Here is a 48,052-nt window from a genome sequence, read left to right as displayed (position 1 = left end):
CATAATAGTAACACATTTATTAGTTTGTAAATGTGTCTACCTATATCAGGATAAGACATAAACCTCTCCCTGCTGGCAGCTCTGGCAGGCGAGAGCATTCTGCTCCTGGGACCTCCGGGAGTAGCCAAGTCAATGGTAGCCAGGCGGCTAAAGTCGGCTTTTACAGATGCCCGTGCCTTTGAATACCTGATGTCCCGCTTCTCTACGCCCGACGAGATTTTCGGTCCTGTCAGCATTAGCCGACTGAAAGAATCCGACAAGTATGAACGTGCCATCGACGGCTATCTGCCCACAGCCGATGTCGTGTTTCTGGACGAAATATGGAAAGCAGGCCCTGCCATACAGAACACTCTGCTGACCGTCATCAACGAGAAACTTTTCCGCAATGGCGACAAGGAACTGCATCTCCCCCTCAAACTGCTCGTAGCTGCCAGTAACGAACTGCCCGCTCAAGGCGAGGGACTGGAAGCCCTATGGGACCGCTTCCTTATCCGCATTCTCTGCACCTGCGTCAAGCAGGAAGAGTCTTTCTACAAAATGCTGCTGGACGATTCTGCCGACCATCCGGAAACGACTGCCTGCGAATGGCAAATCTCCGACCGCGAGTATGCCGAATGGCAAGCTGAGATACGCCGCGTAACCTTGCCTCTCGATGTTCTTTCCTGCATCACAGCCATTCGCCACGGACTGACAAGCGTAGAGATGCAAGACTCCGACCTGCGCCGCAATGTCTACGTCAGCGACCGCCGCTGGAAGAACATCGTGAAGCTGCTCAAGACCTCCGCCTTCGTCCACGGCCGCACGGAAGTCTCCATGACCGACCTGCTTCCCGTCTACCACTGCCTATGGAGTGAGCCTGATGAGAGCGTTGCCATCCGTGACATCGTTATCCGTGCCTTATTCGTGTCCCACACAAAACAGATTGCCGGTATCGCCTCCTCGCTGAAATCCGATTTGAAAGTCAGCCGTGTGCGCGAAGCCCTCGACAAAGCCCGCCTTGCCGGCGACCGTAGGGACGATGACCTGCTGATAACGGAACACTTCTACTACCAGGTGGAGAAACATGGTACGGGCAACACCTACATCTTTATCGTGGACTACAAAAATCTGAAGGAGTACAGCGCCAAAGATGCCCCCACCTTGGGCGTAATGTATGCCGACCCCATCAATCCCAAGCGTACCATCATCCGCGCCTTTGCCGACACCGGCGCCGTGAAAGAGGAAGGCACCGAACGCGTCACCCTCTACCGCGACGACAAGCATCTCTACATCAACGGTGTGCGCTTCCCCATGCGGCGTCTGCAACGAGGTGAGGAGCAACAACTCTGGCTGGGAAACCTCTCCGTCACCGACCGTGACTACGAGACGGAATTGGACGCCGCCGCCACCAGCATAGACCGCCTGGTAGGAGATTTGTCCGACAACCTTTTCGTCTCCGAAGAAGACAAAAAGAGCGTAGCTCAATACGTCTCCATCGTCCGCAAGGAGATAGCCTGGGCGCGTGTGGACATGCGCAAACTGAGATATGGAGACGAATAATCCTCCAGTAACCAAGAAGAAGATGAACACCACCGTCACCCGATATGACACCGCCTTCTATGTGCAGGCACTGGACCGTTTCGTTGCCACCGGAGAGTGCGCAGAGACGGATACCGAGCCCTTGTATGCCTATCTACTCTCTGTGATGAACGACTCCATGGTCAAGGTGCAGGTGCTGGGCGATGAGGTCTGTGCACGTATCTTTTACGACACCATGATTCAGTTCATCCAATTGAACTTGGAGAAGGAGAGGTACCACCTCCGGAAAAGCCAGTCGGAACGGACCGGGATGAAACTCGTGCTGGAATGGTCCATGGTAAAGCGGAAAGACGGCTGGCAAGCCTTGCTCCAGCAGATTTCCGACAAATACCGGGAGTACGGCTTCGACTCCCGTTTCTACCGCAGCTACTTCGGTACAGAAGGAGGATATGCGGACGATGAAGTCTGGGAGAAAATGGTGGACGACTGGGAAGACGCCTTCCAACTGAAGATGCACGAAGAAAAGGAGAAAGAGATTGCTTTCCGCAAAGATGCCCTCGAGCGCAGGCTCCGTTCCAATCTGAAAGACATCCCCGAGTACATCCGCCAGAACCGGGTGGATAAGGACGAATTCTTCCAGACCTGGGGCATGATGAGCGGCTTGTGGAATACTGTCGACTTTGAGCGTATACGGAAAATCGTGCGCATCCAGCGCTCTTGCCCCGAGATAGTGAAAGTGGCCCGCAAGATGGGGCGTATGGCAGACGACGAAGGACGTGAGCAAATCCGCGTTGCCGAGGGAAACGTCTACAAAATGGAGCACTCCTCCAAATGTGACATCCTGGGTATCAGTACCGGCAACGACCTCAATGCCCTGCTTCCCATTGAGCTTGCCCATTCCGCCGACAGCGAACTGGAAGATTTGTTCGTCTACAAATACCTCACCCGCAAGCTCCAGACCTTCCGCTATAAATCGGAAATCATGCAGCCTGCCCGGCGTATCGAAACCAAGCCCGCCCGTCCCAAAGGTCCGATGATTGTCTGTCTGGACACCTCGGGAAGCATGGCTGGCAAGCCGGAGAAGATTGCCCACTCCCTGCTGATAAAGCTCCTGGAGATAGCCGACCGTCAACGGCGGAACTGCTTTCTGATAGCCTTTTCCGTCTCCATTCATCCGATTGATGTAAGGAAAGAGCGGGCAAGGCTGCTCGAATTCTTCTCAAAGACAGCTTGCGGGGATACAGATTCCACCCGCATGCTGGAAGCCACGTTCCACCTGCTCAAAGAAGGCAAGGAGTATATGAATGCCGATGTGCTTTGGGTCAGCGACTTCAAGATTCCTCACTCTTCACCTGCCTTTATGGAGGAGATTCGTCGCTGTCGGGAAGCCGGTACACACTTCTACGGTCTGCAGATTGGCATCACGGACAATGAGTGGACGCCGTTCTTCGACCGCATCTATCGGGCGGAATACACCCCTTTGCGGAATTACTGAAATAAGGTTTGCCCTGAAAGCGTGCTTATTGAAGGCTATATTTCAGCAGTAAATATCCGCCTGCCACTTGCAATCCCATTCCCGGCACACCGATACGGAAATCTTGTACAGCCCGGAAGAAGCTGCCCACCATGGCCCATTCTCCCAAAGTACCTGCTACCTGATAGAAAAGAACTACTGCCAGCAGAATAGGCAGGGAAATGCGCTGGAAACGGTGTGCTGCCCAGCCCGCCGCCACAGCCAGTAATACAGACTTCAACAGAATGGCGGGAAGTGCTGCGGGAAGTGGCATTCCGAATAGCAGGGAGTTGAGGACGGGCGACAGGACGGCTGTCAGCAACCCCACTTTCCATCCGAATTTATAAGCGCCCACCAGCGTGAAGAAATAGATTGGCAGCCAGGTTATCCCTCCCTGGGGAATGAGATGAAAGAGCTGGGGAAGAGCCAGATTGCCAAGAATGAATAGCGAGGCTGCCAGATACGTCTTCACATTATTGTAATCCAGCGAGTAGAGTTTAACTGTTTTTGTTTCCATGTAGTTGTAATGTATTAAAAGTTGATATTTACGCCTCCCATCACCGTGGCTTTCGGCATGGGGAAGCCTGCATTGATTTCATAGCGTTGCGCCAGCAGGTTTTCACCCTTGACAAAGACGTCGGCAAAACTGCACAGACGGTAGTTGGCACGCAGGTTCCAGAGTACGAAGCTTTCCTGCTTCTCCTTGCCCGGGGTGACCGAGGTATGGAGTCCCTTCACGTATTGTATACCGGTAGACAAGCTCCAGCGTCTTTGTGTAAAGTCCGTACCGGCATAGAGTTTGTGTTCGGGAGCCGCCAGTACCGGATTCTCCATGTGCAGCCAGCTATAATTGGCATTCATCTGCCAGTGTCGGTTGATGCGGTAGCCAAGGTTGGTTTCCACGCCCCAGTTCTCTATCTCTCCGGAGTTGACGTTCTTGCGCAGGGCAGGGTCTGTCATGATGATGTTGTCCCCGTTGATGTAGTAGAGGTTCACCCCATAGGACATGGGCCCTCCCAAAAGCTGCCCCGTAAAGGAGAGTTCATAGTTCATCAGGCTCTCCGCTTTCAAATCGGGGTTCTGTGGAGGGAACATGTACATCTCCCGGATGGTGGGGTTACGGAATCCTTTGCTCACCATTGCTTTCAGTTCTGCCTGCCGCGGCAGATGGAAAGCCAGTCCCCCTTGGGGAATCCATTCCGTGCCTACGTGCGAATGGTGGTCTATGCGGACACCGGCGTCCAGTGAAAGCCAACTGTTGATGTCCTGCCTGAAATCCACATAGCCTGCAAATTCATCCATCTGCTTGTCCACGCCGGGGATGCGGTCACCAATCTGCTGTCCGGGTTTTGCCTCGTCGATGGCGACAACCTTGTTCCAGGACTCTCCGCCGAAGTGCTGGTAATCGAAACCTACGGTCAGGCGGTTACCGGTGAAGAGCGTGGCGCTTTGATACCACGATATGCCCAGCATCCGGTCCTTGGAGTTGAAGTGCGACTTCTGGGGCTCTTCTCCGGGGTGGTAGCCGTCGTTAATCCTGTGCCGGCCCCAGTTATAGAAGAAGCTCACGGCGCCGGAAGTACGGTCGTAACGATTTTCCAGTGCGAAGGAGGTCATGCCGCGTGTGATGCGCGAGTCGTTGTCTATATACGGATTGTCGGCTTCGCCGGGATTGGAGGCGTTGAAGCGGGTGATGTTCACGTCGCCCCACAGCTTCCAGGTGTCGCTGAAGTCGTATCCCAGTTTGGCATAGCCGCCATACTGCTCAAACTCCATGTCGTCACGGTGTCCGTCGGTACGGTTGTACGAGCCGGTCACCACGCTGCTGAAACGCCCTTTCCTCACGCGGTTGGAGACTTCCGTCTGCAGGGTATTGTAGGAACCGTATCCTATCTGCGCATTGGTTTTCACCCCGTCCTCCTGCATCTTGCGGGTGACGATGTTGATAACCCCGCCCATTGCATTGGACCCGTAGAGGACGGAGGCGGGACCGCGCAGCACTTCCACCCGTTCGGCCATCATGCTCTGGTAGGCGTCGGCGATGGGATGCCCCATCAAGCCCATGTATTGCGGGTGTCCGTCTATCAGCACCAGCAGGCTGGTCGTAGGTCCTCCGGCGGCATTCACCCCGGCGCCTATGCCGCGCAGGCTCATGCCTCCTGCGGCTCCCGTGGATACGCCGTAGCCCATGATGCCGCGGCTTGTGGTGAAAAGTCCGGGCACCTGCTCGGTCAGTGCAGGCAGGATGGAGGGCTGGTAGGTCTGTTCCAGTTGCTGGCGGCCCACTACGGAGATGGTCATTGGCAGGTGGCGGATGTCTGTTTCATCTCTTGTCCCGGTCACTACGACTTCATCAAGCTTGTAGCTTTTCAGCCGGAGGCTGTCGGCAGGTGCGGACAGCATACTACCCGGAAGGGCGATACTTATTAAAATTGCGGTTAAAATCTTTTTATTCATCGTTTATCTATGGTTCTTTTTGCAAAGTTATACAAAAAGAAGAATCTGTATATGATTGGTAATCCTTAAAATGGACAACCAGGGTTGAAGATAAGTCCGTTAAAGGGTTTCCTGCTTCAGCGCTTCCACAAATCGGTCTATCTCCTGCAGTTTCGCCGGGATGTCGATGCCTTGCGGACAGTGCGGGTTGCATTGACCGCAACCGGTGCAGCGGTTGGCTTGGCGGAGACGGGGAACACTGCGGTCATAGCCTATCAGGAAGGCGCGGCGTGCCTCGCGGTAATTCTCGTCTTGGCTGTTCTGCGGCACGTTGCCCTCGTTGATGCAGCGGTTGTAGTGCAGCAAGATGGCTGGAATATCCAGTCCATAGGGGCACGGCATACAGTATTTGCAGTCGTTGCACGGCACGGTGGGGTATTGCAGCATTCGCTGGGCGGTATCTTCCAGTAAGGTAAACTCCTCTTCCGTACATGGAACAAGCGGGGAGAAGGTACGCAGGTTGTCTTGCAGATGCTCCATGTACGTCATTCCGCTTAGTACGGTCAGCACATCGGGGAAAGTACCTGCGAATCGGAAGGCCCAGGAAGCTACGCTCTCCTGCGGACGGCGTTGTTTCAGACGTGCCATCAAGTGGTCGTTCAGGCGGGATAGGCGTCCGCCCAGCAACGGCTCCATGATAACGGCGGGAATGTTGCGCTTCACCAGCTCGGCATATAGGTATTCGGCATCCGTGTTGCGGGTATTCACTTCTTTGGCATGCCGCCAGTCTACGTAGTTCAGTTGGATTTGTACGAAGTCCCATTTCAGTTCGTCGTGGCGGGAGAGCAGGTAGTCAAAGACTTCGATGTCTCCATGATAGGAGAATCCGAGGTTGCGGATGCGTCCGGCTTCACGCTCTTTCAGCAGGAAGTCCAGCATGCCGTTGTCCAGATAGCGGGAGCGGAGGGCTTCCATGCCGCCCATGCCGATGCCGTGCAACAAGAGGTAGTCGATGTAGTCCACTTGCAGGTCGCGGAAGGAGCGGTGATACATGGCAAGGGACTCTTCGCGGCTGTGCGTGCTGGGACTGAAGTTGGACAGCTTTGTGGCAAGGAAGAATTTCTCCCGTGGGTGGCGTTTCAAGGCAATGCCCGTGGCGCGCTCCGACAGACCTTGCACATAGGCGGGGGAGGTGTCGAAATAGTTCACTCCGTGGGCAATGGCATAGTCTATTAGGTCGTTCACGGCTTCCTGGTCTATTTCGTCTCCATTCCCGTCGGCGCGTTTCCGGGTGGGCCATCGCATGCATCCGTATCCCAGTAGAGAAACCCGGTCGCCCGTGTTGGGATTGGTACGGTAGGTCATCTTGTCGGTTGGTATCTCGCCCAGCGCGGCCGATTCGCTCTCCCCGTTGTTCTTGTTGCCCGAACAGCCGTACAGGGCTGCTGCCGAGGCAAGCGTTCCTGCACCGGCGAGTTTGAAGAAATCGCGGCGGTTTATCTTGTTCTTATTGTCTTCTTTCATTGTGATAGGACTGAAATTATAAATGGATATTAGGGTGATAAAGCTGCTTCAGACAGTTCTGTGCATCACATGGCCTTCCACATAAATGGCACTGAACGGACGCGACGGACAAAGGTTCTCGCATGCTCCGCATCCGATACAGCGTTCGGCGTTGACTACCGGTATCTTGATGGAGGCTTCGTCTTCCGGGTCTGAAGGAACCATCTGTATGGCACCGGCCGGACAATGGCGGGCACAGTTCCCGCATTCCATCTTGTCTGTGATGCAGATGCAATTCTCCTTAATCCATACGGCATGACCGATTTGGACGGCCGATTTCTCGGCGAGGCTCGTCAGATGGATGGCATCGGTAGGACACACCTCCGCACACTTGGCGCATTCGGGGCGGCAGTAACCGCGTTCGTAGGACATTTCCGGCTGCATCAGTTTTGTCAAGTCCGAAGAAGGACGGAGCACTTGGTTGGGGCATACCGATACGCAGAGCTGGCAGGCTGTGCAGTGTTGTGCAAAGTGGCGGGCGCTCAGTGAGCCCGGAGGAGTGATGGGAGTGGCGCGCTCGGGGATTTTCTTATCCTCGATGACAGCCAGTCCACCGTCCACTTTCTTCTCCTGCGCCTTGAGGGCTGCCGCAGCAGCAAACACGGCGGTTGTAGAGAGAAATGCGCGGCGGGCGTCGTTTACCTGCTCCGGTGCCACGGAGGTTTCCTGGGAGACTGCAGCGGAGGCCGGCTTGCGGCGTGTGTAAGTGATGGCACCTTTCCTGCACTTGTTGATACAGTCCATACATGCCACGCAACGGCTGTAATCTATTTCGTGTGCCTTGATGTTGATGCACGATGCCTTGCAGTTGCGGGCACAAAGTCCGCAACTGTTGCACTTCTTTGTGTCAATTACCGGTTTCAGCAAGGAATACTTCGAGAGGAAGCCAAGCACTGTACCTACCGGACAGATAGTGTTGCAATAGGTACGTCCGCCCCGCCATGCCAGCACGATGAGGACTACCAGAGTGACCGTGGCAATCAGCAGGGTAGGGAGACTCTTCATCCATACATCCGTTTCATAGAAGGCATAGCTGTCAGCACGTTCGGCCAGGTAGGCCAGTCCGTTGTTTGCCCACTGGTAGAGTGGGGAGAAAAGGCTGGAAACGATGCGCCCGTATGAGCTGTAAGGGGCCAGCAGCACGACAAAAGAGTTCAGTCCGCCGATAATGGCAAGTACGAATACTCCCAGCACACCGTAGCGTAGCCATTTCAGTGCGGACGAGTAGCGGAAACGGTTTTTCTTCCGTTTGGCGGAGAGCCAGGAAACAATGTCCTGGAATACTCCCAACGGGCAGATGACGGAGCAGTAGATGCGTCCGAATACCAAGGTCAGCACTGCAAGAAACAGTACTACACCGATGTTCAGTGCCAGCACGGCCGGCAGGAATTGTATCTTCGCCATCCATCCGAACCAGGCATGCAGTGTTCCCGTGAAGTCGAGGAACAACAGCGTGATGAGTGCGAAGAAGATGACGGCAAGGGTCAGTCTGATGGTACGTAGCATAAATGTATTGTATAGCGATTAGTATTCGTTCTTTATACCTTTTTTCCCATCTCGTAGGCTTCGTGCATGGAAGGCTTGTCGTTTATCTCGCCCACCTTCCAGGCACCCACGCCATAAATGGTGCCGCATTCTTTGGGCTCTTCCAGGCAGTCGAGGAAGCCACGGAAACCATCGATGGTACGCTCCATCATGGGGACACTTTCTTCGGCGGCGGCGATGATGAAGTAGAACTCCTTGTCCTTTATTTCAAGGTAGCGTGCGCAACAACGGTCAATCAGTGTCTTCATCTGCGCGCTCATGGTGTAGAAGTAGACGGGGGTTGCCATGACGATGACGTCGGCGGCAATCATCTTTTCCACCACTTCGGCGGCATCGTCCTTTTGTGGGCAGGGTTTGCCGTACATGCTGCATACGCTACATCCCGTGCAGTAGTTGATGTGCTTGTCTTTCAGGAAAATCTTTTCTACTTGATGTCCGGCTTCTGCGGCACCGCGCATGAATTCGTTGCACAAGAGGTCGGAGTTTCCATTCCTGCGGGGACTGGAGGAGAGGATTAATACTTTTTTGCTCATATTCGTTGTTCGTTAGTTAGTAAATGATTACGTGCTACAAAAATAGGCAGGTTTTATGAGAACGGCAGTATACAAATTACGGTTGTTGTTACCTAAATTACTGATTCATTCCAAAAGTATCTCCCGTTCGATGCCGGTGTCTTTCAGAAATTCCCGGTCGTGGCTGATGGCAATTACGGTGCCGGCGTAGTCGCGTATCGTTGCCGTTATTATTTCTATGCTCTCGATGTCCAGATTGTTGGTGGGTTCGTCCAAAATGAACATGTCCGGGGTGTTGTCGGCAATCATCAGGCAGCAGAAGGAAAGACGCATCTTTTCGCCGCCACTCAGTTTGCTGCACGGCTTGTTCCACACGTCGTGGGGAAAGAGATAACGGTTGAGGATGGTTTTCACTTCATGTTCCGGCAGGTGGCGGTGGTTGAAGGCTTCTGCTTGTTGGAGTACGCTGCGCTCATTACGGACGAGGGAGTATTCCTGGTCCAGATAGACGGAGGTGAAGTCGGCACGCTCCATCACTCCGCCGGTGGGGTGCAGTTCGCCCATGATGAGTTTCAGCAGGGTTGTTTTTCCACTGCCGTTTTTTCCTTTCAGGCTGAGGCGGTCGCCGCTTCTCAACTGGAAGGTGAGGGAGGAAGACCAGAGCTCCTTTACTGCCTCCGGACGGGTTGTCTCCATAGGAGAAGCCGCGAGGCTGGGATAATGAAAGTTGACGTCCTTTGCCTTGACCAGAACCTTCCCCACATGCAGATGAGAGGCATTGAAGTCTGTTTTCAGTTTGTCTGTCTGTGGCAGTGAACTTTTGATACCTGACATTTCTGCCTGTAATTTTTCCGTTTTCTCCGTATGAATGCTGCTGAGTCTGCTGCTGCTGTTTTCCGCATTGTTTTTCAGTGCTCCCATCATGATGCGGGGAATCCCCTTTTTAATGGAGTTTTTTTCTCCCCGCACATTCTGTTTGGCCTTCCGTTCTTCTACTTCGCGTGCCACTTTGCGTGCAAGGCGCAGGGCTTTCTGCTTCTCTTCCAGTTGTTGGGTAAGGGCTTTCTGTTGCAGGGCCTTCTGTTCTTTGTAGAAGTCGTAGTTTCCGCTGTAATACGTCAATCCCTGGGAGGAGAGTTCGCAGATGGCAGGCAACTGATTCAGTAGCGTGCGGTCGTGACTGATGACGAGCACGGTAGCCGACGTCCGTCGTATCAAGTTATACAGACGTTCCCGTCCATCCGCGTCCAGATGGTTGGTCGGTTCGTCCAGCAGGATGGCTGTCGGGTTGTGCAACTCCATGCCCGCCAGGAAGATGCGGGTTTTTTCGCCGCCGCTAAGTCTTTCCATCGGACGGGAGAGTGGGATACCGTCCAGTCCCCAATTGTCGAGAGAAGCCAGGGCGTGTTCTTCCACGTTCCAGTCATCGTCGAGCGTATTGAAGTGCTTTTCGGCAGCGTCACCGCTTAGGATGGCATGAAGGGCAGACAGCTTCCGGCTGATTCCCAAAGCTTGTGCTACTGTCTGTCGGTCGTATTGCCCGAAGTGCTGGGGGACGTAGTACAGATGTTCGGGGCGTAGCACCGTTCCCGAACTTGGAGACAAGTCTCCTGCCAAAATACGCATGAGGGTAGACTTGCCGCAACCGTTATTTCCGGTCAGGGCTATTTTATCTCCGGAGTTGATACTCAAGTGGAGGTGTGAAAACAAGATTTCCTTATCTGCATGGATATAGCTAAGGTCTTTAATGATAAAGCTCATAAGTTTCTACTGTGTTTTTAGAAGTAAGAATGATAGGGGAGATGCAAGCATTCCCCGAAATTGAAATTCTCGAAGGGGAGGGGTACAGACAAACACAGTATTGGCTAAACATCTATATAGGTGATGCTCAGCGTTCAGTCTGAAAAAGCATGTTGATAGTGATGTTTACCGAAATGTGTTGTCTTTAGTCGGATATTCTCATCGGTGGAATTAATTGGTTAGTGGGCGCAAAGGTAATGATTTCCACTGAATAACAAAGGCTTTTTGCGATATTAATATCGTGTCGGCAAGAAGTTAATATCGTGTTTGCAAGAAATTAACTTCCTGCAGACACGATGTTAATACTTTATTGGTTCTGTTACTTCATGGCCGAAGCATCGAACGAGAGTGGCAGTAATTCTCCCACATTCTTCAGCTCGTAGATTCCCTTTTTGCCATACAGCAACACCCGCATTGGCTGCTTGAAGCGCTTCTCCGTTTCGAGCATCACTTGCCGGCAGGCGCCGCAGGGCGGGATGGGAGACTCCAGGAACTCGTCGTGCTCGTTGCGTGCAGCAATGGCGAGGGTGGTCACTGCCTGGTCGGGATGTTGGGAGTTGGCATAGAATAGGGTGGTGCGTTCTGCACACAGCCCGGAAGGATAGGCAGCGTTTTCCTGGTTGGTGCCGGTCACTACAATACCGTTTGCCAGTCTGGCTGCAGCTCCTACCGAGAAATGGGAGTAAGGGGCATAGCTGCGGTTGGTAGCCTCGCGGGCGGCATCCATCAGTTCGCGGTCGGCGGCATCCAGTTCTTCATAGTCGTATATCTTGACGGCGATTTCGATATTTAATTCTTTCATAAGGCAAAGGGTTATATTGTAATTAATGTTACAAAGATAGAAAAGAGATTGGTTATTTCAATTCTTTTACGGACTTTTGTGCAGAACTCAACATTTTAAGCATGAAACGGATTTTCAGACTGACTGCTATCATAGCATTTCTTTTTATTTCCATTACAACAGTGCAGGCACAACGCCGGAATGCCCGCTACAATGAGTATATCAAACAGTATGCTCCCCTTGCCGTGGAGCAGATGCAACGTCATAAGATACCTGCCAGCATCACGCTGGCCCAAGGGCTGTTGGAGAGTGGTGCCGGATACAGCGAGCTGGCGCGTAAGAGCAACAACCACTTCGGCATCAAGTGTGGAGGCAACTGGCGCGGACGGACGGTGAGGCATGATGACGATGCCCGCAATGAATGTTTCCGCGCTTATCGCAATCCGAAAGACTCTTATGAAGACCATTCCGATTTCCTGAAACGGGGAGCACGTTATGCTTTTCTTTTCAAACTGAAGATTACGGACTATAAGGGTTGGGCGCGCGGCTTGAAGAAGGCCGGCTATGCTACCGACCCGTCGTATGCCAACCGCCTGATAACCATTATTGAGGACTATGAACTGTATAAGTACGACAGCCGTGGCATGAGCAAACACGATGTCCGCAGTTGGGAGAAGGAACTGAAAAAGAAACCTTGGCTGGCCAATCCGCATCAGGTGTACATTGCCAACGATATAGCTTATGTCGTGGCACGCGACGGAGACACCTTCCAGGTATTGGGCAAGGAGTTTGACATCAGCTGGAAGAAACTGGTGAAATACAACGACCTCCATAAAGAATATACACTGGAGGTGGGAGACATCATCTACTTGAAAGAAAAGCGCAAGAAAGCTGCCAAACCCCATACTGTCTACATTGTGAAGGACGGCGATTCCATGCACTCCATTTCCCAAAAGTACGGTATTCGTCTGAAGAACCTTTATAAGATGAATCGTAAGGATGCGGAATACGTGCCCGAGGTGGGAGACCGCTTGAGATTAAGATAAAGAAGCTATCCGAAAATGTACAGGGTGTCCGAAAACGGACACCCTTCTTTTTTGCCTTTTCGCTTACTTTCAGTGGTTTATGATTTTGGCATGGATTTAGTATATATTAAGCGTTATGTTCGCAAACAATAAAATTTAAAGATATGGATAGAGAAATTCCGAAAGAAGTGCGTAATAAAGAACGCAATAAGAAAATCATCCGCTACGGTGCTATCGGCGTGGCAGGTATCGTAGTGGTCAGTGTACTCATTTCATTGATGCGTACGGGAGTGAAGGAGAAAGACCTCGTTTTCTCCCAAGTGGGTAAAGGCACGATTGAAGTCAGCGTCAGCGCCTCCGGCAAGGTAGTCCCGGCATTCGAGGAAATCATCAACTCGCCCATCAATACCCGCATTTTGGAAGTGTACAGAAAAGGTGGTGATAGTGTGGATGTCGGTACCCCTATCCTGAAACTGGACTTACAGAGTGCCGAAACCGACTACAAAAAGATGCTGGATGAAGAGCAGATGCGCAGCTACAAGCTGAAACAGCTGAAACTTGACAACCAGACCAAGCTGACCGACCTTCAGATGAAAATCAAAGTCTCCGCCATGAAGCTGGACCGCATGAAGGTGGAACTGCGTAACGAGCAGTACCTTGATAGCCTCGGTTCGGGCACCACCGACAAAGTGCGCCAAGCCGAACTGAGCTACAATGTAGCACAACTGGAATACGAGCAATTACAGCAGCAGTATGCCAACGAGAAGGAAGTGCTGGCTGCAGAATACCAAGTGCAGGAACTGGATTTCAGCATGTTCCAAAAGACACTGGCCGAAACCAAACGTACGCTCGACGATGCGCAGGTGCGTTCGCCCCGGAAGGCCATCCTTACTTATATCAACAATCAGATTGGTGCCCAGGTTCCCGAAGGCTCACAGATTGCCGTCATCTCCGACTTGAGTCACTTCAAGGTGGAAGGCGAGATTGCCGATACTTACGGTGACCGTGTGGCTGCCGGCGGCAAGGCCATTGTGAAGATTGGCAGCGAAAAGCTGGAAGGTTCCGTAAGCAGTGTTACTCCGCTTTCAAAGAATGGCGTCATCTCCTTTACCGTGCAGTTGAATGAGGACAACAACCGCCGACTGCGTTCCGGTCTGAAAACCGACGTCTATGTGATGAATGCAGTGAAGGAAGACGTGATGCGCATAGCCAATGCCAGCTATTATGTGGGACGTGGGGAGTATGAACTTTTTGTACGCAATTCCGACAAGGAAATTGTAAAGCGCAAGGTGCAGCTGGGCGATTCCAACTTTGAGTTTGTAGAAGTGGTCAGTGGCTTGCAACCGGGTGATGAAGTGGTGGTGAGCGATATGAGTAACTATAAGAACAAGAATAAGTTGAAGCTAAAATGATAAAGGTTTACTTGAAACAAGCCTGGGAGCTGTTGAAGCAGAATAAACTGTTCAGCATGCTCTACATTGTGGGTACGGGGCTGGCCATTGCCATGACAATGATTATGGCGGTGGTGTATTATGTGAAGATTGCGCCCGTCTATCCAGAGGCAAACCGCATGAATACGCTTTACCTCAGCAATTCAAAATTCACGCAGGGAAGCGGCAACAATACCAGGACCATGCAATGGGCTGTTTCCTACAAGGCACTGCAAGACTGGTTCTATCCCGTAGAGAATGCCCTTGTCGTTTCGGCCGAGCTGCATAATGATTTGTCGGAAAACAGTTATATACAGCCTGCCGACCGCAGCGGTGATTTTCCGGTTATGGTAAAGTTGACAGACCCTGCTTTTTTCAAGATATATTCTTTCCAATTCCTGGAAGGTAGTCCATTCACGGCATCCGACCTGGCAAGTGGCATTTCCACTGCTGTCATTACCGATGATTTGGCACGCCGCTTGTTCGGTACGACGGAAGAGGTAGTAGGACGCTCGTTCAGCCTGAACTATATCGACTATCGGGTTTGTGGGGTGGTGCGCAGTGCCAGTTACCTCACCTCTAAATCCTATGCACAGCTTTATATACCTTATACGGTGTCGCCCGATTACAGCACTCCCAAGTACGACCTTCCCTATCTGGGAGCTTTCAGTGCTACCTTTCTGGTGCAGGACAGTAAGCAGGGAGATGCTCTGCGGGCTGAGATAAAGGAAATCTGCCGCAAGGAGAATCTTATGCATCCCGATGAATGGAAAGTAGATTTCTGGGAGCAGCCCACCTCCCATCTGTTGAGTGTCTTCAAGACTTATGCAAGTATGGAGTTTGACCTTTGGGCCACAGTGCGCCACTTTCTGCTTGTCCTGCTCGTATTGCTGTTGGTGCCTGCCTTGAATCTGAGCGGCATGATATCGAGCCGTATGGAGGGACGTCTGGCAGAGATGGGCGTGCGGAAATCGTTTGGAGCCGGACGTAAGATACTGCTTTCACAAGTGATGTGGGAAAACCTGCTGCTGACCGCACTGGGCGGAGCATTGGGCTTGCTGCTGGCATGGCTGGCACTTTACGTGGGACGCGAGTGGATATTTACGGTATTCGACAGCTGGCCGAATATGGTACCCGAAGGAGTGGAGGTCCGCGTATCGGGTGAAATGCTGTTTGCTCCGCTGGTTTTTCTCGCCGCATTGGCGCTGTGCGTCGTGCTGAATCTGTTGTCGGCCCTTATACCGGCGTGGTATTCCTTGCGGAAACCGATTGTGAACTCACTGAATGAAAAACGATAAGACACGGGAGGTTGGTATGTTTAAGTTAATATGGAAGAATCTTTGGGCGCGCCGCCGCAAGAACGGATGGTTGTTGGCCGAATTGATATTGGTGAGTATCATCAGTTGGGTTGTATTGGACCCGGTGATTGTGGTCACGCACGATCGTAATATCCCGTTGGGCTATGATGCGGAGCGGCTTTGCCTCATTTCATTGGGCGCATTGCAGCCCCAGGCACCGGGATACGATGCCGAAGCGCAGGACTCTGCTACGTTGGTGGACAACTATTATAATTTGGTGCGTTATGTCAAGGACTTTGACGGTGTGGAATCGGCCACTCCCGTGCTGGGATTCTGTTATCCCAATTCTTCGGGAAGTTCGAATAGTCAATTGTTTGCCGAAGGGGATACGATTCCCTTATCTATTATGATGATACAATTTTTGCCTCATACGAACTTTTTCGATACGTATGGTTTCCGTTCCGGTAAGGGGCGGACACCCGGACAGCTGTCCGACTACGCCTATGCCCCGAATGACATTGTACTGACGGAGAATGCTGCCGAACAGTTGTTCCATACCAAAGACGCGCATGGCAAACGCTGTATAAGCAGAGACCATGGAGATACCTTGTACATGCCGGTTGTCGGTACGATAGGAGCCATGAAGATGTATAGCGAGTGGCGTCCCGTCCCCGTTGCATTTATGCCGATGCTTACCATCGATACAAGTTATATCCCTGAAAGTGCCCATATCCTGGTACGTCTCAAAGAGGGTGTCAGCATGGAGCGTTTTCTGCACGATTTCCGTCCCTGGATGGTGAAGGAGATGAGGCGGGGTAATCTGTTTGCCCGTAGTGTCCGTTCCTATGAGCAGATTATAACGGAGAGCGAAGCCAGCAATTCCACACCGATTTACCGCCGTAATCTGGCGATGGCGGCTTTCTTCCTGGTGAATCTTTGCCTGGGTGTCATCGGTACCTTCTGGTTGCAGACACGTACGAGGCGCGAGGAAGTGGGAGTGATGCTGTCGTTCGGAGCTACACGTAGTGACATTGTCCGCCTGCTGATGGGCGAAGGCACGGTATTGACCGTGGTCGCTTCACTGACTGGTTTTCTGCTTTATTTGCAATATGCACTGAAAGAAGGGCTGGCCAAAGGACAGAATTGGGTGGAGAGTACAGAGAGCTATTGGGTGTCGGATTTCACCTCGCATTATCTGCTCGTGTCGCTCGTCATCTTTCTGATACTGCTGGTGGTAGTGTTGGTGGGAATCTATATCCCGGCGCGCAACATCAGCTGCATTCCACCTACGGAAGCCCTGCGTGACGAATAGATGAAAACGGACAAAGTGTTCATTTTCGGACACCTTACTGCATGTATAAATAGCAGATAATCAATGATAAACGGTTTTGGCACAACTTTTGACCTCTTGAAGCAGAAATTGTGCGGAATAGAAACGGAACAGAATAATAACAATTAAATACTTACCATTATGATTAAGTTAACTGGCATCAACAAGATTTATCGTACAAACGAGATTGAAACCGTGGCATTGGAAAATGTAAACCTCGAAGTGAACAAGGGAGAATTTCTCAGTATCATGGGACCCTCCGGTTGTGGAAAATCTACGTTGCTGAACATTATGGGTTTACTGGATGCACCTACCAGCGGCACCATCGAAATAGCCGGTACGAAAGTGGACGGCATGAAGGACAAGGAGCTGGCTGCTTTCCGTAACCAGAAGCTGGGTTTTGTGTTCCAGTCTTTCCATCTGATTAATTCGCTGAATGTGCTGGATAATGTGGAGCTGCCTTTGCTGTATAGAAAGGTGTCTGCCAAGGAACGCCGTCATCTGGCGGAAGAGGTATTGAAGAAGGTCGGTTTGAGCCACCGCATGCGTCACATGCCTACACAGCTTTCCGGCGGTCAGTGCCAGCGTGTAGCCATTGCCCGTGCCATTATCGGCAACCCGGAGATAATCCTCGCCGATGAGCCCACCGGTAACCTGGACTCCAAGATGGGTGCCGAAGTCATGGAACTGTTGCATCAACTGAACAAGGAAGACGGACGTACCATCGTGATGGTGACCCACAATGAAGAGCAGGCCAAACAGACCTCACGTACCGTCCGCTTCTTCGACGGACGTCAGGTGGAATAATTACTGCTTAACAGCCAACTGTCAACTATTAATTATCAACTATCAATAAATGAAATGCAAACCGTAAGACAAGCTTTTACAATCTTGAAGCAGAATCCGCTGCTAAGTACGATTTCCATATTGGGTACGGCCTTTGCTATCACCATGATTATGGCTATTGTGATTACTTGGCAGACAAAATATGCTGACTTGGAACCGGAAGTGAACCGCAGTCGGTGTCTTTACTTTTCCGCTATGCACGTATACGACAAGGAAAAGGACGGCAATAATAATTGGAGTAATCCTTCGGCGGCATTTATGAAAGAATGCGTGCAGCCGGTGCCCGAAGTGGAATACTGTACGGCATTTTCCCCAGCCGGTTTGTCGTTGGCTTCGTTGACTGACGGTAACAATCGGGTGAAAGTGGATGCTATGCGGACAGATCCCGACTTCTGGAAAGTGTTCAGCATGCAGTTTCTTGCCGGACGCGGCTTCAGCGAAGCCGACCGTGCTGGAGAAAGCAAGGCTGTAGTAGTCTGTGCGTCTGTAGCGCGGAAACTGTATGGAAGTACAGATGTAGTGGGACAGGAATTCCTGCTGAACCGGGAACTTGCACGTATCGTGGGAGTGGTGAAAGATGTTTCCGTCACTGCTAAGGATGCATACGCACAAGTGTGGGGTATGTACAGTGCCGACGAACTGAAAATTACCGGAGTCCACAGTTATTTGGGAGGCATGCAGATTGCTGTATTGGCACGTACATCTGATGACTTTCCTGCCATCCGGGAGGGCATTGCCAAGCAGGTGGAACGTGTTAATGCCGGATTGGGCAACAAACAGATAGACATCATGGAACAGCCGGACAATATCGTGGCGCACGTCAACCACGTATGGGCTAATGTAGGGCCAGACTTGACAATGCTTTATCTTCAATATGCCGTAGCTTTATTTATCATTTTGTTGGTACCGTCACTCAATTTGTGTGGCTTGAGTAACAGCCGCATGCAGCAACGTATTACCGAATTAGGTGTACGTAAGGCTTTTGGAGGAACGAAAAGTGTGCTTGTGCGGCAGATACTGAACGAAAATCTGATGTTGACATTACTGGGTGGAGTAGTGGGACTGCTTTTCAGTTATTTGGCAGTATATGCCATGCGTATGTGGCTGTTCACCAATAATCAGAATGTGGGTACGTCGGGCGAGTTCAGCTTGAACATGGAGGCACTGTTTAGTCCGTGGGTATTCCTGCTGGCATTTGTTTTCTGTGTGGTCATCAATCTGTTGAGTGCGGCACTGCCTGCATGGATAGCGGCACGGCGCACTATTGTAGATTCTTTGAATGATAAATAGAAGGAGGTACTTGATATGAAATTTACGATACATAACTTACGTATGATAAAGGCACGCTTCAGCAGTAACGGCTGGGTATTGGCTGAATTGTTCTTGGTATTCATCGTGATGTGGTTCCTCTGTGACTCACTGGGATGCATGAAATATACTTTCTACCGTCCGCTGGGTTATAATATTGAACATGTCTATAAATTATCCACCGTTGTAGGTGGAGAAAGTCGGGATACGAGTCTGACTGATGCCGATAAATATCTGGGTATATTGGCGAAATTGGAACAAGAGCCTTCCGTAGAGGCAGCTGCCCTTTGTTATTGGAGCCTTCCGATGAGTGGCAGTAATAGTTACAATGCGTTGGTTGTGCAAGATACTTCCTGGGTGCAAGGACGCTGTATTTATACGACTGGAGGATATATGGATGTTTTCCGGATAAGTGAGGACCCGCGTCACCCGTTCCGGGACACTCCCGCAGGATGGAACAATGTGACACTGAGTAATGCCGCTTTTGAACGTTTTTGTAAGAAAATGCCGGAGTTTTCGCAGACTACGCCGTTAGGTAATGGTGATTCTGTTACAATCATCAAGCAGATGGGGAAGACCGGTGCTTTCCGTTCCTATCGTTATGGAGTTGAGGAACCTTGGTTCTTTTATCATTTGGGAGAGAATATGATTAAGGCAGAGTTTGCCGACAATTGGTCGCAGATTGTTTTCCGCGTGAAGCCTGCTGCCGACGGACCGGATTATCGGGAGAAGTTTCTGCGCGAAATAGCGCCTAAACTGGACACGGACAATGCGTTTGTGGCAGATGCCGCTCCCTATACTGAACAACAGTTGCAGTTCGAGGTGATGAATGGCGATACGGATAAGGTGAACAGTCAGGCTGTGGTGGTGCTCTTCCTGCTGGTGAATGTATTTTTGGGGTTAATAGGCACCTTCTGGTTCCGTACTCGCCGCCGCCGTTCGGAGATAGCTCTACGGATGACGATGGGCAGTACGCGTGGCGGTGTGTTTCGTTTACTGATAGGTGAGGGGTTACTGTTATTGGCGTTAGTGACATTGCCTGCCATGGTTGTATGCTACAATGTGGGGATGGCGGAATTTACTATAGGACGTACCTCTCTCATATCCACTTGGCCGATAGAGTGGAGTGTGATACGCTTCCTTGCAGGTTCTCTAGGGGCTTGGTTACTGATAGCTCTGATGGTAGTGATTGGAATATGGTTTCCGGCACGGCAGGCTATGAAGATTGAGCCGGCAGAGGCGTTGCATGAAGAGTAGTATGAAAAACAATAGAGGATTAACAATAAAAAAGAAGAAAAATGAAAACTAATATAGTAGGTATTATCATTGCATTGATATTGACATTTGTAGGTATGCTGAGTGTTTATGCACAAGATACCAAAGTGAGTGAAGTGCGCAAAGTGGATGCCTTTTCGTCCATTGAGATAACGTCTGTGGGAACAATTTATTTTACACAGAGTGACACTTATTCTTTCAAGATTGAAGGTAAGGAGAAGCACGTGAAGAATACAGAAACCACAGTGAAGGACGGCTGTCTGCTGATAGGCTTCAAGGATAGGAAAAACAAGAGCATGAGAAATCAGAAAGATGGCGTGACCATTTGGATTTCGGCTCCTGATTTGAAGAAGGTGGAGTTTACCGGTGTAGGGGAGTTCAATTGTGAGAAGCCCTTGAAACTGGATGAGGTGTCATTTGAGGTAAAGGGAGTGGGTGAAGTGAATGTATCCGATTTGACGTGTGACGAGCTGAAAGTTGCTTTGCGCGGAGTAGGTAGCGCCGATATTCATGTAGTCTGCGATTATTTGACTGCCAGAATGAGTGGTGTGGGTGACGTCACTTTGAGCGGAACTGCCGGGCATGCTGACATTTCTAAAGGAGGCATAGGCGGAGTGAATACATGTAACCTGAAGGTGGGCCGTTGAGTAGCGGTAACACCAATCGTAAATAGTAAATCGTCTAATCGTAAATATCAATATGATAAAGCAATACTTCACACAAGCCTGGGCACAGTTGCGGCAGCAACCGATGATTAGTGCCGTCAGCATAGCCGGTACGGCACTTGCCATCTTCCTCATCATGCTGGTGGTGATGATGCAGCAGGTGAAGGTAGCTCCGTTTGCTCCGGAGAGCAACCGCGACCGCTTTCTACATGTGCATTATATGAGCATCACCAACAAAAGCTGGGGAGAGGGAAACAGTTCCAACGGACCGATGGGGATAAAGACTGCGCTTGAGTGCTTCAAATCGCTGAAGACCCCCGAAGCAGTAACGATTTATACCTGTATGGTCATTTCTACCCCCGTGAATCTGCCGGGACAACCTGCAACGGGTATCGACCTGTTGCAGACAGATGATACTTTCTGGCGTGTGTTTGATTTCTCTTTTGTTGCCGGGAAACCTTATGACCAGGCTACATTCGATGCCGGACTACCTGTAGCGGTAATTACGGAAAGTGTAGCGCGCAGGTTATTCCAGACAACGGAGGCTGTTGGTCGCGAATTCCTTTTGAACCATGCTCCTTATACAGTGTCCGGTGTAGTGAAGGATGTTTCTACTTTGGCCAACACTGCCTATGCGCAGGTATGGGTGCCCTATACTTCTACTGAGATAACGAAAAGCACATGGAGTGATGAGCATATGGGGATGATGAGCGTTACCATTCTGGCGAAAAGCCGTGATGATTTTCCCGCTATTCGTGAGGAGACGGAACGCCGCCGTCAGGAGTACGACACTGTAATTGGCGAGAATGGTTATTCGTTGATTTACCGTAACCGTCCTTATGACCAGGAGAAAAATGCCGCAGGAATGGCTGCCAACATCGAACCGGACGTGGACCAGGCACGCAGGCAGCGTCTCATTATCTTCATCATTCTACTGATTGTTCCTGCCATCAACCTCAGCTCGATGACGCAGAGCCGTCTGCGCCAGCGTGTGGCAGAGATTGGTGTGCGCCGGGCATTCGGTTCAACGAGACTGGAACTGATGGGGCAAATCATTGCAGAAAATCTGGTGGTGACATTGCTGGCAGGGGTGATGGGATTGTTGCTGAGTGTAGCATTCGCTTATTTGGGAAATACACTGCTGTTTGCGCAGGAATTCAGCCAGACGCTGAGTCCTCCGGCAGTGGATGCGAGCATATTGCTGCATGGCTCCACCTTTGGCTGGGCGTTGTTGTTCTGCTTTGTGCTAAACTTACTAAGTTCCGGTATTCCCGCATGGCGTGCATCAAGAATAGGGATTGTAAATGCATTGGGCGGACGTTTGCATAAATAACTCCATCACAAAACATTAATCATTGAAGAAAATGACTAAGAAACTTCTTACACAGATAAAGAATGAATGGCTCTCAAACCTATGGTTGGTGTTGGAGTTATTGGTAGTGAGTGTAGTGATGTGGTACGTGGTAGACTATCTCTACACGCGCGCCGCCACCTATCTGGAGCCGAGAGGCTTTAATATAGAGCACTGCTACCTTATAGAGTTGGGGGAACTGACACCCAAAAGTCCCGACTACATAGCCGGGCATACCTCTCAGCAGACCCACGATGACATAGCCGAGTTGTTGGAGCGTCTGCGTCGTCGGCCGGAGATAGAAGCGGTCAGCCTTTCGCAGAATTCGTATCCTTACAACGGAAGCAATTCAGGCGCTGAAGTAAGCTATGACACTTTGCGTTCTCCCGGTTGGACCATCCGCAGGTTAGTGACACCGGACTTTCCCCGTGTATTCCGCTATCGGGGCACGCGTGGCGAGACACCCGAACAATTGGCTGAAATGTTGGAGCGCGGGGAGTTTATGGCTTCGGATAACCTCTACCGGAAATACGACTGCCGGATGACAGATCTCGTAGGCCAGCGGTTCTATCTTTTTGGTGATACTACGAAGACCTACCGGCTGGGTGCTGCACTGCAAAATGTACGCTATCACGATTATGACCAGGCGCGAAGCTCATATTCCATGATGGTGAAGCAGAGTTTCTACTATATCGGTCTCGAACTTTGTGTCCGCGTCCGTGAAGGGCAGGACAATGACTTCATTGAGAGGCTGAAGGCAGACAGTGAGAGCCAGTTCCGCATAGGCAATATCTTCATTTCGGAGATACGTTCTTTCAAGGATATTCGTCGCAACTACCAGCAGGCATGGACCAATGACATCCGTAACTATGTGATGGGTATGGGATTCCTGCTGCTGAACATTTTCCTCGGCTTGCTCGGAACATTCTGGTTCCGTACGCAGCAACGCCGTTCGGAGATAGCACTGCACAAAGCGCATGGAGCGACAGACCGTGCCATCTTCAGCCGGCTGCTTAGTGAAGGGATATTGTTGTTGGCAATTGTCACCCCCGTTGCATTGCTCATCGATTATAATCTTGCACACCTGGAGTTGAACTCCTGGAGGAACGGTACGACGTTGGAGTGGGACCGCCTGCTGCTATGTGCCGCCATCAGCTTTGTGCTGATTGCCCTAATGATTGTCATCGGTATAGGTATTCCCGCCCGAAAGGCCATGAAGGTGCAGCCTGCCGAAGCATTACATGATGAATAGAAAGTTATGAAACAAATTTTAGCTCTTATCCGCCAGAATCCCTTTTTCAGTGCTGTTTCCGTCATCGGTACGGCAGTGAGCATCACCTTTGTCATGGTCATTTACATGGTGTATGACATCCAGACGGCTGACTTGGCTCCCGAGTCGCACCGCAGTAGTATGGTATATTCTTCTTATGGATACTCTTACCGTAAGTCCGACCGCAGCAATTCCAATACGGGTATGTCTTATCGGGCTGTCAACGCTATTTTTAAGGAACTTCCGGGAGCAGAACTTGTCACCTATCTGGGACCTACCTATCTTAGATATTGTGGGGAATCGCCCGCGCGGGGAATGCGCCGTACGGTTCGTCAGGTGGATTTGAACTATTGGCGTGTCTACGATATCCCTCTTGTGGCGGGCCGTCTTTTCAGTACCGAAGAGTTCGATGCTTGCCGGGATGTCGTGGTTATAGGCGAACAGCTTGCTCGCGAAGCTTTCGGGTCTGCCGAAGCAGCCATTGGCAAAAATTATTTTGTCAACTTTCGCCCTAAGCGCATTGTCGGGGTCACCAAGGATGTGAGCTCTCTGTTCACATTTGCCTATGGAGAGTTGTGGATGCCTTATTCCACCCGGGATTCCGGTCTGGGCAGTGAAGGGCTACGGGGAGATTTCGAGGCTGTGGCCCTTGTCAAGCCCGGTGTCGGCAGAGAGGAACTCAAGCGACAGATAGAACAGTCGCTTGCCCGCTTCAACGAGATACTGGTCGAATATGAACTGGAGCTTCCCGACCTCAGCACCTATACGGAACGGCAGTTCTTCCGTAATGACACGATGAGTCCTGCCGTAACCTGCATCATCCTGGGTTTGATATTGCTTATTGTGCCCGCTATCAATGTCAGCGGACTTATATCTTCGCAAATGTCCCGTCGCATGGCTGAGCTTGCGGTAAGGAAAGCATACGGCGCCAGCCGTTCTACCTTGATGGTGCAGTTGCTCCGCGAGAACCTGGCCTTGGCATTTGCCGGCGCATTGCTCGGTTTTCTCTTTTCGTGCATATTCCTATGGCTGGGTAAGGACTGGATGCTTGGCGATGGTGCTCCCGGAACGAATTTTGATGTAAGCGTCTGGCTCTTCCTCCGTCCTGCGGTTTTCGTGGCTGTATTGGTGGTGTGTCTGTTGTTCAACCTGCTTTCTGTGTTTATTCCTGCCTGGCATGCCACCCGTCGCCCTATAGCCGAGGTTCTTGGCGGAGAATGAGCGGATAAACGAATCCCAATTAAAACAGTAACGAGTATGATACATTCTATTTTACACCAGATATGGAACCAGCGCCGCAGTAACGGCTGGCTGTTTGCCGAGCTGTTGATTGTATTTACATTGATGTGGTATTGTGTGGATGTACTCTATGGCTTTGCCCATGCAGAACGGCAGCCTAAGGGGTATGATTTGGAGCATGTCTATAAGATAAGGATTTCCTGCAATCCCACACAGATAGTGCCGTGCACGTCGGAAGACAGCCTGCAGACCTTCTGGTTCAAGCCGATGGAGGAAGTGCTCCGGCGTATCAGGCAATATCCTGCAGTGGAAAGTGCTGCCACGTGGCTGGGTACCGATACTTATACCCGCGGGCGTGTTTACCAGGGGTATACGACGGACAGCGTGCATGTTGTCGAGACTACAGTGCGCTATGTGTCTCCCGAATATTTCGACGTCATGCGCATTCCGCTGTTGCAGGGGAATGTCTCGGATTGGAATTCCACTGCCAGTCCTCTGCCTGCCGTGGTGACCCGTGATTTGGCAGACAGTCTTTTTCAGACAAGTGCCGGGGCGGTGGGCCGCGAGTTTCTGGATTATTACAGCGGAGGTCTCCGTTACCGTGTCTCTGCAGTCTGTGCCTTGCAGAAGACGGATGACTATGCCCGTTACGGACCTTTTGTCCTGACTCCTTTCCCCGGTTGGTTCTATGAGGACCAGTACCTCCCGTTCATCTCCCTACGGATACGTCCGGAGGCGGATACGGATAATTTTGCAGCTCGTTTTTATCAGGATATGATGTCGCAGCTGCAGGTCGCTCCATTCTATCTTTTCGACATACAGAGCTATAAGGACCAGAAGATAGAGCGGGATGCTGCCGAAGGAATCACCCCGTATATCCGCAGCGCAAGGCTCATTGTGATATTCTTTGTTTTCAATGTATTCATCGGGCTGATGGGAACTTTTTGGTTCCGTACCCGCCATCGCCGCAGCGAGATTGCTTTGCGCATGGCCATGGGCAGCAGCCGCGGAAGAATACGCTGGCAATTGCTGGGTGAAGGGTTGCTGCTGTTGGCACTTGCTTCCATCCCCGCTTTGATGATATGTATCAATATGGTTATGGCAGATGTCACTTTTACGGAAGCCACGGATGCCACTTGGGGGAGATTTGTCATATGCGTTTCTATTGTCTGGATATTGATGGCATTGATGGTGATTGCAGGAATCTGGTATCCGGCTTCACGGGCCATGAAGGTACAGCCTGCCGAAGCATTGCACGATGAGTGAGTTTTTTTTGAATAATCTGTGCTCATTCTCAATATAACTTGTATATTTGCGTGACGAATAAGAGTTTTGCGTTGAGTATACAAAATCTATATTATGATGAAACGCCTTTTCTTTCCATTGTTTGCAGGCTTGTTGTGGTTGATGTCGGGAACACTTTCGGCTACGGAACGTACGTACAATGTACTTTTCATACAGTCCTATACAAAAAATACTCCTTGGCACAGCCTTCTGACAGAAAATTTGGAGAACGGACTGGACAAGGGGGGAGTTAAAGCCAATATCACTACTGAATATCTGAATGCCGATTACTGGTCTTTCGCTTCTGAGTGCTTCATCATGCGCCGCATCTGCGAGCGTGCCAGGCAACGGAAAACGGACTTGATTGTGACCTCCAGCGATGAGGCTTTCTTCACATTGACCCATTGCGGTGATTCCCTGCCTTATCAGATACCGGTAGTGGTTTCGGGTATCAAATACCCGGATGAGAGAGTCTTTGAAAGAATGCCCAACGTCTCCGGCTATGTTTCGAAAACGGATTTCGATGTCTTGCTGGATGCGGCTGTCCGCATGTTTCCTTCCCGCAGGGAGTTGGTCTGTCTGTCCGACAGCAGTTTCCTGAGCCTTAAAGGGGTTAAGACTGTGGAGGAATCCTGGGAACGCATAAAGAGCAACTATCCGGAGCATGAGTTGAAAGTGCTGAATGTGCAGGCCAAGTCCTTGAACTCTATCATCACTTCCATTTGCTATGACTACAATGCCTACAAGCATATTGTCATTGCTCCCAAATGGATTCCCTTTCTTTCCTTGAAGTTGAAGGCCCCCGTGTTTACCAGCCAGAACCTGGCTATGACGAACGGTGTTCTGTGTGTGTACGATGCCGTTCCCGGAGAGGATGCCTTTGCCGCCGGCCGGCAGGCTGCAAGTATTTTGAAGGGCAAGTCGCCCGCTTCATTGGGAGTAAAGGACTTTGGGGGCAAGCTACTGTTCGATTACAAACAGTTGCAGTTTTTTCGCGTGAACACGAACCGTGCGGAGAGCAAGGGCATTGTTTTGAATATACCGCTGGTGGAGCGCTACCGTGTCTGGTTCATTCTGTTCTATTCGCTGATTGTCGGGGCATTGGTGCTGCTGGTTGCCTGGCTTTTCCGTGCCAACCGCAGGGAGTCGCGCAAGCGCATACATGCCCAGACCCGCTTGTTGATACAGCACCGCCTGGTGGAGCAGCGCGACGAGTTCGACAATATCTTCTGTTCCATTCGCGACGGCTTGATTACGTATGATACCGACCTGCGCATCCATTTTGTCAACCGTCCGTTGCTACAGATGCTGGGACTTTCTTCCGAGACCTATACGTCCCGTTTCTATGAAGGGCAGATGGCCGGCTCCATTTTTAGGATTTACATGAATGGAGAAAATATCCTGCAGGACTTGTTGAAGAAAGTACGTACCGGCAAGAGCCCTATTCCTATTCCGGAGAAAGCCTTCATGCAGGAGAATCATCAGGGAACGTATTTTCCCGTTTCCGGCGAGGTGGTACCTATCTTTGCCAATGAAAAGATGACGGGAATGGCGATTGTATGCCGCAATATTTCCGAAGAGGAGATGCAGAGGCGCTTTTTCAACATGGCGGTGGAGGAGAGCTCCATTTATCCGTGGCAGTACAACATGCGTATGAACCGCTTCCATTTCCCAGGTGGATTGCTGCGCCGTTTCGGGTATATAGGTGATACGGACTTGCTGACGCGTGATGAGATGGATGCCCTTATACATCCGGAAGACTTGCCGCATACGCGCAGGAATTTTGATGCCATTCTGTTGGGTAATGAAATCAATTCACGGATGAGTTTCCGGTTGAAGAGTGTGGACGGGAGCTATGAATGGTGGGAGTTTCGCAGTACCGCTTATGACGGACTGACGGTTGATACCCCATACATGGTATTGGGAGTATGCCAGAGCATCCAGCGTTACAAGGATACGGAAGAGGCCTTGATTGCCGCACGTGACCGTGCCTTGCAGGCCGACAAGCTCAAATCTGCGTTTCTTGCCAATATGAGCCATGAGATACGCACCCCTTTGAATGCCATTGTCGGCTTCTCGGATTTGTTGAAGGATTTGGACGCTTTTTCTCCGGAAGAGGTAAAGCAGTTCGTCGAAACAATCAACATCAACTGTACATTGCTGCTGGCGTTGATAAACGATATTCTGGACCTCTCGCGCATAGAATCGGGCACGATGGACTTTAAGTTCGGAGCATTCAACCTGGCGTTCATCATGCAGGAGGTCCATGAATCCCAGCGTCTGAGTATGCCTCGGGATGTAGAGCTGCGTATAGAGATTCCGGAAGGGGAAGACAAATTGGTCATCACCGATTCCGTCCGCTTGAAGCAGGTCGTGAACAACCTGATAAACAATGCCAAGAAATTCACGGTAACGGGCAGCATCACCTTCGGCTATGTCACGAACCGGGAAGGATATACCACCATCTTTGTCGAAGACACGGGAAGCGGTATCTCTGAAGACGCCCAGAAACATATCTTCGAACGCTTTTACAAAGAAGACAGCTTTACGCAGGGCGCCGGTTTGGGGCTGAGCATTTGCCAGACCATCGTAGACCGCCTGCATGGTTCTATCTCGGTCTCCTCAGAGTTGGGAAAAGGAACGCGTTTCGAGGTGGTGATACCGGATGCGAACGAGTAATCATTCAATCCGTTTGCAGGCATTGGCTTGCAGGAACTCTTCCAATATATCCTCGTAATTGCCATACAGCATGATGTGGTGGTTGCCCAGCGGTGTCTTGAGGAAATAGTCGGCAGGGGAGTTCATTTTTATCCGCACTTGGGTGCGGCACATATTGATGTAGTTTGTATTCTCAACAAGCGTGCCGGTGCTCAGGTAATATTCGTCCAGGCTTTCGCTTCCGCATTTTACGATGGTTACATCTCCCGTCGGCAGGATTCCCTGAATACCGATGCCGCTTTCCGTCTCAAAATGGTTGCGTATGATGAACTGCTCCGTTTGTGCGATGCCGATGGTGCAGTGTGCCAATATGATTTCATTGGTACGGGCATTTATCATGGAAGGATTGGCCATGAAGGAGTTTTTCCCCGTCAGCACTTTTACGGCCAGCATGGTGAAGACGGATTGTAAATCGCCTTCACATCCGGCAATGATTCCTTCGTCGTTCAGCAAGGCAAGGGCAAGGCAGCCGGTGGTTCCCGTTTGGTCTATCAGGCGGAAGCAGCTGAGGGTAATGGCGCTCAGTCGCTCTTCCTCTACAATCCTCTTGATGGCTCGATACAGCCGCATGGCTTTTATCATGTCTTCGGGGCTTGCCTCTCGGCAGGCAAGCGCTTTTCCTGCCAGTCCAGCGCATGCTTCGCCCACCTCGTCGTCCGTTATCTGTCCGTAGTATTCGTAAATGCGGTCCAATGAGACGTCTGTGTACTCGATACCCCAGCGGCGTTTGGCAAGCAGATAATCCACATTGCTGGCAACGAGCCAGCTGGACGGAGTGCCCATTACGCCGATGCGCATGCCGAAAAGGCTGCGTTGTGCCACGAAATTGCTGTGCAGGACAAAAATACGCTTGATGGTCTCGGGGAGCTCTCCGTGAAGAATCTCGCTTTTCATTCCCCGGCCGCGCAGCCAGGAAGATATTTCGAGAGCGGCGGCCAGTGAGTTCTGCATGCCGTCTGCCAAGAGGATGGCGGGGCGGGGAAGGGATTCGAAATGCTGGATTACCAGCCGTTCCACACCTCCGGTGGCAATGAATATAATACTGAAGTCATCGGGTGATAACTTGTCTATGTCTTTGTAATCAATGAAGTTGACGGTAAAATATTTTTCCAATTCAGTCAATATCACTTCGTGGGAGCTACGGACTGATGCTTGTTTATGCAGTATGGAAGCAAAAGTTATAAGGTTGATGACCATGGTGTTATTTACTATTTGACTATTTACTATTTACAATTGATTCTACTTGGCTCGTTTGCTTTTTCAAAGATACAAGTTTCTGTTTACATATCATAGAGTTTTTACGATAGATAAGTTTTTTAAAGTTTTTATGGTCTTGCCTTCCTTTTGGTTTCAAATAATTCGCTACATTTGCAACTTTAATGATAAAGTGATAGCAATATCACCTATAAATACTCTATTAAATAGTAAATCATAAATCGTCAAATAGTAAATAAACCTCATGCCAACAATATCTATTCGCGGAATGGAGATGCCCGCATCTCCTATCAGAAAACTGGCTCCTCTGGCAGATGCTGCCAAGCAGAGGGGTATACATGTATTTCACCTGAACATCGGTCAACCCGACCTGCCTACTCCGGAAGTCGCGATTGAAGCGATACGGAACATCGACCGGAAAGTTCTGGAATACAGTCCCAGTGCGGGATATCGCAGTTACCGCGAGAAGTTGGTGGGTTACTATGCAAAGTACAATATCAATCTGACTGCAGACGACATCATCATCACTTCCGGCGGCTCGGAGGCGGTGTTGTTCTCTTTCCTGGCTTGCCTCAATCCGGGGGATGAAATCATTGTTCCCGAGCCGGCCTATGCCAATTATATGGCGTTTGCCATCTCTGCCGGAGCCAAGATACGCACCATTGCCACGACCATCGAAGAGGGTTTCTCGTTGCCCAAGGTAGAGAAGTTCGAGGAGTTGATTAACGAGCGCACGCGTGCTATTTTGATTTGCAATCCCAACAATCCTACGGGTTACCTCTATACACGCCGTGAAATGAACCAGATTCGCGACCTTGTGAAGAAGTACGATTTGTTCCTCTTCTCGGACGAGGTGTACCGTGAATTTATTTATACGGGTTCTCCCTATATCTCTGCCTGCCATCTGGAGGGCATTGAGAACAATGTGGTGCTGATTGATTCCGTGTCCAAGCGCTATTCGGAGTGCGGCATCCGCATCGGTGCCCTGATAACGAAGAACAAGGAAATCCGGGATGCTGTCATGAAGTTCTGCCAGGCGCGTCTCAGTCCTCCGTTGATAGGCCAGATTGCCGCAGAAGCATCGCTGGATGCCGATGAGGATTATCTGCGCGACACATACGATGAATATGTAGAACGCCGTAAATGCTTGATTGACGGATTGAACCGTATACCGGGCGTATATTCGCCCATCCCGATGGGAGCATTCTATACGGTGGCAAAGCTTCCGGTAGATGATTCGGACAAGTTCTGTGCCTGGTGTCTGTCGGAGTTCGAATACGAGGGACAGACGGTATTCATGGCGCCTGCGTCCGGATTCTATACTACGCCGGGTTCCGGTCGCAACGAAGTGCGTATCGCATACGTACTGAAGAAAGACGACTTGAACCGCGCCTTGTTTGTATTGCAAAAAGCATTGGAAGCCTATCCAGGACGAACCGAATAAAATGAAATAATTCATTAGGCGCGGATTACGCGGATTACACGGAAAACTTAAGATAAAGACGTTTGTTTCAAATCTTCCGTGTAATCTGCGCCTAAAAAATAATGACCCATGAACTTATCTCGCTTTATAGCGTTGCGCATTTATCGCAACTCGGAGCCGGGCAAGCAAGTTTCCCGTCCGGCTGTCCTTATTGCCATGGTGGGTATTGCTCTCGGACTGGCGGTGATGATTATTGCCGTGTCCGTCATTGTTGGCTTCAAGAGCGAGGTAAGGGATAAAATCGTGGGTTTCGGTGCCCATATCCAGATAGGCAACCTGGATGCTGCACGCTCTTATGAGACGCGCCCGGTGGTGGTGGGCGACAGCATGATGGCTGCGCTTTCCGATTATCCCGAAGTGAAGCATGTACAACGCTACTCCACCAAGCCGGGGATGATAAAGACCGCCGATGCCTTTCAGGGAATGGTGCTGAAAGGTGTGGGGCAGGAGTATGACAGCACCTTTTTCCACCGCCATCTGCTGGAGGGGGAGTTTCCGCAATTCAGCGATTCCGCTTCGTCCAACCGCGTAGTCATCTCAAAGTCTCTTGCCAACAAGCTGCAATTGAAACTCGGTGACAAGATAGACACCTACTTCATCCAGGACGATGTGCGTGCTCGCCGCCTGAAGATTGTAGGTATCTACCAAACCAACTTCTCCGAATACGACAACCTATTCCTGCTTACCGACCTCTATCTGGTGAATCGCCTGAACAACTGGGAGCCGGACCAGGTGAGCGGTGTGGAGCTGGAAATACGCGATTATGACAAGCTGGAAGAAACCACCTATGAGATAGCTGTCGATACGGACGAGAATCCCGACCGCTATGGTGCCGAGTATTGCGTCCGCAATGTAGAGCAGCTCAATCCCCAAATCTTTGCCTGGCTGGGCATCTTGGATGTCAACATCTGGGTCATTCTCATTCTGATGATTGGGGTGGCGGGGTTCACCATGGTATCCGGCCTGCTGATTATCATCATAGAGCGTACCTCCATGATAGGCGTGCTGAAGTCTTTGGGAGCCAACAACTTTACCATCCGTAAAGTCTTCCTTTGGTTTTCGGTCTTCCTCATCGGGAAAGGCATGTTCTGGGGGAACATAATCGGCCTTGCATTCTATTTTGTGCAGCGCTGGTCCGGCTTGTTCAAGCTCGACCCTGAAACCTATTATATGGCTACTGTTCCGGTATCTTTCAATATCTGGCTGTTCCTGCTGCTGAATGCCGGCACATTGCTGGCTTCGGTCCTGATGTTGCTGGGCCCATCATTCCTGATTACACGCATCCATCCGGCAACTTCCATCCGTTACGAATAAGAGAATCACTTTCTCAGAAAACCGCTTTTCTTGCGGAACAGACAGTACCATTTCCAACGTAAAGACTGTATCGGCTGCAATAGGTCGAAAGCCGGTAGTGTGAAGTAATATCTGCGCTGTTCTTCCAGGTCGTGGGCAGTCTTGTTGACAATGACTGCCTGCATGGTGAAACGGAACAGGAACAAAAGAAAAGCGACGCCTGCTGCCAGCCAGTGGAAGTGCAGAATGCCGATGACCATCGCGGCTATCCAGGATGCGTGGAATGCCAGGCGGGTCAGGGTCTCAAAACCGGCCAGCCAGCGTTGCATTCCATGATACAGCCGTGCTGTGGAGGCGTAGCCTATTTTCTCTTCTTTCCAGTCCTTGGTACGCAGAAGCGGCTGCATGCGCACAATGGCATTGGCATCCGTTTCTACCCGCGTGTTCTCCGGGGTAGCCACGTGGTTGATGAACAAATCGTCGTCTCCCCGTTGCAGGTTGAGGTGTGCGGAGAATCCTTTCTGTTGGTAGAAGAGTTCCTTCCGGTAGGCCAGGTTACGCCCGATGCCCATGTAGGGGCTGCCTGCCAGGGCAAATCCCAGATAGCGCATGGAGGTGAACAGATTGTCGAATGCCGCCCGTTTGTGCAGCCAGCCTTTTCCGCGTTCGTAGCCGCTGTATCCCAGCACCACTTGGGTACGTGATGTGAAGTTGCGTGCCATCAGTCGCAGCCATTGGTTGCTTTGGGGCATGCAGTTGGCATTGGTAAACACCAGCCATTCATATTTGCTGGCCTTGATTCCAAGCGTCACGGCCAGCTTCTTGCGGCTGATGTAGCGGGAGGAATCGGGCACGAAGCTGTGGTAGAGATGGGGATATTTCTCCTCGAGGATGGTCAGGTAATCCTCGCTCTCATCGGTGTTGCCGTCGTTAATGACGATGACTTCAAATTGGGGATAGTCCTGCTCCAGCACGGCGCCCAGGTTGCGGCGCAGATTCTCGGATTCCTCGCGGGCGCAGATGATGACGGATATGGGGGGCAGTTCCTGGGTGAAGTGCGTGTCTCCCTGCTTCACGGCACGGTTGCGCGCATGAATACGGTTGTAGAGACAGAGGTAGTAGATAATTTGAATAAGGAACAGACCACCCGCCGTAGCGAGTACGATAATTTCAGTTGAATCTAATGTGAATGCTTCCATGTGCAGTAGGACGTTTATGTGCTGCAAATTTACACAATTTCCGGCACTACCTCAAACTTTGTTCCGGGAAAGTGCTTGGACAAATACTGCTTGATGTATTTCATCGTGTCTTCCTGGATAGTCTTGTCCTCTACCGTGGGATAGAGGTTGTAGAGTACCGTATCGAGCGCGATGCCCCGGTTCTTGATGGCTTCGAAGCTCAGCAAGGTGTGGTTGATGCTGCCCAGCTTTCCGGAGGTGACAAAGATAAGCGGGTACTGCTTCTCCGCAATGTAGTCTATCGTCAGGAAATCTTCGGTAAGGGGAACCATCAGACCGCCGGCGCCTTCTACGAGCACGGTATCATAGCGATGGGAAAGTTCCCTGGTGGCACGCTCTATTTTTTCGAAGTCTATCGGGCGCTTGTCTATGCGGGCGGCGAGGTGGGGGGAGCAGGGGTAGGAGAATATCTCGGGCATGGTCAGCCCCTCTTTGTCTTCCGGCAGGTAGCCGGTTCCGGTGAGGCGGCGGTGCAGGTCGATGTCCTCGGAATGGCCGGTGTTGCCGGTCTGGATGAACTTTTGGGTGATGACGCGCAGGTCGCGTTGCATAAGCTCACGGGCATACCAGGCGGTGCAATAGCTTTTTCCGGCATCTGTATCAATGCCGCTGATGAAGTAGATGTTTTTTGTTTCCATTATTTTGTTTTTTTTCGTGCGATGATATAAATGGGGTGATAGGTCAGGTTTACGTTGCCTGCGGCATCACTGAACCGGGTTGTGTATTCTTTGCAGAAGGATTGCAGGCGGCTGCGCGTCCATATCCTTTTTTCCGTTCCCGTCACTCCGGTTTGCTTCAGATGCTTCAGCACTGCCTGAGGGGTGGGGAAGGGCAGGGTTACTACCTCTTCCTCGGCATGGAGAATATCGAAGTGGGGAGACAGCAGGGCTTGCAGCTCCTCAACGGAGAGATAGTCCAGCCCATGCCCCGTCAGTTGGCGTATTTCGTGCATGTTTGTGGTGCCGAAGGTGCTGAAGGCAAGCAGGCCGTCTGCCACCAGTGCTTGGTGGCAGCGGGTGAAGAAAGCACCTGGGTCGTTGAACCATTGTAGGGTGGAGCACGAGGTTATCAGGTCGGTTTCTCCGGGGAAGTCGATGGCTTCGGCATCACCGGGGACGAACTGCACGGTAGTGCCGTCGCAAAGTTCCTTGACGCACTCTTCCATTTCCCGGCACAAGTCGTTCAGCAGCAGGGTTTCCGGTTGCAAGGTGTGGAGGAGGATACGCGAGTAGCTTCCCGTTCCGCAGCCAAACTCTACGACACGGCGGAAACGTGTGTATGGTTCCTTTATGAGCTGCATCATCTTCTCGGCGACTTGTTGCTGCACGCGGGCCTCCCGGGTATAGGTATTCCGGGCTTTGGCAAAGCGGGAGGCTATCAGTTGTTTGTCCATCGGGTTCAGTGGCTTGTCCATAGGTCTTGCAGGTAATGTCTGAATAACTCTTCCTGATAGTGGGCATCCTCCGTTTGCAGCACGGGGGTGCCGAGTGTTTCCCAGGCTTGCAGCTGGTTGGCTGGTGGAATGATGCGGTCGTTGCCTCCCGTTACTGCCTGCTGCCAGTGGAAGGTGGCAGCAGGCAGTGTGTGGTACATCTTCTCAATCTCCGTCAACTCATCTCTCAACTCTTCCAGCGGACGGCGGGGAGTGATTTCCAGGAAAGCTTTGAAGGCTGCTCCGTTGGCGCACATGCGGCGGAGGAATTTGTGCAGTGAAGCCCCGGTCAGTCCGTCCAATGTCCCGTGGTAGATGGCGGGTGGAATACCCATATGCTGGTCTATGGGGTAGGGTGTTCCGTTGATGGCGATGCTGTTTGCCATATGGATACCTTCGCCGGACGTACCTGGCGATGAGAGCTGTGGCATGGTCTGCGAAGCCGCCCATACCCCCATAGACCAGCCGATGAGGTTGATTTCGCGGTATTTTTCCAGTCCGGAGGCGTCAAAATCCAGTGTGCGGTAGTCATAGCACACCATGAAGTCGCTGGCTGCCGGACGATACATTTTGAAAGGAGTCTCATCGGCTCCCCAGCCGGCAAAGAACAGCAATAGCCGGGGATGATGTTCGTGTATAATGTAACTTTGTTTCATCTGTTTTTAGAATCGTATAGCGTTAGTATTCTTCTCTTCCTTTAGGGGAATAAGGGGGATCAGTTCTCCAATCTCATCTTCCCGTATGTCCGCTGTCAATGAGAAGCGGATGCGTGATGTTCCTTCGGGCACCGTGGGCGGGCGCACCGGCAGTGCATAGAACCCATGCCTCTGCAGCAGCTCTGCACACAGCACGGTGTCGGCACTGGGGCCGATAATCAGTGGGACGATATGGCTTGCGCTGGGGCATCCGTACCCTTTGGCTTGTAATGCTTCGCGCAGCGTCCGGCCGATTCTTGCCAGATGCTCGCGGCGGTTCTGCATTCCGGCAAGTTTCCGCACGATAAACAGTGTCCAGGCAATACTTGTCGGAGGCAATGCCGTGGTGAAGATGAAGGTTCGCATCCGGTTGACGAGATACTCGCGTATCGTCCGGCAGCAGGCGATGTATGCGCCGGCAGACGCCGCTGCCTTGCCGAAGGTGCCCACGAGGAAATCTATATCCCGGATGCATCCGGTTTCTTCGGCGCAGCCCAGACCGCGCAGTCCCCTTACGCCGAATGCATGGGCTTCGTCCACATAGAGCAGTACGTTGGAGTATCTTTTTTTCAAACGCACCAATGCCGTGAGGTCGGCTTGGTCACCGTCCATGCTGAAGATGCTTTCTGTGACGATAATCAATTGCCGGAATGTTGCATGGTGTTGTTCCAGCAGGCGTTCCAGTTGTACCAGGTCGTTGTGGCGGAAGCGGATGCAGCGTGCGGTGGATAGGCGGATGCCGTCGATGATGCTGGCATGCACCAGCTTGTCTGCCAGTATCAGGGTTTGTGTATCGCTCACGGCGGGTAGAATCCCCATATTGGCATGATAGCCGCTATTGAGCACCAGTGCTGTCTCTGTGCCGAAAAGTGTGGCGAGTTCCGTCTCCAGCTCTTCGTAAATCCCGAAGTTCCCCGTCAGCAGGCGGGAGGAGGAGGAAGTCGGCAGGAAGGTGTCCGGTGTCAGTGTCTGCAGGAATTCTTCCTTTAGCTGGCGGTCGGCAGCCAGGCCCAGGTAGTCGTTGGACGAAAGGTTCAGCATATGCCGGCCATCGGCTATAACCGTGCGTCCCTCGTGTGTCAGTTGCGGCAGGCGGCGCAGGTTGCTGTGTTCTTTCAATGTTTGCAGCTCTTGCTGCATATATTCTATTGCATTCATAATTCTTTTAAAATGTGCCAATGTGGTTTTAATGTGCTAATGTGCCAATGTGCTAATATGCCAATGACCTGCGGCGTGATAGCGCAGCGTAAACATTGCGCAGCCAATTGGCACATTAGCATATTAGCACATTCTTATAATTTTCATCAATCCCCCCGTCAGCTTCCTCAGCTGTTCCGGCTCTATAATGAACGGAGGCATCAGGTATACCAATCTTCCGAACGGGCGTACCCAGATTCCCTCCTCAACGAAGCGTTTTTGCATCCACGCCATGTCTACGGGCTTTTTTGTCTCAATCACCCCGATGGCTCCCAGCACACGTACATCCGTCACTTGCGGTAATCGGCGTGCCGGTTCAAGCTCTTCTTGCAGTTGCCGGCTGATGCGAGTCACCTTGCCTTGCCAGTCGTATTCGGGCGAGGTCAGCAGCTTCACCGAAGCGCACGCTACGGCGCATGCCAGTGGATTCCCCATAAAGGTGGGTCCGTGCATAAACACCTCCGGTGTATGGTTGGAGATGGTATCCGCCACTTCATTCGTCGTCAGTACGGCAGACAGCGTCATGTATCCGCCCGTTATGGCCTTTCCTATGCACATGATGTCCGGTTCTACACCCGCGTGCTCCCAGGCAAAGAGTTTTCCCGTCCGTCCGAAGCCCGTGGCTATCTCATCGAATATCAGCAGCAGGCCATGTTCCTTGCATATCTGTACCGCTTCGCGCAGGTACTGGGGGTGGTAGAACCACATGCCGCCAGCGCCCTGCACCACAGGTTCGAGGATAAGCGCTGCCAGTTCCTCGTGATGCTCCTCTACCAGTTTCCGCAGTTCCACCGTATCCCGTTCATCCCATTCGCCGTGGAAGCGTGAGCGCGGCTGCGGCACGAAATAGCGCACCGGCAATGATGCCCCGAACAGCGAATGCATGCCCGTCACCGGGTCGCAGACAGACATGGCATTCCATGTATCCCCGTGATAACCCGAACGGATAGTCACAAAATTGTTCTTCTTCGCCTTTCCCTTGCCATACCAGTACTGCACGGCCATTTTCAAGGCCACCTCTACTGCCACCGAGCCCGAGTCGGCATAGAATATCTTCTGCATGGACGGCGGGACGAGCGGTAGCAGCAACTGGCCCAGTTCAATGGCAGGGTCGTGTGTCAGCCCTCCGAACATCACATGCGACATCTTGCCCAGCTGTTCCTCTGCCGCCCGGTTCAGTGTAGGGTGGTTGTACCCGTGGACGGCGCACCACCACGACGACATTCCCTCTACGAGTGTTTCTCCGCTTTCCAGGGTGATGGTGGCGCCTTCGGCATGCTTCACCTTGTACACCGGTAGCGGGTTGGTGGTGGAGGTATAGGGGTGCCATAGGTGCTCTCTGTCGAACTGCGAGCCGCAGAACCGGTATCCGGCATTTTCTATCAGCACCTTGTCTTCCGACACTTTCGAGCCGAGCGTTGTCAGCAGGTCGCCCACGATGGCAGAGTTGATGCCGATGTGCAGCGCTTGCTTCACGGCCTCCTTGCTCAGTTGCGAGCGTCCTCCGGCAAAGCGGAGGAAAGCCGTCGGGTTGATGAAGCGGAAGAGGGCGATGGTGGTCAGTATTTCCTCCTCGCTGAGTGGCGCCTGCCGTTCCAGCGGTGTGCCGGGGATGGGGCTCAGGAGGTTGATGGGGATGGACTGTACTTCCAGCTCGCGCAGTGTGAAGGCGAATTCGATACGTTGCTCCATGCTCTCGCCCATACCGATGATGCCGCCGCTGCAGATGTCCATGCCTACGTTGCGGGCGGCTTGCAGGGTGCGCAGCTTCTCTTCCTGCGTGTGCGTGCTGCACAGTTGGGGAAAGTAGGAGGGGGCTGTCTCCAGGTTGCAGTGATAGCGGGTGATGCCTGCGTCGTGCAGTGCCCGCATTTCGTCTTCGTTGAGCAGTCCCAGTGATGCGCACAACTGGATGGACGAGTGCCGGCGCATGTGCCGGGCGGCTTCGCACAGTTTCTCCATGTTTCTGGAGGAGGGCTTCCGTCCACTGGTCACCAGCGAGAAACGTGCCACGCCCTGGGCTTCATTATGCAGGGCATGCCGCAGGCATTCTTCTTTGTCCACCAGGTCGTACACGTCTGCCTGGGTTTTGTAGTGCGACGACTGTGCACACCACTTGCAGTTTTCCGGGCATCGTCCGGACTTGGCATTAATGATGGAGCACATGTCAAACTCCTCCGAGGCCAGGCCCCGGGTTATCTCGTGGGCAGCTTCGTATAGCGCTTCCTTGTCGGGTTGCACAGCCAGCCATTCGGCTTCTTCCTTACTGATGTGGCTGCCGCGCAGCACTTGTTCCTTTAATTTCTGTAGGGTCATATCTTTCTTGGGTTATGTTCATGGATAAAGACAGAGGTACGGATTGCCGGGGCGGTGCAGCTCGTCATTCTGCTGCATGGCTTCCGGTAATCCGTACCTCTTGTTCTCTTTTGTTTCAGGCTATATGTGTCTTGTCCGCCCGTATTCCCGCAGGGGCGGATGAATTGTGTTTCAAAAAGAATGTGCCGGTTCGTTCCCGGCTCCGTGAGGATACTTGTCAGGACGCTGCTGCTACCCAGCGGAATGCCGGTGTCGGTTTCCCTTCCTTCCGTTTCTCCTTTCCAGGTACTCTCTTCCCCGCATCCGGCATGTCCGGCGGTTCCCGCAGTCTTCTGTTTGGACAGAGAGCTGTCTGCCACGCTTTTGCGCAGGCAACCGATGGTGACACACCGTCCTATGCTGGCAAATGCAGCGTAGGCTTTTCTGCTCCAGCGGCGGAAGCGGATGGTAGGTGCGGCGGGTGATGTATTCCTCATGTTTTTTTCAGCCTGATGCGGTTTTGTTTCCTTTTAGCGGATGCAAATGTAGAAAAAATAATTTCATAACGGTAATGGTCATGCATGAAAAAGCCGCGCAAATGCAACTATTGCGCGGCTCTTCTTTAAGCAATGTCGTAGGATTTCACTCTTTGGACGACTGGTAGTAGAGATACCAGTCATTATTGGTGGCACCATTGGACTCTACCCATTTGGCGAAATCGGGATACTCCAGGTCGATGCGTACGGTTTCCTTTGCCGGAGTGAACCGGATGGGGCCTTCCGTGCCGGTTGTGGCCGGCAGCATGATGGCGAATGGATATTTGCCGTCCTTGTTGATGTAGTAGGCATCGTCTTCGGCTCCGATTTGCTCTGCGTTGGCTTTACCGGTCGCTTTCTTCTTGGGCAGATGCACTTCTGTCCGGTTGTCGGCTCCGGCTGTATACTGGGCAATGATGAACGGGTTCAAGTCGCTCTCCAGATTCTTCTTAGGCAATGTGTTGTCTGCAAATGTACGGGTTACGGTAAATTCGTTGCCCTGCACAGACTTTGCATCGGGGAATAGGATGACAGAAGAGGTCTCTGTTTCATCGACTGCTCCGGCAGGCAGTTCTATGCTGCCTCGCTGGCTGGCCACATATTGCACGGCAAATGCGTTGGAGTATGTGGCGGCACCACTTTTCTGTACGGGTACAAAGGTGTCTTCCACCTTCAGCACATAATTGTTGCTGTTGAATGAAATGGCCCGTTTGTGTTCGATAATCACGTCGTTCAAGTCATAGTCACCGCCATTGGGCCAGATGTCTTCGTAGGCATACGTGCGGTAGGTTGTTTCGGAGCTCGTCACCGTAGGCTCTTCCGGGTCTATGACCGGACGGTCCGGGTCTTGAATGGCTTCATTGGGGTTGGCATCGATACAGAACAGTATGTCTTCGTAGCTGGTATCATCGCCATCTTCTACTCCGTAGACTACCGTGCCGTTGCTGGTGGAGAGGGAGATAAAGCGAGCTTGTTGGCCTGCATATATCTTGTTCCATTCTTTATTGGAATATATATAATTTATAGAGTAGTCGATACCTTTATTGGGGGTATATCCATTGGGGATGATGAAATATCCTATGGTATATCCTGCCGGGAATTTGGTGGAGACATTACCGTTTTCGTCCTGATACAGAAGTTGTATTTTTGTATTCCTCTCTATAGGAGCGGCAGATTGGGAATACTTGTTACTACCTCGTCCGGTATATGGGTCGTCTCCTGCAATGGATGCATTAGGGATGATAATGAATTTGTCTACCTTGTCAGGGCTGTTGGGAACGTCATTGGTCTTGTAGTAATAATAGCCGATGGAAGTCAGGTAACCGGCACGTTCGGTCAGGAAGGTCAGATACAGTTCTGCATCGGTAATCGTTACGTGTTGTCCCTGGTTGTTGATATATGCTTGGGCAATGGTGGTGTTCACATGCTTTGTATCGCTCACCAAAGCTCTGTTGTCCAGATTGCTGGGTTTGCTGTCATAACCTTTCCACAGTGTGTGTTGTAACTGCTTTAAAGTTCCGTCATTGAAATTTCCCGTAGTTACAATGTCATTATTATCAATAATCTCACCGTGAGATTGTCCCCATCCAACGATGGAGTATACCCGTTCCTTCCTATCCTTTAGGTCGATAGTCAGGTTGGATTTTGCACGTGTCATGGCAGTTGAGCGGGTGTTGGCATTATTTTCGGTCATATCTACCACCACTTTGCCATTTTCCACATCTGCTTCCACATACATGGGGGCTCCCCAACTTTGTGAGATGATATATACCTTTTCTGTCGCTTTGGGCAGTTCTACGTTGCCGGTGAAGCGTCCGTCTGCATCTGCAAAGATTTTAAAAACCGCTTCGCCGTTGATGGAGTAGAGGTTGTTTGTCTGATAGGTGATGGGGTCTTCTGTAAACACCTCTATTAATGCGCCTCCTGCGATTTTTCCATAATTCACGTCAAAAGCTACCTGGGCTGTTGTTGCAAAGTCAAAGTATTCGCTCTCCGGCTTTAGTTCTGTTTTTCCACGTTCGGGATTGTATAGGTCTTTTTCGGTACATCCCGTGAATATGCTGCAGGCAATTGCTGAAATGAGGGTTGCAGCACTAACTTTCGTCATAAGTCTAACTTTCATATTTTTATTGTTGTAGATTGCTTGCTTGTTTGTCTTATGAACGCTGTCTATATCACAACCGCCACCTACTTCACAGACGAGTTGTAGATACTACATTTTCTCGAGCGCTTTTTTCATGTTGCAAATATAAACATAGTATTTATAATCTACAACTTTTGGGGTTTAAAAACACTTTTGGTGGGTTAAAAAGTTGTATAAAGTGAATTGATACTAATTGGATGAATCGAATGGTGCGGGCATAAAAAAAGGCTATCTATCCCAGACAGCCAATCTTTTGTTAACCTTAAATCTAATACTATGAAAAACACATTGCAAAGGTACGTGTTTTCTGATAATCTCCAAATTTGCAGTAGATAATATCATGTTTTATAACAAGACTTAATGGTCATTAAGAACTTTATCTGCAATATTCATCGTACATTTGCTCCTGATATATCATCCGTTTGCCCTTTATGCATTATGCATTCGGTGCAGACGGATGATGTGTTTTCGTGAACTTATATACAGACAAACAACTATAAAACAGACGTTTATAATGAAATCAATCCAGAACAAAGGAATAAACCTCACCGCAGAAGACCTCAAAAATCGAATCGCTGACAGAAAAGAACGATATACCAAGCAGCAGGCACGACGCGAGAAATTGGAACAAACCATGGAGAACACCCGCAATGACATCGAGCAACTGGAGTATACCCTTGCACAGATGGAACGTACCGCCAAGCGCTCCCGTAATGCTGCCGCACAGCCTTCCCGTTTTGTTCCCCGCGAGCGTATCGCTAGCTTCTTTGCCCGTGTTTCCCGTTTTTTCGACCACCTTCAGCACCGCTTGCACCGTAGCTTGAACTATACTTGGTTCTGCCTTGTGCTATGCTCCCGATATACTTTTCAGAGCCGCCTGAAAAGCGTGGAACGCTGCTGTCTTACACCGGCCACGGTGCTGGGGTACTTCAAGAGGGAGAGGGAGATGTAACCAGTGACTTCGCTCTTATGGTAGAAGCAGCCTTAGGGATTAGTGCGGAACTCCTCGTTAATAGGCAGGCGAGATATAATATGGCTGTCTCTCTTAAAGAAAAATCGCTGACCGATAAGTTACATGAAATACGCAAAATGTGTGCTTCCCTATTATAGTATGAAAGTGTTGCTTTTATCAATAAGACAGTGAGGGTGTGTCATCAACCGTTTTGACACATTCATTTTTCTTGAGCAAGTTTTCTTATTGCCACTCGAACTTTCCCAGTTTTCCCTCCCATTCTAACTTTGCAACATGTTTTATTAATAAATATATGCAAAATGATAAAAGAACAAAGTTTTGAATGGCTGCTCGAGGGATGCCATCGCATTGCAGATGTGGCAGTGGCCTATTACCCAAACTACGCGTATGCCTGCTCGGCCGTAAAGGCCCTGCGCCGTTCCATTGCGGAACACGCTTGCCTGCTGAAGGATCTGACGGACCAGGGCTATACCGCCAGGACTGCCCACCTCACCCCCGTACAGATAGGCATCCTCCTGAGCTACTGGGGGATGCCCGACCACGTGAAGGATATGACCGTGAAAAATCCGTATCTTCTGGTCTCTAAAAAATATGCGAAATAGAGAATGTATTTCTAATACATTCTGATTATTTTAGTATATTATTATATAGGGTGGTGGAGGATGAGGTGAACCCCTCTCTCGCCACCTTATGTATTTCATTAATTTTTAGCCGATTCTAACTGCTTATTTGTATCCCCCTGGCTGGTCCCTTACCTTTGTCGCATTATCGAATTAAGAATAGACAAAAATGGAAAAAGAAATGAGACCCATGACAACGGAGATGCTGAAGAAAGGCTATCTCCTCTTCCCCAAAGCCTTGTTTGAGGAACAAATGAATATGAAAACCGGAGAGAAAGCCGCCGATGCCTTCGAAGCCTTTGTCTTTGTGCTGACACACGTCAACTACAGCACGGTGACCTGCAACGTCAGGGGACACCTTTTCGACTGTGTACGTGGCGAGTCCGTACTTTCCCTGGCCCGCTGGATGGAGATATTGGGGTGGCCCCGCAACCGTACGCGCTACTTCTTCAACAAGATGTTCGACGCCGGCATCGTGGAGCGGGTGGCCAACCCCTACGTGATGCACATCCGTATCCCCGATTATGATTTCCTTACTGGCAATGCCCGTCCTAAAGCAGCCCCGCGGAAGAAGAAGGCAGCGCCGGTGGCTGGGGTGGGAGAGGACTTCTGCATCTTCTGGGAAAAGTTTCATGACATCACCGAGCATCCCAAGGTAAACATCGGCCGGGCCCGTCGCGAATGGAAAAAATTGACGGCAGGCGAGAAACAGCGGGCACTGGACAACATCGACGAATATTACGACCATCTGAACAACCAAAAATATTGTAAACAAGCCGCCACCTATCTGGCGGACAAATCTTTTGAAAATGAATATGATGACTGAAACTACTTTTTCCCACGACAGTGACCTCGAAGAAGCTGTCATCGGTGCCTGCATGATAGAGCGCGCTGCCATGCCTCTGGTGGTGGACAAACTTCGTCCCGAGATGTTCTACGAGGAGAAGAATCTGGAAATTTTTGCCGCCCTGCAATCGATGTATCGCAGCGCAAAGTCCATAGATACCATCACGCTGAAGAACGAACTGGCAGCCCGTGGCAAACTCGATGCCGTGGGCGGGCCTTACGAACTGTTACGCATCAGCTCGAAGGTCAGCTCCAGTGCTCATCTGGAGTATCATGCGCTCATCCTTAGGCAATTGCACACGCGGCGTATCATGCGTACGGGATTCCAGCAACTGCTGGCGTTCAGTGCCGACGAGTCGATGGATATTGACGACATCCTGGTGGAAGCCCATCGACTGCTGGAGGGGCTGGAGGACGAGAGCGGCGTAGCCGACCACCTTCGCTCCATAGACCGGCTGATGGACGACACGCTGGCCGAGGTGGAGCAGCGTATGGAGCACGGATGCAACGGCATTACGGGTATCCCTACGGGTTTTGACGCTCTGGACCACGTTACGGCGGGCTGGCAGCGCGGCGACTTGAACATCCTTGCTGCCCGTCCGTCGGTGGGGAAGACGGCCTTTGCCCTCCACCTGGCCCGTGCCGCTGCCATGGCGGGGCGTCATGTGGTGGTCTTCAGCCTCGAAATGCAAGGCGAGCGCCTGGGAGACCGCTGGCTGCTTGCAGCTACGGAGGGGGTAGACCCGCAACACCTGCGTAGCGGCCAGCTCACACCTGGCGAGGTGAGGCAGGTGCATGAGGCGTCTGCCGAGTTGTCGCGGTTGCCCATACTGATAGACGACCATCCGATGACGAGCATGGACCGCGTGCGTTCTTCCGCCCGCCTGCTGAAGAGCAAGAATCGCTGTGACATGGTGATTGTGGACTATCTGCAACTATGTGACATGAGGAGTGACCAGAAAAACCGTAACCGCGAGCAGGAAGTGGCGCAGGCAAGCCGCAAGGCAAAGCTGCTGGCCAAGGAGCTGGATATCCCCGTACTGCTGCTGAGCCAGCTGAACCGGGCGAGCGACGGTAGCATAGACCATCGCCCCACCCTGAGCAACCTGCGCGAGAGCGGCGCCATAGAGCAGGATGCGGATATGGTAATGCTGCTTTGCCGCCCTGCCCTCTACGGCAAGACCGTCGATAAGAAGAGTACTTATCCCACCGATGGCCTGGGTATCGTCATCATAGCCAAGCACCGTAATGGCAAAACCGGTGAAGTCTATTTCCATCATAACCAAAGCATGACAAAACTGGTGGACTACATACCACCATTGGAGTGGCTGACGAGGAATGCAAAGTGATGGATGGAAATTTATAGAATACAGAGACACAAAGACACGGAGATTTTTCTTATTGCTTGAAAAACTCTGTGTCTCCGTGTTTTTTGTAGTAAAAAAAATGGCAAAACACTTGACTTCCGCTTCTTAATGTTGTATCTTTGTAATGTGCTTAAGAAAAGGAATAATCATTGATTCGGGCGCCCTATCCCTTCCCTTACCCACTTCTCTCTTATAACTCATTTTTCTTAACTTAAACCTTAACTTTTCAAATTTATGGATGTAATTGTAGAGCGCTTCCAGCGCCGTAAAATCGTGAGCAACCCGGCTTCGCCCATGTTGTACTATCTCCGTCAGAAACCCAAGACCTGCGGCACCGTGGACATCGATGTCCTTGCCGCCTCCATTCAGAAAAACTGTGCCATGACGAAGGGCGACGTGAAGCACGTCATCGAAGCCCTGGTGGAGGAGATTCAAGGCAACCTTGCCAACGGCGACAAGGTGAAGCTGAACCAGCTGGGCACTTTCCACATGACGTTCCGCTGTCCCGGCATGGAGGCCTCGGACAAATGTACGGTGCGCAATATCTCGAAGGTGAATATCCGCTTTATCCCCGACAAGGAGCTGAAGCTGGTGAACGGCAGTACCGCCGTGACCCGCAGCCCGGCGAATGTGGGCTTTGTGCTCGACAAGCCCGAGGAGGGCGGCTCCGGTGGCGGCAATCAAGGCGGTGGTTCCGGAGGCGGCTCCGGCGACGACGGCGACCAGGGCGAAAATCCGCTGGGATAAAGAAGGAATGATTAAGGGTTAGTGATTAATGGTTAATGAACACAAGCAAATCGCTTATCGCTAATCAATCCCTAATGATTAACCATTAATCATTAGCCCTTAATCCTTAATCACTAATCCTTAACCATTAATTCTTAACTATTAATCCTTAATTTTATGAGTACAAAATCATCTGTTTGGGATAAGATTCTGAAAGTGATAATCGCTGTAGCCTCCGCGCTTATTGGTGCCCTGAGCGCCCATGCCATGACAGTGTAGCGGGTTTCCTTCACTTTTAATTTTTAATTTCTAATTTTTAATTCTCATGAGATTCATCAATCTTATCGTCGTCCATTGTTCCGCCACCCGCTGCGACCGCTGCTATACGGAGCACGACTTGACGACAGACCACCTGCGCCGGGGCTTCTCCGGCGCAGGTTATCATTTTTATATCCGCAAGAACGGTGACATCAAGTCCCTGCGTCCCTTGTCCCTGCCTGGTGCCCATGTCCGGGGTTGGAATGCAGGTAGCATCGGTGTCTGCTACGAAGGCGGTCTTGACGAGTGCGGTCGCCCTGCCGATACACGCACCCTTTTTCAAAAGCACTCCCTGCGTGTGCTTGTGTTGCTGCTGCTGAAGGATTATCCCGGTTCCCGGCTTTGCGGTCACCGCGACCTGAGCCCCGACCTGAACCATAACGGGGAGATAGAGCCGGAAGAGTGGGTGAAACAATGTCCCTGCTTTGATGCGGCGACTATACTGACAGAACCGCCACCACCCAATCCGGCATGCTTATAAAATGTTTTTATTCTCTTTCTTCATGCTCTTCGCGCGCACGTATATATATAATGTATAGTTATTTTCTCTCTTTTTCCTTTCTTCAAAATTGTTCATGCGAAATGCATTTATGAATCAGTAAGTTACAAAAAAGTTTCATTTTTATTAAAAAAAATGATAGATATGTTTGGCTTGTATTGTTAAATCCTATACCTTTGCACCCGCTTTCCAAGAGAAGGAAAGTGGTAAGATTGAAATACTGAAACAGAAGTGTGGAAGGTGACACAGAGAAATAAAAAGAGATAAAAATATTTTTCGAAAAACATTTGGAACTTATTAATAATTCTCCTTATCTTTGCAGTCCGACTCGCAAAGAAAAAGAACTTTTCTTGTTTTGCTTTTCTTATCCTTGTTTAAAGGATTTGAAAATACAGAAAAAAGAAAAAATAAAAAAAAACTTCCGAAAATATTTGGAGGATATGCTTTAAAGTTCTTACCTTTGCATCCG

Annotated in this window: 40 protein-coding genes; 24 read left to right on the top strand and 16 right to left on the bottom strand. The window is 51.0% G+C overall.

Features of this window, described 5'->3' with window-relative positions; genetic code table 11:
* Positions 1-57: 57 nt before the first annotated feature.
* Together DXD65_RS18710 and DXD65_RS18705 are read left to right on the top strand one after the other, a co-directional pair.
* Positions 58-1,539 carry an AAA family ATPase gene (locus DXD65_RS18710; RefSeq protein ID WP_117887859.1) on the top strand — a complete coding sequence of 494 codons (1,482 nt, stop codon included), beginning with the start codon at positions 58-60 and terminating at the stop codon, positions 1,537-1,539.
* 22 nt (positions 1,540-1,561) lie between these two features.
* Positions 1,562-3,013 (top strand): hypothetical protein, encoded by a 1,452-nt coding sequence (locus DXD65_RS18705; protein ID WP_057258696.1) that lies wholly within the window; start codon positions 1,562-1,564, stop codon positions 3,011-3,013.
* A 25-nt stretch (positions 3,014-3,038) separates the two neighbouring features.
* Here the strand turns inward: DXD65_RS18705 and DXD65_RS18700 are convergent, their stop codons facing one another.
* From DXD65_RS18700 to cdd, 7 genes are all read right to left on the bottom strand, one after another.
* Positions 3,039-3,548, bottom strand: coding sequence for a membrane protein (locus tag DXD65_RS18700; protein WP_035448758.1), 510 nt, complete (start codon positions 3,546-3,548; stop codon positions 3,039-3,041).
* Between the two features lie 14 nt (positions 3,549-3,562).
* Complete coding sequence (locus tag DXD65_RS18695) at positions 3,563-5,434, bottom strand: TonB-dependent receptor (RefSeq protein ID WP_374937102.1); 1,872 nt, start codon at positions 5,432-5,434, stop codon at positions 3,563-3,565.
* Between the two features lie 153 nt (positions 5,435-5,587).
* On the bottom strand, positions 5,588-6,991 hold the full coding sequence (locus tag DXD65_RS18690; RefSeq protein ID WP_009038271.1) for an aldo/keto reductase: 1,404 nt from the start codon (positions 6,989-6,991) through the stop codon (positions 5,588-5,590).
* Positions 6,992-7,039: 48 nt separating this feature from the next.
* Positions 7,040-8,536: a 4Fe-4S binding protein gene (locus tag DXD65_RS18685; RefSeq protein WP_117681029.1), complete on the bottom strand. Its 1,497-nt coding sequence runs from the start codon at positions 8,534-8,536 to the stop codon at positions 7,040-7,042.
* Positions 8,537-8,568: 32 nt separating this feature from the next.
* Positions 8,569-9,108 (bottom strand): flavodoxin family protein, encoded by a 540-nt coding sequence (locus tag DXD65_RS18680; RefSeq protein ID WP_022400806.1) that lies wholly within the window; start codon positions 9,106-9,108, stop codon positions 8,569-8,571.
* 105 nt (positions 9,109-9,213) lie between these two features.
* The gene (locus DXD65_RS18675) at positions 9,214-10,848 is read right to left on the bottom strand and encodes an ABC-F family ATP-binding cassette domain-containing protein (protein ID WP_117887858.1); all 1,635 of its coding nucleotides are present in this window, start codon (positions 10,846-10,848) and stop codon (positions 9,214-9,216) included.
* A gap of 358 nt (positions 10,849-11,206) precedes the next feature.
* Positions 11,207-11,689: a cytidine deaminase gene (gene cdd / locus DXD65_RS18670; protein ID WP_005837423.1), complete on the bottom strand. Its 483-nt coding sequence runs from the start codon at positions 11,687-11,689 to the stop codon at positions 11,207-11,209.
* A gap of 101 nt (positions 11,690-11,790) precedes the next feature.
* Here cdd and DXD65_RS18665 point away from each other — a divergent pair, with 101 nt between their 5' ends.
* From DXD65_RS18665 to DXD65_RS18605, 13 genes are all read left to right on the top strand, one after another.
* A complete protein-coding gene (locus tag DXD65_RS18665) occupies positions 11,791-12,714 on the top strand; it encodes a glucosaminidase domain-containing protein (protein ID WP_008664751.1) in 924 nt (307 codons plus the stop codon).
* 143 nt (positions 12,715-12,857) lie between these two features.
* Entirely contained in the window at positions 12,858-14,105 is a 1,248-nt protein-coding gene (locus DXD65_RS18660; RefSeq protein WP_016274396.1) for an efflux RND transporter periplasmic adaptor subunit, read from the top strand.
* Positions 14,102-15,421 (top strand): ABC transporter permease, encoded by a 1,320-nt coding sequence (locus tag DXD65_RS18655; protein ID WP_005837418.1) that lies wholly within the window; start codon positions 14,102-14,104, stop codon positions 15,419-15,421. The genes DXD65_RS18660 and DXD65_RS18655 overlap by 4 nt, the downstream gene beginning before the upstream one ends.
* A 16-nt stretch (positions 15,422-15,437) precedes the next feature.
* On the top strand, positions 15,438-16,733 hold the full coding sequence (locus tag DXD65_RS18650; protein ID WP_035449316.1) for an ABC transporter permease: 1,296 nt from the start codon (positions 15,438-15,440) through the stop codon (positions 16,731-16,733).
* 159 nt (positions 16,734-16,892) lie between these two features.
* Positions 16,893-17,558 carry an ABC transporter ATP-binding protein gene (locus DXD65_RS18645; protein ID WP_005831162.1) on the top strand — a complete coding sequence of 222 codons (666 nt, stop codon included), beginning with the start codon at positions 16,893-16,895 and terminating at the stop codon, positions 17,556-17,558.
* 54 nt (positions 17,559-17,612) lie between these two features.
* Positions 17,613-18,887: an ABC transporter permease gene (locus tag DXD65_RS18640; RefSeq protein WP_005831160.1), complete on the top strand. Its 1,275-nt coding sequence runs from the start codon at positions 17,613-17,615 to the stop codon at positions 18,885-18,887.
* 15 nt (positions 18,888-18,902) lie between these two features.
* On the top strand, positions 18,903-20,162 hold the full coding sequence (locus tag DXD65_RS18635; RefSeq protein WP_057258692.1) for an FtsX-like permease family protein: 1,260 nt from the start codon (positions 18,903-18,905) through the stop codon (positions 20,160-20,162).
* A gap of 41 nt (positions 20,163-20,203) precedes the next feature.
* On the top strand, positions 20,204-20,827 hold the full coding sequence (locus DXD65_RS18630) for a GIN domain-containing protein (protein ID WP_005837414.1): 624 nt from the start codon (positions 20,204-20,206) through the stop codon (positions 20,825-20,827).
* A 52-nt stretch (positions 20,828-20,879) separates the two neighbouring features.
* Positions 20,880-22,178 carry an ABC transporter permease gene (locus DXD65_RS18625; RefSeq protein ID WP_005831154.1) on the top strand — a complete coding sequence of 433 codons (1,299 nt, stop codon included), beginning with the start codon at positions 20,880-20,882 and terminating at the stop codon, positions 22,176-22,178.
* 31 nt (positions 22,179-22,209) lie between these two features.
* Positions 22,210-23,448: an ABC transporter permease gene (locus DXD65_RS18620; RefSeq protein ID WP_008664742.1), complete on the top strand. Its 1,239-nt coding sequence runs from the start codon at positions 22,210-22,212 to the stop codon at positions 23,446-23,448.
* 6 nt (positions 23,449-23,454) lie between these two features.
* Entirely contained in the window at positions 23,455-24,687 is a 1,233-nt protein-coding gene (locus DXD65_RS18615; RefSeq protein ID WP_057258693.1) for an ABC transporter permease, read from the top strand.
* Positions 24,688-24,723: 36 nt separating this feature from the next.
* Positions 24,724-25,971: an ABC transporter permease gene (locus tag DXD65_RS18610; RefSeq protein WP_005831148.1), complete on the top strand. Its 1,248-nt coding sequence runs from the start codon at positions 24,724-24,726 to the stop codon at positions 25,969-25,971.
* Positions 25,972-26,064: 93 nt separating this feature from the next.
* Positions 26,065-28,668: a PAS domain-containing sensor histidine kinase gene (locus DXD65_RS18605; protein WP_057252808.1), complete on the top strand. Its 2,604-nt coding sequence runs from the start codon at positions 26,065-26,067 to the stop codon at positions 28,666-28,668.
* On the opposite strand, the gene DXD65_RS18600 is transcribed toward DXD65_RS18605, so the two are convergent.
* Complete coding sequence (locus tag DXD65_RS18600; RefSeq protein ID WP_005831144.1) at positions 28,669-29,904, bottom strand: fucose isomerase; 1,236 nt, start codon at positions 29,902-29,904, stop codon at positions 28,669-28,671.
* A gap of 262 nt (positions 29,905-30,166) precedes the next feature.
* Here DXD65_RS18600 and DXD65_RS18590 point away from each other — a divergent pair, with 262 nt between their 5' ends.
* On the top strand, positions 30,167-31,366 hold the full coding sequence (locus tag DXD65_RS18590) for a pyridoxal phosphate-dependent aminotransferase (protein WP_008664735.1): 1,200 nt from the start codon (positions 30,167-30,169) through the stop codon (positions 31,364-31,366).
* A gap of 108 nt (positions 31,367-31,474) precedes the next feature.
* Positions 31,475-32,719 (top strand): ABC transporter permease, encoded by a 1,245-nt coding sequence (locus DXD65_RS18585; protein ID WP_057252811.1) that lies wholly within the window; start codon positions 31,475-31,477, stop codon positions 32,717-32,719.
* Positions 32,720-32,724: 5 nt separating this feature from the next.
* Here the strand turns inward: DXD65_RS18585 and DXD65_RS18580 are convergent, their stop codons facing one another.
* The 8 genes from DXD65_RS18580 to DXD65_RS18540 form a co-directional block, all read right to left on the bottom strand.
* Complete coding sequence (locus DXD65_RS18580; protein WP_057252813.1) at positions 32,725-33,897, bottom strand: glycosyltransferase; 1,173 nt, start codon at positions 33,895-33,897, stop codon at positions 32,725-32,727.
* 29 nt (positions 33,898-33,926) lie between these two features.
* On the bottom strand, positions 33,927-34,574 hold the full coding sequence (bioD, locus tag DXD65_RS18575) for a dethiobiotin synthase (protein ID WP_057252815.1): 648 nt from the start codon (positions 34,572-34,574) through the stop codon (positions 33,927-33,929).
* On the bottom strand, positions 34,574-35,350 hold the full coding sequence (gene bioC, locus DXD65_RS18570; protein ID WP_057252817.1) for a malonyl-ACP O-methyltransferase BioC: 777 nt from the start codon (positions 35,348-35,350) through the stop codon (positions 34,574-34,576). The genes bioD and bioC overlap by 1 nt, the downstream gene beginning before the upstream one ends.
* The gene (locus DXD65_RS18565; RefSeq protein WP_057252819.1) at positions 35,335-36,024 is read right to left on the bottom strand and encodes a pimeloyl-ACP methyl esterase BioG family protein; all 690 of its coding nucleotides are present in this window, start codon (positions 36,022-36,024) and stop codon (positions 35,335-35,337) included. The genes bioC and DXD65_RS18565 overlap by 16 nt, the downstream gene beginning before the upstream one ends.
* 6 nt (positions 36,025-36,030) lie before the next feature.
* Positions 36,031-37,221: an 8-amino-7-oxononanoate synthase gene (locus DXD65_RS18560; RefSeq protein ID WP_057252821.1), complete on the bottom strand. Its 1,191-nt coding sequence runs from the start codon at positions 37,219-37,221 to the stop codon at positions 36,031-36,033.
* 123 nt (positions 37,222-37,344) lie between these two features.
* Positions 37,345-39,576 (bottom strand): adenosylmethionine--8-amino-7-oxononanoate transaminase, encoded by a 2,232-nt coding sequence (gene bioA / locus DXD65_RS18555; RefSeq protein WP_117887857.1) that lies wholly within the window; start codon positions 39,574-39,576, stop codon positions 37,345-37,347.
* Positions 39,573-40,052 carry a hypothetical protein gene (locus tag DXD65_RS18550; protein WP_005837403.1) on the bottom strand — a complete coding sequence of 160 codons (480 nt, stop codon included), beginning with the start codon at positions 40,050-40,052 and terminating at the stop codon, positions 39,573-39,575. Before DXD65_RS18550 ends, bioA begins: the two co-directional genes overlap by 4 nt.
* Before the next feature lie 145 nt (positions 40,053-40,197).
* On the bottom strand, positions 40,198-42,213 hold the full coding sequence (locus tag DXD65_RS18540) for an LruC domain-containing protein (protein WP_057252824.1): 2,016 nt from the start codon (positions 42,211-42,213) through the stop codon (positions 40,198-40,200).
* A 535-nt stretch (positions 42,214-42,748) separates the two neighbouring features.
* On the opposite strand from DXD65_RS18540, the gene DXD65_RS18535 reads away from it, so the two are divergent.
* The 7 genes from DXD65_RS18535 to DXD65_RS18505 all read left to right on the top strand — a co-directional run bounded on the left by DXD65_RS18535 (position 42,749) and on the right by DXD65_RS18505 (position 47,565).
* On the top strand, positions 42,749-43,186 hold the full coding sequence (locus DXD65_RS18535) for a hypothetical protein (RefSeq protein WP_057097918.1): 438 nt from the start codon (positions 42,749-42,751) through the stop codon (positions 43,184-43,186).
* Positions 43,187-43,506: 320 nt separating this feature from the next.
* The gene (locus tag DXD65_RS18525; RefSeq protein WP_005831107.1) at positions 43,507-43,809 is read left to right on the top strand and encodes a DUF4248 domain-containing protein; all 303 of its coding nucleotides are present in this window, start codon (positions 43,507-43,509) and stop codon (positions 43,807-43,809) included.
* A 187-nt stretch (positions 43,810-43,996) separates the two neighbouring features.
* A complete protein-coding gene (locus DXD65_RS18520) occupies positions 43,997-44,653 on the top strand; it encodes a hypothetical protein (RefSeq protein ID WP_005831106.1) in 657 nt (218 codons plus the stop codon).
* The gene (gene dnaB, locus DXD65_RS18515) at positions 44,643-46,022 is read left to right on the top strand and encodes a replicative DNA helicase (RefSeq protein WP_022400564.1); all 1,380 of its coding nucleotides are present in this window, start codon (positions 44,643-44,645) and stop codon (positions 46,020-46,022) included. Before DXD65_RS18520 ends, dnaB begins: the two co-directional genes overlap by 11 nt.
* Before the next feature lie 252 nt (positions 46,023-46,274).
* Positions 46,275-46,787, top strand: a complete 513-nt coding sequence (locus DXD65_RS18510; protein WP_005837397.1) for an HU family DNA-binding protein — start codon at positions 46,275-46,277, stop codon at positions 46,785-46,787.
* Positions 46,788-46,943: 156 nt separating this feature from the next.
* Positions 46,944-47,045 (top strand): smalltalk protein, encoded by a 102-nt coding sequence (locus tag DXD65_RS21040; protein ID WP_005837396.1) that lies wholly within the window; start codon positions 46,944-46,946, stop codon positions 47,043-47,045.
* Positions 47,046-47,091: 46 nt separating this feature from the next.
* Positions 47,092-47,565, top strand: a complete 474-nt coding sequence (locus DXD65_RS18505; RefSeq protein ID WP_035448724.1) for an N-acetylmuramoyl-L-alanine amidase — start codon at positions 47,092-47,094, stop codon at positions 47,563-47,565.
* The last annotated feature ends 487 nt before the right edge of the window (positions 47,566-48,052 follow it).

Origin of the sequence: Bacteroides sp. 4_1_36, from assembly GCF_003466325.1 — a bacterium.
In the GTDB taxonomy this organism is placed as follows: domain Bacteria; phylum Bacteroidota; class Bacteroidia; order Bacteroidales; family Bacteroidaceae; genus Bacteroides; species Bacteroides uniformis.
The sequence above is the reverse complement of the archived record's forward strand: the minus strand, read 5'-3'. Positions and strand labels throughout refer to the sequence as shown.

Coding starts and splice junctions, on each gene's coding strand:
- DXD65_RS18705 (WP_057258696.1), top strand. CDS start 1,562: ATGAACACCACCGTCACCCGATATGACACCGCCTTCTATGTGCAGGCA.
- DXD65_RS18700 (WP_035448758.1), bottom strand. CDS start 3,548: ATGGAAACAAAAACAGTTAAACTCTACTCGCTGGATTACAATAATGTG.
- DXD65_RS18695 (WP_374937102.1), bottom strand. CDS start 5,434: ATGCTGTCCGCACCTGCCGACAGCCTCCGGCTGAAAAGCTACAAGCTT.
- DXD65_RS18690 (WP_009038271.1), bottom strand. CDS start 6,991: ATGAAAGAAGACAATAAGAACAAGATAAACCGCCGCGATTTCTTCAAA.
- DXD65_RS18685 (WP_117681029.1), bottom strand. CDS start 8,536: ATGCTACGTACCATCAGACTGACCCTTGCCGTCATCTTCTTCGCACTC.
- DXD65_RS18680 (WP_022400806.1), bottom strand. CDS start 9,108: ATGAGCAAAAAAGTATTAATCCTCTCCTCCAGTCCCCGCAGGAATGGA.
- DXD65_RS18675 (WP_117887858.1), bottom strand. CDS start 10,848: ATGAGCTTTATCATTAAAGACCTTAGCTATATCCATGCAGATAAGGAA.
- cdd (WP_005837423.1), bottom strand. CDS start 11,689: ATGAAAGAATTAAATATCGAAATCGCCGTCAAGATATACGACTATGAA.
- DXD65_RS18665 (WP_008664751.1), top strand. CDS start 11,791: ATGAAACGGATTTTCAGACTGACTGCTATCATAGCATTTCTTTTTATT.
- DXD65_RS18660 (WP_016274396.1), top strand. CDS start 12,858: ATGGATAGAGAAATTCCGAAAGAAGTGCGTAATAAAGAACGCAATAAG.
- DXD65_RS18655 (WP_005837418.1), top strand. CDS start 14,102: ATGATAAAGGTTTACTTGAAACAAGCCTGGGAGCTGTTGAAGCAGAAT.
- DXD65_RS18650 (WP_035449316.1), top strand. CDS start 15,438: ATGTTTAAGTTAATATGGAAGAATCTTTGGGCGCGCCGCCGCAAGAAC.
- DXD65_RS18645 (WP_005831162.1), top strand. CDS start 16,893: ATGATTAAGTTAACTGGCATCAACAAGATTTATCGTACAAACGAGATT.
- DXD65_RS18640 (WP_005831160.1), top strand. CDS start 17,613: ATGCAAACCGTAAGACAAGCTTTTACAATCTTGAAGCAGAATCCGCTG.
- DXD65_RS18635 (WP_057258692.1), top strand. CDS start 18,903: ATGAAATTTACGATACATAACTTACGTATGATAAAGGCACGCTTCAGC.
- DXD65_RS18630 (WP_005837414.1), top strand. CDS start 20,204: ATGAAAACTAATATAGTAGGTATTATCATTGCATTGATATTGACATTT.
- DXD65_RS18625 (WP_005831154.1), top strand. CDS start 20,880: ATGATAAAGCAATACTTCACACAAGCCTGGGCACAGTTGCGGCAGCAA.
- DXD65_RS18620 (WP_008664742.1), top strand. CDS start 22,210: ATGACTAAGAAACTTCTTACACAGATAAAGAATGAATGGCTCTCAAAC.
- DXD65_RS18615 (WP_057258693.1), top strand. CDS start 23,455: ATGAAACAAATTTTAGCTCTTATCCGCCAGAATCCCTTTTTCAGTGCT.
- DXD65_RS18610 (WP_005831148.1), top strand. CDS start 24,724: ATGATACATTCTATTTTACACCAGATATGGAACCAGCGCCGCAGTAAC.
- DXD65_RS18605 (WP_057252808.1), top strand. CDS start 26,065: ATGATGAAACGCCTTTTCTTTCCATTGTTTGCAGGCTTGTTGTGGTTG.
- DXD65_RS18600 (WP_005831144.1), bottom strand. CDS start 29,904: ATGGTCATCAACCTTATAACTTTTGCTTCCATACTGCATAAACAAGCA.
- DXD65_RS18590 (WP_008664735.1), top strand. CDS start 30,167: ATGCCAACAATATCTATTCGCGGAATGGAGATGCCCGCATCTCCTATC.
- DXD65_RS18585 (WP_057252811.1), top strand. CDS start 31,475: ATGAACTTATCTCGCTTTATAGCGTTGCGCATTTATCGCAACTCGGAG.
- DXD65_RS18580 (WP_057252813.1), bottom strand. CDS start 33,897: ATGGAAGCATTCACATTAGATTCAACTGAAATTATCGTACTCGCTACG.
- bioD (WP_057252815.1), bottom strand. CDS start 34,574: ATGGAAACAAAAAACATCTACTTCATCAGCGGCATTGATACAGATGCC.
- bioC (WP_057252817.1), bottom strand. CDS start 35,350: ATGGACAAGCCACTGAACCCGATGGACAAACAACTGATAGCCTCCCGC.
- DXD65_RS18565 (WP_057252819.1), bottom strand. CDS start 36,024: ATGAAACAAAGTTACATTATACACGAACATCATCCCCGGCTATTGCTG.
- DXD65_RS18560 (WP_057252821.1), bottom strand. CDS start 37,221: ATGAATGCAATAGAATATATGCAGCAAGAGCTGCAAACATTGAAAGAA.
- bioA (WP_117887857.1), bottom strand. CDS start 39,576: ATGACCCTACAGAAATTAAAGGAACAAGTGCTGCGCGGCAGCCACATC.
- DXD65_RS18550 (WP_005837403.1), bottom strand. CDS start 40,052: ATGAGGAATACATCACCCGCCGCACCTACCATCCGCTTCCGCCGCTGG.
- DXD65_RS18540 (WP_057252824.1), bottom strand. CDS start 42,213: ATGAAAGTTAGACTTATGACGAAAGTTAGTGCTGCAACCCTCATTTCA.
- DXD65_RS18535 (WP_057097918.1), top strand. CDS start 42,749: ATGAAATCAATCCAGAACAAAGGAATAAACCTCACCGCAGAAGACCTC.
- DXD65_RS18525 (WP_005831107.1), top strand. CDS start 43,507: ATGATAAAAGAACAAAGTTTTGAATGGCTGCTCGAGGGATGCCATCGC.
- DXD65_RS18520 (WP_005831106.1), top strand. CDS start 43,997: ATGGAAAAAGAAATGAGACCCATGACAACGGAGATGCTGAAGAAAGGC.
- dnaB (WP_022400564.1), top strand. CDS start 44,643: ATGATGACTGAAACTACTTTTTCCCACGACAGTGACCTCGAAGAAGCT.
- DXD65_RS18510 (WP_005837397.1), top strand. CDS start 46,275: ATGGATGTAATTGTAGAGCGCTTCCAGCGCCGTAAAATCGTGAGCAAC.
- DXD65_RS21040 (WP_005837396.1), top strand. CDS start 46,944: ATGAGTACAAAATCATCTGTTTGGGATAAGATTCTGAAAGTGATAATC.
- DXD65_RS18505 (WP_035448724.1), top strand. CDS start 47,092: ATGAGATTCATCAATCTTATCGTCGTCCATTGTTCCGCCACCCGCTGC.